42 protein-coding genes and 3 pseudogenes are annotated in these 49,761 nt (G+C 42.3%); 19 read left to right on the top strand and 26 right to left on the bottom strand.

The window, feature by feature from the left end; genetic code table 11:
• The 3 genes and pseudogenes from ACFE93_RS11105 to ACFE93_RS11115 all read right to left on the bottom strand — a co-directional run.
• A pseudogene (locus tag ACFE93_RS11105) lies at positions 1–460 on the bottom strand (ATP-binding protein); the annotation flags it as partial.
• 84 nt (positions 461–544) lie between these two features.
• Positions 545–736, bottom strand: coding sequence for a hypothetical protein (locus tag ACFE93_RS11110; protein WP_375473345.1), 192 nt, complete (start codon positions 734–736; stop codon positions 545–547).
• 14 nt (positions 737–750) lie between these two features.
• On the bottom strand, positions 751–1,845 hold the full coding sequence (locus ACFE93_RS11115; RefSeq protein WP_375473346.1) for an ATP-binding protein: 1,095 nt from the start codon (positions 1,843–1,845) through the stop codon (positions 751–753).
• A 186-nt stretch (positions 1,846–2,031) separates the two neighbouring features.
• Between ACFE93_RS11115 and ACFE93_RS11120 the strand changes: the two genes are divergently transcribed.
• The gene (locus tag ACFE93_RS11120) at positions 2,032–2,268 is read left to right on the top strand and encodes a hypothetical protein (RefSeq protein ID WP_375473347.1); all 237 of its coding nucleotides are present in this window, start codon (positions 2,032–2,034) and stop codon (positions 2,266–2,268) included.
• Positions 2,269–2,603: 335 nt separating this feature from the next.
• Here the strand turns inward: ACFE93_RS11120 and ACFE93_RS11125 are convergent, their stop codons facing one another.
• Together ACFE93_RS11125 and ACFE93_RS11130 are read right to left on the bottom strand one after the other, a co-directional pair.
• Positions 2,604–4,247 (bottom strand): acetolactate synthase large subunit, encoded by a 1,644-nt coding sequence (locus ACFE93_RS11125; protein WP_375473348.1) that lies wholly within the window; start codon positions 4,245–4,247, stop codon positions 2,604–2,606.
• A 167-nt stretch (positions 4,248–4,414) separates the two neighbouring features.
• Entirely contained in the window at positions 4,415–5,782 is a 1,368-nt protein-coding gene (locus ACFE93_RS11130) for an NAD-dependent succinate-semialdehyde dehydrogenase (RefSeq protein ID WP_375473349.1), read from the bottom strand.
• 226 nt (positions 5,783–6,008) lie between these two features.
• Between ACFE93_RS11130 and ACFE93_RS11135 the strand changes: the two genes are divergently transcribed.
• Entirely contained in the window at positions 6,009–6,632 is a 624-nt protein-coding gene (locus tag ACFE93_RS11135; protein ID WP_375473350.1) for a Uma2 family endonuclease, read from the top strand.
• Between the two features lie 158 nt (positions 6,633–6,790).
• Here ACFE93_RS11135 and ACFE93_RS11140 read toward each other — a convergent pair whose 3' ends face one another.
• The gene (locus ACFE93_RS11140) at positions 6,791–8,443 is read right to left on the bottom strand and encodes an adenylate/guanylate cyclase domain-containing protein (protein WP_375473351.1); all 1,653 of its coding nucleotides are present in this window, start codon (positions 8,441–8,443) and stop codon (positions 6,791–6,793) included.
• Between the two features lie 518 nt (positions 8,444–8,961).
• Positions 8,962–10,302 (bottom strand): DEAD/DEAH box helicase, encoded by a 1,341-nt coding sequence (locus ACFE93_RS11145; protein ID WP_375473352.1) that lies wholly within the window; start codon positions 10,300–10,302, stop codon positions 8,962–8,964.
• 217 nt (positions 10,303–10,519) lie between these two features.
• Here ACFE93_RS11145 and infC point away from each other — a divergent pair, with 217 nt between their 5' ends.
• The gene (infC, locus tag ACFE93_RS11150; protein ID WP_104907695.1) at positions 10,520–11,032 is read left to right on the top strand and encodes a translation initiation factor IF-3; all 513 of its coding nucleotides are present in this window, start codon (positions 10,520–10,522) and stop codon (positions 11,030–11,032) included.
• A 605-nt stretch (positions 11,033–11,637) separates the two neighbouring features.
• Positions 11,638–12,057, top strand: coding sequence for a PAS domain-containing protein (locus tag ACFE93_RS11155; RefSeq protein ID WP_375473353.1), 420 nt, complete (start codon positions 11,638–11,640; stop codon positions 12,055–12,057).
• A 15-nt stretch (positions 12,058–12,072) separates the two neighbouring features.
• Here the strand turns inward: ACFE93_RS11155 and ACFE93_RS11160 are convergent, their stop codons facing one another.
• Both ACFE93_RS11160 and ACFE93_RS11165 read right to left on the bottom strand, forming a co-directional pair.
• Positions 12,073–12,258, bottom strand: a complete 186-nt coding sequence (locus tag ACFE93_RS11160) for a hypothetical protein (RefSeq protein WP_375473354.1) — start codon at positions 12,256–12,258, stop codon at positions 12,073–12,075.
• Between the two features lie 491 nt (positions 12,259–12,749).
• Positions 12,750–13,364: a TetR/AcrR family transcriptional regulator gene (locus ACFE93_RS11165; RefSeq protein ID WP_375473355.1), complete on the bottom strand. Its 615-nt coding sequence runs from the start codon at positions 13,362–13,364 to the stop codon at positions 12,750–12,752.
• Between the two features lie 418 nt (positions 13,365–13,782).
• Here ACFE93_RS11165 and ACFE93_RS11170 point away from each other — a divergent pair, with 418 nt between their 5' ends.
• The 8 genes and pseudogenes from ACFE93_RS11170 (at position 13,783) to ACFE93_RS11205 (ending at position 23,344) form a co-directional block, all read left to right on the top strand.
• The gene (locus ACFE93_RS11170) at positions 13,783–15,093 is read left to right on the top strand and encodes an HlyD family efflux transporter periplasmic adaptor subunit (protein ID WP_375473356.1); all 1,311 of its coding nucleotides are present in this window, start codon (positions 13,783–13,785) and stop codon (positions 15,091–15,093) included.
• The gene (gene devC / locus ACFE93_RS11175) at positions 15,090–16,265 is read left to right on the top strand and encodes an ABC transporter permease DevC (RefSeq protein ID WP_375473357.1); all 1,176 of its coding nucleotides are present in this window, start codon (positions 15,090–15,092) and stop codon (positions 16,263–16,265) included. The genes ACFE93_RS11170 and devC (ACFE93_RS11175) overlap by 4 nt, the downstream gene beginning before the upstream one ends.
• 81 nt (positions 16,266–16,346) lie before the next feature.
• Positions 16,347–17,045: a DevA family ABC transporter ATP-binding protein gene (locus ACFE93_RS11180; protein WP_375473358.1), complete on the top strand. Its 699-nt coding sequence runs from the start codon at positions 16,347–16,349 to the stop codon at positions 17,043–17,045.
• 916 nt (positions 17,046–17,961) lie between these two features.
• Positions 17,962–19,158, top strand: coding sequence for an ABC exporter membrane fusion protein (locus ACFE93_RS11185; protein ID WP_375473392.1), 1,197 nt, complete (start codon positions 17,962–17,964; stop codon positions 19,156–19,158).
• Positions 19,159–19,254: 96 nt separating this feature from the next.
• On the top strand, positions 19,255–20,427 hold the full coding sequence (gene devC / locus ACFE93_RS11190) for an ABC transporter permease DevC (RefSeq protein WP_375473393.1): 1,173 nt from the start codon (positions 19,255–19,257) through the stop codon (positions 20,425–20,427).
• Between the two features lie 81 nt (positions 20,428–20,508).
• Positions 20,509–21,207 (top strand): annotated as a pseudogene (locus ACFE93_RS11195) (DevA family ABC transporter ATP-binding protein).
• Between the two features lie 519 nt (positions 21,208–21,726).
• Positions 21,727–22,662, top strand: a complete 936-nt coding sequence (locus ACFE93_RS11200) for a M23 family metallopeptidase (protein WP_375473359.1) — start codon at positions 21,727–21,729, stop codon at positions 22,660–22,662.
• A gap of 121 nt (positions 22,663–22,783) precedes the next feature.
• Entirely contained in the window at positions 22,784–23,344 is a 561-nt protein-coding gene (locus tag ACFE93_RS11205; protein ID WP_375473360.1) for a late competence development ComFB family protein, read from the top strand.
• A 4-nt stretch (positions 23,345–23,348) separates the two neighbouring features.
• Here ACFE93_RS11205 and ACFE93_RS11210 read toward each other — a convergent pair whose 3' ends face one another.
• Complete coding sequence (locus ACFE93_RS11210; RefSeq protein WP_375473394.1) at positions 23,349–23,981, bottom strand: L,D-transpeptidase; 633 nt, start codon at positions 23,979–23,981, stop codon at positions 23,349–23,351.
• 678 nt (positions 23,982–24,659) lie between these two features.
• Between ACFE93_RS11210 and ACFE93_RS11215 the strand changes: the two genes are divergently transcribed.
• From ACFE93_RS11215 to ACFE93_RS11225, 3 genes are all read left to right on the top strand, one after another.
• A complete protein-coding gene (locus ACFE93_RS11215) occupies positions 24,660–24,812 on the top strand; it encodes a hypothetical protein (protein WP_375473361.1) in 153 nt (50 codons plus the stop codon).
• A 365-nt stretch (positions 24,813–25,177) separates the two neighbouring features.
• The gene (locus ACFE93_RS11220; RefSeq protein ID WP_375473362.1) at positions 25,178–25,834 is read left to right on the top strand and encodes a sigma-70 family RNA polymerase sigma factor; all 657 of its coding nucleotides are present in this window, start codon (positions 25,178–25,180) and stop codon (positions 25,832–25,834) included.
• A 157-nt stretch (positions 25,835–25,991) separates the two neighbouring features.
• Positions 25,992–26,606 carry an anti-sigma factor family protein gene (locus ACFE93_RS11225; protein ID WP_375473363.1) on the top strand — a complete coding sequence of 205 codons (615 nt, stop codon included), beginning with the start codon at positions 25,992–25,994 and terminating at the stop codon, positions 26,604–26,606.
• 16 nt (positions 26,607–26,622) lie between these two features.
• Here ACFE93_RS11225 and ACFE93_RS11230 read toward each other — a convergent pair whose 3' ends face one another.
• The gene (locus ACFE93_RS11230; protein ID WP_375473364.1) at positions 26,623–27,078 is read right to left on the bottom strand and encodes a gamma-glutamylcyclotransferase; all 456 of its coding nucleotides are present in this window, start codon (positions 27,076–27,078) and stop codon (positions 26,623–26,625) included.
• 185 nt (positions 27,079–27,263) lie between these two features.
• Between ACFE93_RS11230 and leuS the strand changes: the two genes are divergently transcribed.
• Positions 27,264–29,885, top strand: coding sequence for a leucine--tRNA ligase (leuS, locus tag ACFE93_RS11235; protein ID WP_375473365.1), 2,622 nt, complete (start codon positions 27,264–27,266; stop codon positions 29,883–29,885).
• Between the two features lie 65 nt (positions 29,886–29,950).
• Here leuS and ACFE93_RS11240 read toward each other — a convergent pair whose 3' ends face one another.
• Positions 29,951–30,499 (bottom strand): hypothetical protein, encoded by a 549-nt coding sequence (locus ACFE93_RS11240; protein WP_375473366.1) that lies wholly within the window; start codon positions 30,497–30,499, stop codon positions 29,951–29,953.
• A gap of 1,646 nt (positions 30,500–32,145) precedes the next feature.
• Between ACFE93_RS11240 and ACFE93_RS11245 the strand changes: the two genes are divergently transcribed.
• Complete coding sequence (locus tag ACFE93_RS11245; RefSeq protein ID WP_375473367.1) at positions 32,146–33,300, top strand: pyridoxal-phosphate-dependent aminotransferase family protein; 1,155 nt, start codon at positions 32,146–32,148, stop codon at positions 33,298–33,300.
• 321 nt (positions 33,301–33,621) lie between these two features.
• Here ACFE93_RS11245 and ACFE93_RS11250 read toward each other — a convergent pair whose 3' ends face one another.
• The 6 genes from ACFE93_RS11250 to ACFE93_RS11275 form a co-directional block, all read right to left on the bottom strand.
• On the bottom strand, positions 33,622–33,849 hold the full coding sequence (locus tag ACFE93_RS11250; protein ID WP_292736094.1) for a DUF2949 domain-containing protein: 228 nt from the start codon (positions 33,847–33,849) through the stop codon (positions 33,622–33,624).
• A gap of 511 nt (positions 33,850–34,360) precedes the next feature.
• The gene (locus tag ACFE93_RS11255; protein WP_375473368.1) at positions 34,361–34,867 is read right to left on the bottom strand and encodes a DUF192 domain-containing protein; all 507 of its coding nucleotides are present in this window, start codon (positions 34,865–34,867) and stop codon (positions 34,361–34,363) included.
• Positions 34,868–35,020: 153 nt separating this feature from the next.
• The gene (nblR, locus tag ACFE93_RS11260) at positions 35,021–35,707 is read right to left on the bottom strand and encodes a response regulator transcription factor NblR (protein ID WP_375473369.1); all 687 of its coding nucleotides are present in this window, start codon (positions 35,705–35,707) and stop codon (positions 35,021–35,023) included.
• Between the two features lie 309 nt (positions 35,708–36,016).
• Positions 36,017–36,934: an NAD(+) kinase gene (locus tag ACFE93_RS11265; RefSeq protein WP_292783283.1), complete on the bottom strand. Its 918-nt coding sequence runs from the start codon at positions 36,932–36,934 to the stop codon at positions 36,017–36,019.
• Between the two features lie 130 nt (positions 36,935–37,064).
• The gene (locus tag ACFE93_RS11270) at positions 37,065–38,063 is read right to left on the bottom strand and encodes an SDR family oxidoreductase (RefSeq protein WP_375473370.1); all 999 of its coding nucleotides are present in this window, start codon (positions 38,061–38,063) and stop codon (positions 37,065–37,067) included.
• 240 nt (positions 38,064–38,303) lie between these two features.
• The gene (locus ACFE93_RS11275; RefSeq protein WP_334879005.1) at positions 38,304–38,408 is read right to left on the bottom strand and encodes a PetM family cytochrome b6-f complex subunit 7; all 105 of its coding nucleotides are present in this window, start codon (positions 38,406–38,408) and stop codon (positions 38,304–38,306) included.
• A gap of 206 nt (positions 38,409–38,614) precedes the next feature.
• Between ACFE93_RS11275 and pdxA the strand changes: the two genes are divergently transcribed.
• A complete protein-coding gene (gene pdxA, locus ACFE93_RS11280; RefSeq protein WP_375473371.1) occupies positions 38,615–39,709 on the top strand; it encodes a 4-hydroxythreonine-4-phosphate dehydrogenase PdxA in 1,095 nt (364 codons plus the stop codon).
• Positions 39,710–39,824: 115 nt separating this feature from the next.
• Here pdxA and ACFE93_RS11285 read toward each other — a convergent pair whose 3' ends face one another.
• A complete protein-coding gene (locus tag ACFE93_RS11285) occupies positions 39,825–40,544 on the bottom strand; it encodes a response regulator transcription factor (protein WP_375473372.1) in 720 nt (239 codons plus the stop codon).
• A 972-nt stretch (positions 40,545–41,516) separates the two neighbouring features.
• Here ACFE93_RS11285 and ACFE93_RS11290 point away from each other — a divergent pair.
• Positions 41,517–41,963 (top strand): annotated as a pseudogene (locus tag ACFE93_RS11290) (rhodanese-like domain-containing protein); the annotation flags it as partial.
• A 572-nt stretch (positions 41,964–42,535) separates the two neighbouring features.
• On the opposite strand, the gene ACFE93_RS11295 reads toward ACFE93_RS11290, so the two are convergent.
• From ACFE93_RS11295 to alaS, 7 genes are all read right to left on the bottom strand, one after another.
• Positions 42,536–43,165: a ribonuclease D gene (locus ACFE93_RS11295; RefSeq protein ID WP_375473373.1), complete on the bottom strand. Its 630-nt coding sequence runs from the start codon at positions 43,163–43,165 to the stop codon at positions 42,536–42,538.
• A gap of 89 nt (positions 43,166–43,254) precedes the next feature.
• Positions 43,255–43,803, bottom strand: a complete 549-nt coding sequence (locus tag ACFE93_RS11300) for a CAP domain-containing protein (RefSeq protein ID WP_375473374.1) — start codon at positions 43,801–43,803, stop codon at positions 43,255–43,257.
• 410 nt (positions 43,804–44,213) lie between these two features.
• The gene (locus ACFE93_RS11305; protein WP_375473375.1) at positions 44,214–44,744 is read right to left on the bottom strand and encodes a CAP domain-containing protein; all 531 of its coding nucleotides are present in this window, start codon (positions 44,742–44,744) and stop codon (positions 44,214–44,216) included.
• Between the two features lie 428 nt (positions 44,745–45,172).
• Complete coding sequence (locus tag ACFE93_RS11310; protein ID WP_104907718.1) at positions 45,173–45,460, bottom strand: hypothetical protein; 288 nt, start codon at positions 45,458–45,460, stop codon at positions 45,173–45,175.
• A gap of 134 nt (positions 45,461–45,594) precedes the next feature.
• A complete protein-coding gene (locus ACFE93_RS11315; RefSeq protein WP_375473376.1) occupies positions 45,595–46,752 on the bottom strand; it encodes a class I SAM-dependent methyltransferase in 1,158 nt (385 codons plus the stop codon).
• Positions 46,753–46,783: 31 nt separating this feature from the next.
• Positions 46,784–48,019, bottom strand: coding sequence for a tryptophan synthase subunit beta (gene trpB, locus ACFE93_RS11320; protein ID WP_375473377.1), 1,236 nt, complete (start codon positions 48,017–48,019; stop codon positions 46,784–46,786).
• A 157-nt stretch (positions 48,020–48,176) separates the two neighbouring features.
• Positions 48,177–49,761 (bottom strand): alanine--tRNA ligase (gene alaS, locus ACFE93_RS11325; RefSeq protein ID WP_375473378.1); only part of this gene is annotated, 1,585 nt, incomplete at its 5' end.

Consider the following 49,761-nt stretch of genomic DNA (forward strand, 5'->3'; position numbering starts at 1 on the left):
CCTCGCCTAACGCGACCCCATACTCCAGGCCTAACGCCACGCCTAACGCCACGCCAAACGCCACGCCTGATGCCACGCCTGATGCCACGCCTGATGCCACGCCTGATGCCACGCCTAACGCTACGCTTAATGCTATACAACATCCTAAGCTTGAGGCCACAATAGACAAAATATTTGGTAATGGCTGACTTAATCCCCAAAGTATTAAACCAAGGATAAAATTAGCCCAGAGAGGTACAATTAAATACCCTTGTAGCACTGGCTGCCATACAGATGGTTTGTTTAAGTCTGCTAAAGAGTTAATCTCATCTCTAATATTTTCTGTGTGGTGATACCAAGCTACAGGACGAAAAAATAGCCAAAACAATAGTTGCCAACCACCTACGATCAAATTAGAGTGTGGTTTAGGTGCATCAGTGTAGATTTCAGCGTAATTAGTGGGTGAGTTTTGAGAAGGCATAATTTGCCTGTTTAGGTTAATAGTAGAGATATTGAAGATATTGTTGTCATTGCAAACGCAGTCATTACAGCACTTCCCAATCCTCTATGGAACAGGCTCAATTGGTTCATCGTAATGAATAACCTTTCCTTGTAAAGGATAAAGGTTAGAGTCTGAAGCTTGGGAAGAACGTTCTAAGACGATAATTTCTATTGCTTCATCTGCCTGAAACGGTAAATCCTCAAGAATCAAGGTTCCGTTTTTAGTTAACTTTGTTTCAATTCGGTGTGCTTTCATGGTTACTCTACTAGTTATGAATCTAATAAATGAGCAAACGGTTTCATTTGTCGTAAACCTTCCTCACGCCAATTATCATTATTCTCTTCTTCTTCTGAGTTAAATAATTTTTCTCTACACAGAATTTGTAACAACAGCGGCCAGCAGCAACTCTTTGTCAAAATCCACTCTACATCTTCATCAGTGAACGGAATGGGGAAACTCGCTATCAATTCTCGCGCTTCTATCTTAGTCAATGCTCCCAGATGTGCGGTGTAGCCGAAAATATTGAAAAAGGGTGAACTGTGTCCTGTGTTGTGCGCCATCTCAATCGGTGATTCGGGGGTAGCCAAGACAAATGCTAGATTCCCCTCTGTGTGGTTAGTCGCTAAAGACCGCAAACTCTCCCAAAAGCCATCATCTAATTCTGGACAGCGTTGCAAGCCAACACCAATCTCATCCAATAAGATGACTGTGGGAGAATGCAAATTATCACTGACTACATTCATGAAACGATCTAAATCGCAAGGTGTAGGCACTTGCATTTTTAGTGATTCCAAGATGTACTTTAGCAGCCCTTCTCGGCTTTGCATTCGTGCGTCTTGTAAGTCTACGAAAATCCAACAGTAATTTTCTGGATGCGGTAGCCAGTCAGATTTTTGCTCAGGACGCAGCTGTTCTGCTGGGGTGGTGGTGATATTTTTGAGGTAGTGCAGCAGAGATGTTTTACCGCTGCGCTTTTTACCGATAATGGCGGCGTTTTGCAGGGGATGGCGTTTGAGTAAGTTAAAGAGGCGTTTTAATTCTTTTTCGCGCCCAAAAAAGTAACAGGGTTGGGTGATGGGTGCGCCAGTGATGAAGGGTGATGCTTCCCCGTTAGTTGGCTGAGGTTTATTTGGCTGAGTTTCTGGTTCTTTGTATGCAATGTCTTGCCAGTCTAGTCCTAACTTATTACTAAGTTCTACAAAATTTAGATAGTCAACAGGTTTACCAGTGAGAAAGCTTTTGACTGTGGAAAGAGAAAATCCTATATCAGTAGCCAAGGACTGCTGGCTGGGATAGCCGTTACGCTGAGGTGCTGACTTAACTTTATCAATATACTCTGGGGCTACTCGGAGCGATCGCGCCATGATTCCTCATTGAGAAACTGCTGTGAGTATATCAAATTTTTTTACTAGCTATAATAGCAAGGCTATTCAGCCATAACGTCTTGCACTCTAGAAATTATAGTCATCCTAAACTTAACCGATAATCAACTCAGTTCTCAGCCAGCTGCAAATTTTAATAGAGAATGTAAGCGATTAAAGGCTTTGAGAATGAAACGACTACTAGGAGTTTTGCAAATTACCTTATCCCTTTGCGGAGTAATGATGTTTGGTACAGTAACTTACGCCGCTATTAATATGGTGAATGGTCAATACCAAGTTGAAATAACGCTCAATACTAAGGGACTCATCATTAAGTCAGATATTGACAAAAGGCAATGCAAAGCAGTAGAAGATATTGCCCAAAAGCAGGAAAGCACAAATTCCAACCAGAAGACGATTAAGTAAGAGTAAAAATCAGTAATGAGTTAGAATCAATAACTTTTAATTTATTGTAAACGAGTCTTTGATACTCGTGGATGAGTCTTTGATACTCGTGAATGAGTCTTTGATACTCGTGGTTTTTTTAACGAACCGCAAAGGACGCATTCGCGTAGCGTCTCGTAGAGAAGGACGCGAAGAAGGAGAAGAAATATCTCTATAAATAAAGTGAAGTAAAGCGGTGCGTTACGCCAAAGGCTAACGCACCCTACCAAAACACTAAAGGAGTAGAAATTAATAAGGAGTTAGGAATAAATAACTCCTAACTCTTGTACAGACGCGATTAATCGCGTCTGTAATTTTTACACCGCACAACTCAACTCGCCGGCTTTTTGACTGAAGCGGTGATTCTCCCGGTAGTCCACGGGACAATCTATCACGGCGGGTACATCCTGAGCGAGAGCTTCTTTCAAAATGGGAATCAAATCTAAAGCTGATTCAACTCGGTAGCCTTTTAAACCCATGCTTTCAGCTAATTTGACAAAATCAGGATTGCTAAAATGCACAAAAGATGAGTTTCCTTTGCCAAATTGATTTTCCTGCTTCCACTCAATTAACCCATAGCCACCATCATTGAAAATTATTGTGACAAAAGGCGTACCGACACGCAAGGCTGTTTCTAATTCTTGAGAATTCATCATAAAGCCGCCATCGCCTGTGACAGCAACGACTTTGCGCTTGGGATGAACGAGTTTTGCTGCTAAAGCGCCAGGAATAGCAATACCCATAGCTGCGAAGCCGTTGGAAATTATGCAAGTATTGGGACTATGGCAATGATAATGACGAGCCATCCACATTTTATGTGCGCCAACATCAGAGATGACGATATCATCTGGGCCCATCACTTGGCGTAAGTCATAAATTAACTTTTGCGGCTTAATCGGAAATCCGTCATCATGGGCATACTGTTCGTAATCAGCGCGAATCTCTGACCTTAAGCTAATAGCAAAAGGATCGGGTTTGCCTTGTCTATCTGCTAGTTTTAAAATTTCATAGAGGGAATCTGAAATATCTCCGACTACTTCGGCGTTGGGAATATAACTACTATCAATCTCCGCCGGACTTACCCCAATATGCACAATGGGAATTTCACCATTGCGATTCCATTTCTTGGGGGAAAACTCAATCAAATCATAGCCGATCGCAATTACTAAATCTGTGTTATCAAAGGCACAGGTAATGAAGTCTCTTTGCTGTAATCCCACTGACCACAAAGCTAGTTGATGTGTGTAGGGAATCACACCTTTACCCATAAAGGTATTAGCAACAGGTATATTCAGTAAGGTGGCAAATTGCGTGACTGCATCACTGGCATGAGCGCGAATTGCCCCATTTCCGACTAAGATTAATGGATTAACTGCTTGGCAAATTGCGGCGGCGGCGGCCCGAATGCTAGCAAAAGATGCATAAGTTTTTTCGCTATTATCCTTACGCAAAGGGTTGCCTTCGACGGGCATGGCAGCAATATTTTCTGGTAAATCGATGTGAACTGCACCGGGTTTTTCAGATTGCGATCGCTTAAATGCTTTTCGTACTACTTCTGGTGTAATACTCGGTCGCACAATCTGCTTATTCCACTTGGTAACAGGTGCAAACATTGCTACCAAATCTAAATATTGATGGGATTCAATATGCATTCTATCTGTTCCCACCTGACCGGTAATCGCTACTAAGGGCGCACCATCGAGGTTAGCATCTGCTACTCCAGTCATCAAGTTGGTTGCCCCAGGGCCAAGAGTAGAAAGACACACTCCGGCTTTTCCTGTTAAGCGTCCGTAGACATCAGCCATGAATGCTGCACCCTGTTCATGACGAGTCGTAATAAATTTAATCGAAGAATGTTTTAACGCTTCCAAAACATGCAGGTTTTCTTCACCAGGGAGTCCAAAAATATATTGCACTCCTTCATTTTCTAGGCACTGCACCAATAACTCTGCTGTATTCATTTTCTTTCCTAACTATTGACGAATAAATATTGGGAATGGGGCATTGGGGAGGCAGTGCGGTCTTGGGGTCTCCCCAAGTGGAGCAACTGCCGTCATTGGGTATTGGTAATTAAATTTCATCTCTATTACCTATTCGCTATTCCCCATGCCCCATGCCCTACCCATAATCATTTAATCCACACGGTTTTAACATTGACAAACTCATGTATACCTTGGATACTCAATTCTCTGCCATATCCAGAACGCTTGATGCCACCAAAGGGCAACCGAGGATCGGATTTGACCATACTGTTGATAAACACAGCACCAGCTTCAATTTCTTCAACCAAGCGATCGCTCTCTTGGTCATTGGTTGTCCAAGCACTTGCACCTAAGCCAAAGGGTGAGTCATTAGCGAGTTTAATGGCAGCATCGATATCTGGAACCCGGAATAACAAGGCTACCGGGCCAAAAAATTCTTCTTTGGCAATTGGTGTGTCAGTGGGGATATCTATGATAATCGTTGGCGGATAAAAGTTTCCAGGACGATCTGATAAAGGATGTCCACCTGTGATGACTTTACCACCGCTGCTAATAGCACCTTGAACTTGTTGGTCTAAATCCTGGAGAATACCAGGTGTTGCCAGTGGGCCTAAATCGGTATCTGGTTGCATAGGATCGCCTACTTTCAGCGCCTCAAATTTTTCTAAAAGCAATTTTTCAAATTTGTCTGCGATCGCTTCTGCGACAATAAAACGTTTCGCTGCAATACATGATTGCCCGTTATTTAACATCCGCGCTGTAGTAGCTGTGACAACTGCTGTCTCTATGTCAGCACTTTCTAACACAATAAACGGGTCACTTCCTCCTAATTCCAAAACTGTTTTTTTAATTTGTTTGCCGGCGGCGACGGCGAGAGATGCACCGGCTGGTTCGCTTCCTGTCAAGGTAGCAGCTTTTACGCGGTCATCAGCCATTAAATCGGCAACTTTGGCAGCGCCGATTAATAGAGTTTGAAACGCACCTTCAGGAAAACCTGCCCGTCGGATAATATCTTCTATTGCCAAGGCGCACTGCGGCACGTTGGAAGCGTGTTTGAGTAAGCCGACATTTCCCGCCATCAGGGCTGGTGCGGCAAAACGAAAAACTTGCCAAAAAGGAAAATTCCACGGCATCACCGCGAGAATCGCACCCATTGGTTGATAACGTACAAAACTCTGGCTGGCATCAGTTTTTATACTGACATCAGCCAAAAAACCAGGGGCGTGTTCGGCATAGTAGCGACAGACAACGGCGCATTTTTCAACTTCCGCGATCGCAGCTTTAAATGGCTTACCCATTTCTAGAGTCATTAACTTAGCAAATTCTGCTTTGTCTTGCTCTAAAATATCAGCAGCCTTTTGCAGCCAGTGCGATCGTTGAGAGAAACTAGTCTGACGATACTGTTCAAAAGTCTGATTAGCTAAATCGAGTTTAGCGACAATTTCTGCATCATTGAGCGCCTCAAAGGTTTTGAGCGTCTCCCCAGTGGCGGGATTAATCGTGGCGATCGCCATTACCTGACCTCCCGTTAAAAAATAGCTTCGGTAGGCTTCCTAGTGTTACACAAATCAATTTTGGAAGCTACCATCCAAATTTTAGTCTTATAACCCAGAATTGGTTGCTGAATATTACAATTTTGCAATTATTTTTGAAACAAAATATACCAATCAATAAGTATTAATATTGATGAATTCAATAGAAGTAAAATTGCTATAATTTGCACAATTGAGGAATTAAGCTATGACTCAAGTCTTGCGCAAAGTAGTTACATTCGATGAATTCGTTGCTAAATATCCAGATAACACAGGACAACGTTACGAACTATATGATGGAGTAATAATTGAGATGCCACCACCTACAGGCGACCATGAAGAGGTGGTTGGATTTTTAGCCACAAAAATCACTTTAGAATACAGTCGCTTAAATCTTCGTTATTTCATCCCCAAAACAGTATTCGTCAAACCAGTTGAGAACGAATCTGCTTATTCCCCAGATGTCCTGATACTAAATCAGCCTAATTTAGTTAATGAACCTCTGTGGAAAAAAGAATCAACTGTTACTCAAGCAGCATCAATTCCTTTAGTAATTGAGGTGGTAAGTACAAACTGGCGTGATGATTATCTGAAAAAATACGCGGATTATGAAGAAATGGGAATTCCTGAATACTGGATTGTAGATTATGCTGCATTGGGCGGTAGAGAATTTATTGGCAAGCCCAAACAACCTACTATTTTGGTTTGCTGTTTAGAAGAAGGTGAGTATCGCGTTAGTAAGTTTCGAGGAGATGACCGTATCCAGTCGCCAACATTTTCAGAGTTTCATTTGACCGCAGAGCAAATTTTTCGCGCTGGCACAGTCAGCTAAATTTAGCATAAGGCTATTCAACCTTTCATAGAGAGAGGCTGTCACAGCTATGCATAGCAGATTTATCCTAACCAGGATAGTTAGATATTTTTTATTTGGAAGCCCTTAACATAATTCATTATTAGTGATTTTTTCCTATTCCCCATTATACCCAATACCTAAAGATTAATGATTGGAGCAATGATTGTTGGCACTGGTTGCAATTTTGTCTGATAAACCTTAACTAATCGCTCAATACCTTTGAAACGATAATCTCCCATTTCTTGGAAGTCTGAGGGTTGGGAAAGCATTGTATGCGTGGCTTCACTAATCACGCATTCACTAGGGGGACAAACTGCTTCCATCCGAGCAGCAAGATTAATCGTTGCGCCTAATGCCGTATAATCTACCCTTTGGGAGCTACCGACATCTCCTACCACAGCTTTACCGCTATTAATTGCAATACGTAATTGTAAGGGTTCGTGCCAAAAACCATTGGCATTAAGATGTTCGAGACGAGTGAGCATTCCCTTGGCAGCAGTAACAGCGCGATCGGCATGATCTGCTTGCGGTTCTGGAGCGCCAAAAAATGCCATAATACAATCGCCAATATATTTATCTAAAGTGCCGCCGCAACCAAACACTTCTTTTAGCATTTCTTCAAATAAATTATTTAATAGTTGAGCGATCGCAGTTGGTGTTAATTGTTCAGAAATTGCCGTAAAGCCAACTAAATCAGCAAACAAAATACTGATTTCGCTTTCGGCGGGAGCTAAACGACCACCCGGTAATCCACCTACAGAAATCAATTGCTGTACAACTGCTGGAGAATGATAACGTTCTAGTCGGTGACGAATCATCTCTTCAGTTTTGAGTTTCTCTACTAATAGCCAACGCTGCACGCTAGAAGCTACAAGGTTTGCTAAAGCTGAAAAAAAGCTCAATTCTTCTTCACCTTCATTTGCCCAATGATAAGAAGAAAAATTGGCATCGGCATACAGTACGCCCACAACTTTATTTTCATCCCATAAAGGTACTGCCATCGCGCTACGAATGCCTTTGACTAAAATACTCTGTTCGCTAGCAAACCGTTCATCCTGCTGAGTATCACCAGTTTGAATGGCGACTTTTTCCTCAAATACCTTTTGACAGATACTACGACTAATCCAACTACCATCAGAAGGGAGATGTTTCTGTTGAGAAATATTTCTAGTGGCAGCATTCATTAATTCCAACTGACCGCGACCATTGACATCAATTAATAATGCCAAGCGATCGATACTATCAAGGTAACGAAAAACTACTTGCTGCACCTGAGAAAAAATCTCTTCTATAGACGCGGCTGCACAGAGATTTTTTGCTATGTCCACTAAGTCTTTAAGACGGGCAATGGTTTTGTCCTTATTATTGATGTCGCCATCTTTACTATCAGGTGCAATCCATTGCTGTTGTAAATGTTCGACATTGTGAAGGATTGTTCTTTGCTCATTAATGTCTGAAATTCCGGGATACTCAGGTGTCGGTTGAGAAACAGGGGTTGTGAGCAGCACTACCAGGCTGACATTGCCCAGCCAAACGATATCGCCGTGATGTAACTCTTGGGGATAATTAACCAGATATTTATTGACTTGCGTCCCGTTTTTGCTGCCCAGATCCTCAATAGTCCACACACCATCAGCCGTTTTTACCAAGCGAGCATGGTTGCGGGATACTCCACCAAAAGGTAAGTACAAGTTACATTCCGGCAAACGACCAATTGTAAATACATCTTGGTCAACTGCGATCGTAGTCTCGGTATCTCCCTCTTGTAGGCGTAGTGTGAGTTCAGTCATGAGTGTGATACGATCCATCGAAGCTATAGGTGCAAGCAGCTCTAAGGTAAGTTATACCCTATAGGTTAACCTTCACTTTTCTTTATGACACTGCTAACTGCATTCCGACAACTGTATTTCAGTAGTGCTGAGTACTGAGTGCTGAGTGTTGAGGGCTGAGTACTGAGTGCTGGGTATAATCCCATAGTTAAAACTACGCGAACGCCAACGCCTGCCGTAGGATGCCCGTTCGCGTAGCGTCTCCTTTAGGAGAAGGGCTGTAGGGCGAACAGAACTTTGCTCTTAGGGACGCGACTACCCTATATGCTGAGTGCAATTAATTTTACTTTTTACTCTAAGCCGAGTTATTCAGCACTCAATACTATTTTAGTGACAGATATTACAGTGTATTGGATTAAAAGTCTCTGGCACAACTCTATAAAGACTCGTGTATAGACCGAAAATTTGTAGGCCACAGGAATGGAAGTAAGGTTTTCCAGAACCCGTGAAAAATCAATCTATTGAACAGCTAACGAATATCAGCGATCGCGTTTAGCAGAACGGCGCGATCCAGACGAACGAGCGCCAGGTTTTTCGCCATTGGTGGCAGGTGGGGCTGCCTTACGTTTAGCTGATGTCTGTGGTAACGGTTTAGCAGTTCGAGCCGGACGCTTATCACCTCCCGGCTTGGCTCTGTGTTGCCGTCCATTTGGGATTGGTTCGGGGTTAGTATCGGGGTTGGGTGCAAAACCAGCAACCACTTCCTTCGGCAAGCGCTGCTCAATCAGTTTTTCGATATCTGTCAATAGATGCTGTTCATCGATGCACACCAGCGATACAGCTTCACCTGATGCGCCAGCGCGACCAGTGCGACCAATGCGATGAACATAATCTTCTGGTACATTGGGCAAATCAAAGTTAACAACATGGGGCAGTTCGCTGATGTCAAGACCTCTAGCAGCAATATCTGTCGCCACCAATACCTGTAAGCTGCCATTTTTGAACTTTGCCAGAGCGTTAGTACGCACAGGCTGGCTCTTATTACCGTGGATTGCCAATGCTTGAATGCGGTCTTCGCCCAACTGCTTCACCAAACGGTCAGCGCCATATTTAGTACGAGTGAACACTAGCACTTGATACCAATTATCTCGCCGAATCAGATGAGCCAGTAATTGGCGTTTCTTGTCACGGTCTACCTGGTAAACTTTCTGTGCGATCGTGTCGGCGGTAACGTTGCGGCGTGCCACTTCAATCATCGTTGGGTGATTGAGTAGTCCGGCGGCCAGTGCCTTAATTTTGTCTGAGAAAGTAGCGAAAAATAGCAAATTCTGTCGCTGTTTGGGCAGGAGTGAGAGAATACGGCGGATATCATTAATAAAACCCATATCCAGCATCCGATCTGCTTCATCCAGCACCAAAACCTCAATCTGCGATAGGTTCAGCGTACCCTGCTGTACGTGGTCTAGTAATCGCCCTGGAGTAGCGACCAAAATATCCACTCGACCCCTCAAACGCTGTTTTTGCAGATTAATACTGACTCCGCCAAACATCACCATCGAGTTGAGATTTAAGTACTTGCCGTATTCGCGCACGCTTTCTTCTACTTGTGCAGCGAGTTCGCGAGTCGGAGTGAGAATCAACGCCCGGATTGGTGGGTATCCATTAGGCGTACCTTTGCTTTTATTAGACGACAACCGATGCAAGAGCGGCAAGGTAAAACTAGCGGTCTTTCCAGTGCCAGTTTGTGCCCCAGCTAACAAATCGCTACCCGACAATACAGCAGGAATCGCCTGCATCTGAATTGGCGTGGGTTCCGTGTACCCTCGTTCGCTAACGGCACGGATAATTTCATTGGACAAGCCGAGATCGGAAAAAGACATAAAACTCCATAAATAACATCGGCCTGTCGCCAATGATGGCGTCAGTCTTAGGCGGACGGATAAAAAATCATTGAAAAGCTGGATGGGCAGTAGCGCAAAGACTGAAGAGCGAGTGCCGCAGTAGTTCATTCTAACAGATTGCTGTCTATTGTGTTGTTAAAGTTGCTCTGATTCAGTGTTGTGTTAAATTGGCATTACCTGCTTGTAAAGCAAAGTATTGAACAAATGGGAGAAATTCATTATCGCAATCCAAAAGCAACTGATTAATTCACAAATCAAATCACCTAGCGTCTTCTTGATTGACCATGAAAATAACAATCGTGGTCTGATCGATACCAATGAGGCGTTACAGCTAGCCGAAAGCTTAGAGCTTGACTTAGTTGTAGTCTCCCAAGGTAAAGACGCTCCAATCGCCAAGATTCTCAACTATGGCAAGCTTCAGTATCAAAAGAAAAAACGTCAGAGCCAAAGTGCTAGACCCACGGTAAAAGAAGTTCGATTCGGTTTAAACGTGGGTGTGGCTGATTATAATTTACGCATCGAACAAGCAGGTGAATGGTTAAGTAAAGGCGATTCTGTCAAGTTTGCCATTCGTTTACGAGGCCGAGAACATCAATATCGTGACAAAGCGGGAGAACTGCTAGACCGAATTGCAAACGATCTCAGTCAAGTAGGTAAAATCCAGTCGCTGGATAAACGCGCCCTAGTTGTTCAAGTCATTCCTGCCTAGTTATCTGGCGATCGCTGGAGGATATATTTGTGGCAGCTTGTAAGGAACGAAAAAAGCTGGAGGCAACACTGTAGCTTCTATGGAAAAAACATTGAGATTCTCCCCACTGAAGACAGCAAGGGGATTTTTTTACTGTGAATTGAGTCGCCCTTGCACAGAGCTACACTGGAGATGAGGATGGAACTTTAAAGCAGTGGGGATGTTATAACCCCAAGTACTGGGACATCGAAACATCTCAGATCCATTCTACGAATATTGATATAACCAACCCCATCTCTGGGGAACTTAAAACCGCACTAACACTTAAAGGTGCGGTTTTTGTGTTTATGTTGTTTACCGCAAGATGGACTAAGGCTCTTTTATTACTCGGGAAAAATAAAATATTTGTAGGTTGTCTAGTACAGCCAGAAGCCAATTTGCTGCTAGCAGCTTTGAAGGAACTTGATACTGCTTCAAAAATACTATAGCAATCCTAAATCATTCGTGAGATAGAAAATAGCTGTAATGCTTATATATACGTACTTTTTGTTTCTGTATTTTCTCGCGTTTCAATTCGGATTGCTATAGAGATAGCTACACAGAAGCTATCCGAGCAAACTCAAAAATTGGTAAATGTACAAGCACGGCTTAGAGAGGAATACAAGCGCTACCAAGACCTGTTAGAGTTCATACCAAATGCTTACTTGGTGAGCGACACACAAGGAAAAATTCAGTCAGCTAATTGTGCCACTGCCACACTGTTCAATCTTCAACAACGATTTTTGGTAAACAAATCATTAATCTGTTTCATTGCAGTAGAAGAACGTCAGGCGTTTCGTTGCCAACTAAACCAGATGCACGAGTGTGAGTGTGACTATGTGCAAGAGTGGATATTACATATACAGCCTCGTGGTTGTAAGCCTTTTGAGGCTGCCATAACTGTAGCTCCTATCCGCGATGTTAAAGGGAAGTTAACAGGCTTACCCTGGATGGTGCGCGACATTCATCACGTCTCGTACCAGCCTCTATTATCGCTAGAAAGGTGAGAAGGGCTTTATCCGTTATCTTTCTAGCTTAAACTTTAGCAGGCGATCGTATTCCTGTTTGATTACCCCATAACACTCACAGGAAGCCTCTTCTAGTCCCTGCCGATCAATGGTTTGGATTTTCTTTCGGCTGCATTGGATCAGACCTTTCTTTTCCAGGAGGTGGGCGGTTTCAGTAACGCCAGAACGGCGCACGCCCATTTTGAAGAGATATTGGCTAGCAGTTTTTTAATATTTAATAATTAGCTGATACCTCTTCAAGGTTTTCACGCCAAGTGAGCTTTTGTAACTTGTACTAATTAAAAGTATGCTTTCCTTATTGTATCCCACCCCCGGATTTCTCACTTGTGAGAAATCCGGGTCAAATATTCCAGCGTTGAGTTACTATGATGTCCGCTTAAAACCGGAGAACCCCAGAGAGCCAAAGCTGTGCTTTGTCTTCTCTAAGAGCAGGTAGGGTGGGGTTGTATTCTTATGGTAAGACTTACGCAAAAATCGCCAAAAAGCTTAATTTATCGAACCGCCTTCTCTGCGAGAGGCTTCCGCCAACGCGTAGCGTCTCGTAGAGAAGACGCCAAGAAAGCCAAGAATTCGTCGAGTGTGCGTAAGTCTTATATGGGTAATTTGGCGGACATGATTTTAATCAAGGTGAATTTGACCTTCCGACCGAACAAGCGCCGGGAAATAGCCAATCAATCAGCGCATTTAGTGATTAGGTGTGTCAAAGCATTAATCAGGCGATCGCTTTCCATTGGTACAATGTCCTTCCCATGCATCACATTTTGAGTAATATGAAAATGCACCAATGCTCCTAAGAGAATTCTCGCTGTTGCCTCTGGGTCAGGTATGTTTAATTCAGGAGCCGCCAAGTATTGAGTGAGAGTTTGGGCTACTGGCTTAATCATCGCTTGAACACAAATTTGAGCTAACTCAGGAAAACGCCCAGATTCCCCAATTAGTACTCGCATAAATGCACTATGTTCTTTGTCGTTAAGCATTTGCTCTAATGCTTTGGTTGCTACCTGGTGCAGTATGACGCCTGGTTCTCCCTGAATAGGTTGTGTGCCAAAAATGGAGCTATTCTTTTTGCTTGTCAGTTGCTCTAACATTACTTTAAAAAGTCCTTCTTTATCTTGAAAGTGGCTGTAGACTGTCGCTTTAGAAACACCTGCTGCTACCGCTACCCGATCCATGCTTGTACCAGCATAGCCATGTTGAAGGAATTCTTGCATTGCTCCTTGCAGAATTTGCTCCACTTTATCAACGGAATTGTCTCGATCCACTTCGCCAGCTTTGATGCGTACCATTTATTAATCATCCTTTCTTATAAACAATATTAATAGATGCTGCAAAATGCCCAGTACAAAATGGCGAAAATAAACATAAGTAGGTCGGCGGAAAAATTTGTCGTTGGAATAAGGCAGGAGGTAGGAGAGAAGAGGGTTTTAGTGTAGTTTATCGTTCTTTACATAGTTTGGTTTAATTGTGCCAACTTACTAACCCCTCGATAAAGCTTAAAAGCCTCTCTTGTCAGCTTTTCTCTGTTCTACTTTCTTGTAGTAGACAATCAATCTCAATAGGGAATAATATTCCGCTGCATAATGCCGAGCAAATTAATTGACAAGTTTAGTTATATCATGTTGACTAAACTAGTCCGTTTAGTTTAGCATAAATTGAACTGTACAGTTTAGTACAAGTTGCTACTGGTGGTCAGGGGAAAATAGTATGGAGCAAAACAGGAATTCAGAGGGTTTAAGGTCTTCTCAGAATCTTTTGCGATCGCCTCTTCTACTTGCAATAATTGCATCTTTTGCCATAGGTGGGTTCAGTGTTTATACAGTAATGAAGCATCAGGCTACAGGTAATGAAAAGCAAAAAGCACCAGTAGCAGTTCAGCCTGTGGTAAAAACAGTAACAGCATTAGGGCGGTTGGAACCAAAGGGAGAGGTAATAAAACTGTCAGCGCCTTCTTCAAATGGTGAAGGAAATCGGGTAGAGCAACTATTGGTGAAAGAAGGCGATCGTGTCAAAGCTGGGCAGGTAGTTGCGATTATGGATAACCGCGCTCGCCTACAAGCTACTTTAGGTGAAGCACAAAAACAAGTTCAAGTTGCTAAATCCCGCCTTAACCAGGTAAAAGCTGGAGCCAAACAGGGAGAAATTGGAGCGCGTCAAGCTACGGTGAATCGTGTACAAGTAGAACTAGAAGGAAACATTAAAACTCAGCAAGCCACAATTAATCGTCTAGAAGCAGAACTCCTTGGGCAACAACGAAGCTTGCAAGCAACAGTGGCTCGCGTAGCAGCCGAAAAAGGTAATGCCCAAGCTGACGTGCAGCGCTACGAGACTTTATACAAAGCAGGAGCAATTTCTAGCGAAGAAGTTGATAAAAGACGCCTAAGCGCCGAAACTTCTACTCAAGCCTTAATTGAAAGCCAGGCCACCCAGACAAGAACTGTAGCGACCCTACAACAGCAGCTTAACGAAGCAAAAGCCAACCAGGATCAAACCCTCGCCAGCTTGCAACAGCAGATTAACGAAGCAAAAGCTAACCTAAATCAAACTACTGAAGTTCGTCCCACAGATATAGCAAATGCACAGGCAGAGATAGACAGTGCTCAAGCTACCGTGGAGAAAATTAGAGCAGAACTGGCAGAGGCATACGTTGTAGCGCCTAAAGCCGGTCGAATTTTGGAGATTAATACACGAGCCGGAGAAACTGTAGGTAATGAAGGAATTGTGGCTTTAGGTCAAACCGACCAGATGTATGCAGTAGTAGAAGTCTACCAAAGTGATATCAAGAGAGTGCGTCCCGGACAACCGGTGCTGGTAAGCAGTGATTCCCTCCGCAATGAATTAGGGGGAAGAGTCGATTGGATTGGTATGCAGGTAAAGCGGCAAAATCTGATCAATGCTGACCCTTCTAGCAATATTGATGCCAGAGTAGTGGAAGTGCATGTGCAACTAAATAAACTATCCAGCCAAAATGCTTCTAGCTTAACTAATTTGCAAGTCAAGGCGGTGATTGAATTGTGATTGGATTTATCCAGCAACTGCGGCGGCGAACGCCTTTAGGATGGCTGCAACTGAGTCATGAAAAAGGTCGTCTTTTGGTAGCATTGTCAGGTATTGCCTTTGCCGATGTTCTGATGTTCATGCAGCTAGGATTTCAGAATGCCCTGTTTGAAAGTAACACAATGCTGCATCGCAGTATGCAAGCTGATATGTTTGTTATCAGCCCCCAAGCACGTAACCTAGCATATATGTCTAACTTTACGCGGCGGCGGTTGTATCAAGCAATGGATGTACCAGGTGTAAAGTCGGCAGAAGGAATGTATGTCAACATTGTTGATTGGAAAAATCCCCAAACACATCAGAAAACGACAATATTAGTTATGGGGTTCAATCCCGATCGGCAAGTGTTGAACTTAGCGGATGTGAATCGCCAGATAGATGCTATTAAGCTACCAGATACTGTTCTGTTCGATCGCGCCTCTAGAGGAGATTACAACGAAGTACTCGCCAAAATTGACCAAGGTAAAACTGTTACAACCGAAATAGAACGGCGGACAATTACTGTTAGCGGCTTATTTTCAGTTGGGGCTTCCTTCATAGCCGATGGTACTTTAATCACCAGCGACCAGAACTTTCTGCGGCTATTTCCCAGACAAGAAGCAAGCAGTGTCAGTCTCGGTTTAGTGCAGCTGCAACCAGGCTATGATCCAAAACAGATGAAAGCAGCTTTACAATCTCATTTAGATAATGATGTTAAAGTTTTAACCAAAGCAGAATTTCTCGAATTTGAAATAAATTACTGGAAAACAAATACAGCGATTGGATTTATCTTCAGCCTGGGTGTAACAATGGGGTTTTTGGTGGGCGTGATTATCGTCTATCAAGTTCTTTCTACAGATGTGAATTCCCATATCAAAGAATACGCCACTTTCAAAGCAATGGGGTATAACAATCTCTATTTATTAAGTGTGGTGTTTGAAGAGGCGATAATTTTGGCAATTTTGGGGTTTATCCCAGGAGCGATCGCACCTTTAGGACTTTATCATTTAACTCGTAATGCCACCAATTTGCCAGTTTACATGACCGTAGCACGGGCTTTGACGGTATTAACACTGACGATGATTATGTGCATAATTTCTGGTGCGATCGCTACTCGGAAATTACAGTCTGCTGACCCCGCAGATATGTTTTAAAAAATGGGCATTGGGCATAAAGATACTTACCCAATTCCCAATCTAAAATATAAAATCTAAAATTTAAAATATAAAATTGGTATGCCTCCTGTAATCTCTGTAAAAAATCTCGACCACTATTTTGGTCATGGTCAACTCCGCAAGCAAGTTCTCTTTGATATCAACCTGGATATTAACGCCGGCGAAATTATTATTATGACAGGTCCTTCTGGTTCTGGTAAAACTACACTTCTCACCTTAGTCGGTGGCTTGCGTTCTGCCCAATCTGGCAGTTTGCAAATATTAGAACAAGAACTGTGTGGTGCTAAAAAAGGACAACTTACCCAAGCACGACGCAATAACGGTTATATTTTCCAAGCCCATAACTTGCACGGTAGCCTGACAGCACTCCAGAATGTCAGAATGGGCTTGGAAGTGCATAAGAATATTTCGTTGGCAGAAATGAAAACCCGGTCAGCCCTAATGTTAGAGGAGGTAGGATTAGGAGAGCGCCTGAATTATTATCCTGATGATTTATCTGGGGGACAAAAACAACGGGTAGCGATCGCTCGTGCGTTGGTCAGTCGTCCTAAAATTGTTTTAGCGGATGAACCCACCGCCGCCCTTGACAGTAAATCGGGACGAGATGTGGTCAACCTGATGCAAACACTAGCTAAAGAGCAGGATTGTACCATTCTCTTGGTTACTCATGACAACCGCATTCTAGATATTGCCGATCGCATCGTCTACATGGAAGATGGCAAGTTAGTAAATGACAGTGCTGTTGTTGCAGTTAGTTAGGCTGCTAGGTCTTCCAACAGATATCTGGTGAAATTAAATATGCGTTATCCAGAGCCTTTGTAGAGACGTAGCAGTGCCCATTGGTGTCAACTTAAGAAAAAATCTGCTTTGAGAGGACGTTTTACCCTCATCCCCTAACCCCTTCTCCCAACTTGGGAGAAGGGGAACTAGAGAATTTGCTCCCCTCTCCCAAAATTGGGAGAGGGGTTGGGGGTGAGGGTCAAACCTGGAAAGTTCGCCAAATCTAGCTTATACGTCAAGTTGACACCAATGAGCAGTGCCACGTCTCTACATTATTTTTTGGAGATGTCTAATAAGTTTCTAACCACCGATTTTAGATTATATTTACTACTCCGTATTGCATCTGAACGATAAATTTTAAATATTCCTTAACTTTTGAAAGTATTGGATAAAAATTTCATAATTTCTGTGTGGAAATTACTCTAAATTTTAGATAGACATAATTAGTATCTAATTAGATTATTTAGACTTCCTATTATTATCAACACGAGCTGCTTTTTACATCAGGTAAATCATCAAAATCTAACATTGATTATAATTGTTCATAACTTTGACAAAAAACACTTATTTTATTTACTTAATTTGATGATGATTGTTGGCGCTGTTACAATCCGTATTTTTGAAACGGTTTACTATACCTAAGTACTTTCAGAAACTAAAGGTAGTCTCCTCGGAAAATTAACTTCTCAATCAGTCGAAGGATTTGTTATTTTTTTATCCATCTAAATAACCTTATCTAAGTAAAATATCAACAATTTACAATTTTGTTATGGAGTTTTAAATGATAAATCAACAAGAACTGACTAAAAAAGTAGGAATTAGTAAACAAGTACGGAGAAAAGCCTAATCTGTTCTTTTTATTTTTTCTGCGCCACTAGTTAAGAGGTAATCTATGGTGCGAAACTCAAAGCTAGGGTACAGAACGTTCCCTAAGTCTATTCTGCGTCCATCCGTTGCTATAGGTATAACTATATCTTTATTAGTTGGCGGAATAAGTTTTTATATAGTAAAACGCGGGCAAAATTATGCCAATCAAGAGGCACAAGTACCAGCAACACAATTGCCACAGTTAAAAACAGTAACAGCTTTAGGGCGACTCGAACCACAGGGAAAGGTAATTAAACTCTCTGCTGCGGTGTCTGCGGAAGGAAGTCGGGTAGAAAAGTTGTTAGTAAAGGAGGGGGATAGGGTAAAAGCAGGACAAACGATCGCAATTTTGAACAGCCGCAATCGCTTGCAAGCGGCATTTAAAGAGGCACAGGAACAAGTGAAAGTAGCCCAGGCAAACCTAAACCGCACTCAAGCAGGTGCTAAACGCGGTGAAATTACTGCCCAAAAAGCTGCGATCGCTCGTCTAGAAGCCGAACGCCAAGGTGATATTAATGCCCAAGCTGCGACAATTGAGCGATTTCAAGCCGAAGTGCGTAACGCCCAAGCAGAAGATGAACGCTATCAGCAACTAGATCAACAAGGCGCAATTTCCGCCTCCCAACGGGATAGCAAGCGTTTAAACTTGGAAACCGCTCAAAAAAGCTTGCAAGAAGCCCAAGCACAGTTAAATCGTACCCAATCAACTAGTCAGCAACAAGTTAAACAAGCTACAGCGACACTCGATGAAATTGCCGAAGTGCGCGGAGTGGATGTAGAAACTGCTAAAGCAGAAGTCAATCGTGCCCTAGCAGCCATGAATCTGGCAAAAGTTAATCTCGAACAGGCTGTAGTGCGATCGCCCCAAAATGGACAGGTATTTGAAATCCATACCCATCCTGGGGAATTAGTATCAAATGATGGGATTGCAGATATTGGACAAACCAGCCAGATGTATGTCATCGCCGAAGTCTACGAAAGCGATATCGGCAAAGTGCATTCAGGGCAGCAAGTGCGAGTACTTGGTGATTCCCTCCCAATTGAATTACAGGGAATTGTAGATCGCAAAGGCTTGCAAGTGCGACGGCAGAATGTAATTAACACAGATCCCGTCAGCAATATCGACAACAGAGTAGTAGAAGTCCACATCCGATTAGATGAAACTTCCAGCCAAAAAGCCGCCACCTTAACCAATATGCAAGTTAAGGCAGTAATTGAATTGTGAAATTTGTCATTAGTCATTAGTCATTGGTTATTAATTCTTCTTCCTTACTCCCTGATCTTCCTTGTCCCCTCATCCCCCCACTCCCCACTTCTTATGATGGGATTGCTCAAACAACTTCGACGGCGAACTCCTCTAGGATGGCTGCAACTGAATCATGAAAAAAGCCGTCTTTTAGTTGCATTATCAGGCATTGCCTTTGCGGATCTTTTGATGTTCATGCAGCTAGGTTTTCAGACTGCGCTCTATGACAGTAACACCAGACTACATCGCAGTTTGCAAACAGACATTGTTTTAACCAGTCCCCAAGCCCGTAACTTAGCAAGCTTGTCTACATTTTCTCGGCGGCGACTTTACCAAGCAATGGATATACCAGGGGTGAAGTCGGCGGAAGCAATGTATTTCAACAACACAATCTGGAAGAATCCTCAAACACACCGTGAGACAGGGGTATTAGTTATCGGCTTTAACCCAGACAAACCAGCTTTTGACTTACCCGATGTTAACCAGCAATTGCAAGCGATCAAAATGCCGGATACCGTGTTGTTCGATCGTGGTGCAAGAGGAGATTATCAAAAAGCGATCGCTCAAATTGACCAAGGTAAAACCCTGACTACCGAAATAGAACGGCGCACAATTACTATTAGTGGCTTATTCCAAGTCGGGGCTTCCTTTGGCTTTGATGGCAACCTGATTACCAGCGATCAAAATTTTTTGCGGCTATTTTCTGGGCGACAGTCCAGCAGTGTCAGTCTAGGTTTGATTCTTCTGAAACCAGGCTATGAACCGAAAAAAGTAGCAACAATGCTCAAAGCCTACCTCAGAGATGATGTCAAAGTATTAACCCACGCCGAATTTATTGAATTTGAAAATAACTTCTGGAGAACAAATTCCCCAATTGGTTTTATTTTCAGTCTAGGTGTATCAATGGGGTTTGTGGTGGGCGTGATAATTGTCTATCAAGTCCTCTCTAACGATGTTAATGCCCACGTTCGAGAATACGCCACCTTCAAAGCAATGGGATATCGCAATTACTACTTGCTAGGTGTGGTGCTTGAAGAATCGTTGATTTTGGCAGCATTGGGCTTCTTCCCTGGATTGGCAGTGTCCTTAGCGCTTTATCAACTGACTTGCAGTGCTACAAATTTGCCCATATACATGACTGCGATTCGGGCATTGCAGGTATTAATACTGACTATCATTATGTGTACAATTTCCGGTGCGATCGCCACCCGCAAACTCCAAGCCACCGACCCCGCTGATATGTTTTAAATTTGTCATTTGTCATTGGTCATTGGTCATTTGCAAAGGACAAATGACCAATGACGATCGTCACGAGTAATCGATCTATTTATGACTAGTCAATCCATCATCTCCATCCAGAATCTCGACCACCACTTTGGTCACGGCTCACTCCGTAAGCAAGTTTTATCTAATATCAACTTAGAGATTAACGCTGGTGAAATTATTCTCATGACTGGGCCCTCTGCTTCTGGAAAGACTACTTTGTTGACCTTAGTGGGTGGGTTGCGTTCTGCCCAATCTGGTAGTTTGCAAGTGTTGGGACGATAACTTTGTGGTGCTAGTGCTGAAGAACTAGTGCAAGCGCGACGCCATAACGGTTATATTTTCCAAGCACATAACTTGCATGGTAGTTTAACAGCACTCCAAAACGTCAAAATGGCTTTAGAATTGCACAAACATCTTGGGTTAAAAAAAATGCAAGCTAGGTCAGCCCAAATGTTAGAGCAAGTAGGATTGCGAAATCATTTGCATTACTATCCCGATCAACTGTCTGGGGGACAAAAACAACGAGTAGCGATCGCTCGTGCTTTAGTCAGTCATCCTCAAATAATCCTTGCAGATGAACCCACCGCCGCCCTTGACAGTCAATCAGGACGAGATGTAGTTAATCTCATGCAAAAACTAGCAAAAGAACAAGGCTGTACCATCTTGATGGTTACTCATGATAACCGCATCCTAGACATTGCCGATCGCATCGTTCACATGGAAGATGGCAAACTCAAGTCAAAAGTAATACTATCAGCCTAAAGTTCATTAGCATATTCTTTCATTCTGAGTTGATTTATAAAGTAAATCTGAACTAGGGCAAGGTTGACTCTTATTTTTGCTTTACTATCATCGGTTTTTGGTAATTTAAGCCCTATTATGAGCAAATTTCAAAACATTTACTAATATATATAATTTAATTTACCCTCACTGACTTACTTACCTAGTTTAAGTAATTTCCCTATACCAATTTCAACCTAACAATGTGATATTAGTGTCCAGTTGAAAAAGTGTCCAGTTGATTCCAAGATTTCCTTCAAGTATTATTTATGTAATCACAGTTAAATTTTATGCTCATTGCCAATGTCATATACCTTGGTTATTAGAGTCAAGACCAATTTCCTAAAATTACAGATAAAATGATTTGCCCTTGCAATCCATAAGTACCTGGAGAATTTCCAAAAATTTATGGTTGTCAGCAACATTGGCTTTAAGCAGGAAACACTAGCGATAATAAGCTAATCTATTTTCCAATACAAGCAAGGGTTTTTTTGTAGTTCTATGATTATTGAGAATAGCGCTAGTAGTTCAAACAAAAATTTGCTCGGTTTTGATGTCAAAACTTTGACAGCCAATTGCCATGCAATAAATGTGTTAAAGGGAATATTTGCTGTTCTCCCGATCGCCTTGGCATTGCCTGTAGATGCTTTGCAAGTAAAGGTGATTCCAACTAATCCTAAATTAGGGGATACACTCTCGGTGGTGATTAATCTAGATAATCCAGAGAATGGTACAAATCCTACAGTAGCTAGTGGTAATAATACATACCCAGCCTTTGAAATTGCACCCAATCAGTATCGGGCTTTTGTTCCTACAACTCCATTAGAAAAAGCTGGAACTAGAACACTTCGGGTTGCAGGAGATCGTCAAGTGCGAAACTTGGCAGTGAATGTGCTTAATCGTAAATTCCCCGTACAACGCATTACTTTGCCACCTGGCAAAGCCGGAGTGGATGCCACAGAGTTTGAACTGAAGCGTGTGGCGGCTTTTAAAGCGCTAAAAACACCAGAAAAGTATTGGAATGGAGTATTCCTGAAGCCAAATGCAGGGCGGATGAGTACAAACTATGGTGTACGTCGCTACTATAATGGTACATTTGCAAAAGACTACTATCATCGTGGCCTTGACTACGCTGGTGCTGCCGGTTCGCCAGTAATTGCCCCAGCCTCTGGGCGAGTTGCTTTGGTAGGTAGGGTATCCCAAGGGTTTCGGATACACGGTAACGTAGTTGGCATCGATCACGGTCAAGGAGTGACCAGTATTTTCATGCACCTGAGTCGTATTAACGTTAAAGAAGGTGATTTTGTGAAAGCTGGTCAACTAATTGGTGCAGTAGGTTCAACAGGTGCAGCCACGGGGCCACATTTACACTGGGGTCTGTATGTCAACGGACAATCTGTCGATCCGACACCTTGGCGAACTAAGGTCATTAACTAGTAGAGGCAGAATCGATCTTGTCTTTGCATAATTTGTGTCTTTTTTGCTGAGAATTAAGCAAAATAAATTGGATTGATACCGTCCCTACCTTGCTTGCCCAACATAAATGATGATAAGTATTATGAGTATCGAAAAAATTGTAGAACAAGCTCTCCAGGATGGTTATTTAACACCAGCAATGGAAGCAGAAGTCGGTAGAATCTGTGATAATGCCTCGGAACTCTCAATTGAAGAGTATATGGCGTTGGATCGGCTGATGGGTGCGCTATTGACTGGTGAGGTAGTGGCGGTACCTCGCAAACAATTCATTAACGTTATGGAAGAATTGGTGCTGACAGAAGCGATCGCACGAGTTGCAGAAATTGAAGCCACCAGCGAAAGTTCTTTAGATGTCGGGGATATTGCTGCTTACGCTCTCAATCGCCTACCACCTCTGTATGCTACTACAGAAGAAGGTGCTAACTTCCAGCGCCAAACGGCTCAGGCACAACTGCAAGACTTAATTTCTCAACAAATAAGTGAAGCGATTAACCGTTACCTCGATCGACCCAATTTCTTCCCAGAACGGCAAGCCTTGGGCAAAAACACTGGTAATGAGGTTGTACGCCAAGTTAGTGCTTTACTCCAAACATACGCACCTAATTTTGAGCAAAATGACAAGCCAAATGACAACGACTCTTAATTAATTAATCACGTACTAACACTTTTGTCCCTATACTCACTTGCTCATATAACAATCGGACATCAGAATTACGCATTCTTAGGCAGCCGTGGGATACAGCCGTTCCTACCAGGTCAATATCCGGCGTGCCATGAAAGCCAATTTCATTCCGTCCATCTGACCAAAAACCAATCCATCTATCTCCTAAAGGACTATCTGTACCAGCCTGAAATACTTTGCCAGTAATCGGGTGACGCCAGATTGGATAGTGTCGCATGTGGATCACCTGGAAAGAACCTGTGGGGGTCTCCCAACCTTTCTTACCAACAGCAATGGGATAGCTGGCTATCACCTCATCTCCTGCGTATACATAAGTGCGGCGATCGCTTAAATCAACCACCACTTGAGTCTTGACATTTGCCAGCCTATTAGATGGTATTTGTTGTGCTGAAGCCTGAGACCATAGACCTTTTGGCCAACTATCTGCAACTGGATTTTGTCTTTCTACTTGCGCCACCAGCCGCGTCTGAGTTGGTTGGTTGCTTGCTTGAGCTACATTATTCTTAATAGTTTGGGGCTGAGTTTGAGGCTTAATGATAGAAGGCTTGAGTGTAGAAACCCTACGAGTAGTTGCTTTCCCTAGATTCTTTTTAATTATTTGCGATTTAATGGTAGAAGACTTGAATGTAGAAGCCTTACGAGTAGTTGTTTTAGCTAGATTCTTCTTAATTATTTTTGATTTAGTTTTAGATTTAATAGCAGAGGACTTTATTGTAAACATCCTCTGGGCAGTCGAGCCTTGGGTCACTTCATCAGGTGGCACAGATCCACCCAAGGCAATTTCCCCCAAACTCACTTGGGAAAGATTCTTGTAGACTCCCTCTGTCCGGCTTCCCTTAATATTGGTTCGGGTAGGATCTCGCCGCATCAAAGTAGATGCAGACTTCTCATACTGCCGTTCCGCCGTACTAATGCGCCAATGGACAGCTAAGGATAAAAATGCTGTGCCAAAACAAAGCAGCATTACCATACGCCCTACAGATTCGTTTCTTACCATTGCCATCGCCTATTGTTTATCCCTGACATATTCAGTTGAGTAATTGGATGAGTTCATCATCTAATTATCAAAAATTTATCAATACTTATCATTTCCGCTGTAAATCTGCCAACACCTCTGGGCAAACTAAGACTATACAAATTGTCCCAGCGGCAAAATTCCAAGCGAGCAACCTCATTCCTCAAAAGTTCTGAGGATCGTAAGCCTCTCCTCGGACTTTTTGGTGGAACTCTTGAAATGTAGCAATCAATCATTAATGGTGTGGGTGGATGAAAAATCATGTTTGAAAAACTATTGCTAGCGGTAACAATTACATTTTCCCTGAATTTATTTTTTCAAGTTCGCGTACCAGAGCAACATAACTCTAGTGCCGCCTTCGGGCCACAAGCAGAAAAATCAGCAGCTATTCTGGTAACGAAATCAAAAAATTAAATCACCATCTTAGCAACCACAGCAACCTAACTTCCAGAAATTATTACCCAAATTTTCAAGGTATCAAGAAGTTAGAATTACAAAATTTTATCTTCATTTTTATAGCCAAATTTAATTATCTCGATCAAGCGTATATACCCAGTTGCTAAAAGTACTAAAATGTGCATCGGGGCGCACCTTTGTTCGTTGATGGGTCTTAGGCAACTATGGGAGCAGTATAAGGAAAAGTGGCTCTGCTTATTGCTATAAATGTATCCAAAATTGTATGCTTCAGTGTTCCAGTCATCAATCCGTCACCTGAGCGTGGAACTTCTGTCCCATTAGCAGGTCTAATAGATAGGGATGATTTAGAGCCAGTACGATCTATGAGTCAATCGATTACTGTATCCTGGTCAACGGTTGATGCAAAGTATCCAGAAGCATCAGTGCAAGTTGACAAACTCCCTAACCACGATTTAATTTTGCGCTGTCAAGCCGGACTGCGACCAGATCGTGCTGCTTTTGCGGAACTATTACGCCGCTATCAAAGTCAAGTCGATCGAGTTCTATACCACCTGGCTCCAGATTGGCCTGACAGAGCCGATTTGGCTCAAGAAGTTTGGATTCGAGTGTATCGGAATATTAACCGATTACAAGAGCCTGCTAAATTTCGGGGCTGGTTAAGCCGCATTGCCACGAACTTGTTTTACGACGAGTTACGGAAACGCAAGCGGGTTATGAGCCCTTTGTCATTGGATGCTCCCCGTTCCTTAGAGGACGGCGAGATGGATTGGGAAATCGCTGGCGATACCCCAGGCCCTGAGGAAGAAATGACAACTAGAGAATTTTACGAGCAATTGCATGAAGCGATCGCGGATTTACCAGAAGTTTTTCGTACTACCATTGTCCTTAGAGAAATCGAAGGCATGGCTTATGAAGAAATTGCCGAAATCACTGGAGTTTCTCTAGGAACTGTGAAGTCAAGAATAGCCAGAGCTAGATCGAGGTTGCAAGCCCACTTGCAGAATTATCTAGACTCCTAATTTATAGTATCTTGCCTCTGCTCAATGGCAGAATTTAAGCATAGATTAAAAATTACTAGAAAGACGTAGATTGTTTCTGCCTTTAAGAGGAAAATTGGCTAATTTTCTCGAAATTTGCGCCCAGTTTACCCGTGTATGAATTGGTAATAATGTTAAAATGACTACTGATTCTCAGTTTTACGACCGTTCTCCTTTGCAACTTCCTCAAGATTTGTCAGATGGAATGGCCAAGCATACCAATGAATCAACGGGTCTTATGAATATGGTGAAGCGCGATCGCTTCGAATTATTGAGTGCTTACCTGGATGGTGAAGTCACAGCCACCGAACGCAGGCAAGTAGAAGAATGGCTAGCAAATGATGCCTCAGTTCAATGTCTGTATGCTCGACTGTTAAAGCTGCGCCAAGGCTTGCGGACGCTCCCGGTGCCAGCAGCCCAACAGTCGCCAGAAGAAACAGTTCAGCAAGTATTGACACGTTTGCGCCGTCGCTCCCATTTAAACTCGATGGTGGGAGCTGCGGCCATTGCCGCTTGCGCGATCGGTGCAGTATCAGGCTTAATAGGTGGTGGTTCGATGGTGCCGCAACTGGCACAACGACCACAAAGAGAACCTATACAAACGTCCTCAGCGTCTATAGTTCCCCCTTCGCCGCTGATGGTGGGACTAAATAACCCGGTAATTGAAATTCCGAAAGCAGCAGTAGCCTCTCCAGAAAATTCAATTTATCAGGTACAGCCGCAACGACACGACCCCAAACAGGACATAAACTAATCGCAAAGTTAACAGTTTAAAGATCGTAACTGTACTTTGGGGTTAAACCACAGCCGCTCCACCAGCCTCCAGGTTGGAGGAAGCCTCCTAATCGCTCGACTTTCTCTAAAGTCATTAAATAAACCCAAGCCCAACCCAGAGAGAGCGACTGTGGCTCATAAACCTCGATAATTTGTCGATTATAAAGGTTTTCTGGCATTTGTCTATTGGGCTGGTAATCTTCCAGCACATCTAGCTCATTTAAAATCTTTGGGTTGGAAAAAGAGAGTAAATATCCGTAAACTTGGCTATCCCCTAGCGTCATCGCTGGGTAGCCCATTGGCAGAGCAAATAATTTGCCTTGTACAAGAGCTATTTTGACATCAACTACTTTGCCACTACAGTATCTTTTATAGTTAGCTTCACCTGGTTTGAGCGTGCCGTAGACAAAAACCCTCACCAAATCAGAAAATTTTATATTTGATTCAACCATTTAAACTTTCATCAAATGACTCTCGTTATATCTGAAAGAGTCGCAGTTTGGGCATAATCAGGCTGCTCCTCAATCGCACTATATATAAATCTGTGAGTAGTTGACCTACAATATAGGTTGACATATTGGGTTAACCCAATATGTATGGAGGCGAATGGAATTACAGACCCAGTAGGAGAATTTTGGTGGATTCCCGATATAACCCAGCAGCAATTGAGGAAAAATGGCAAAAAACATGGGTAGAACTTGGTTTAGCTAAGACACCTACAGCTAGCAACAAGCCAAAATTCTACGCTCTTTCCATGTTCCCTTATCCATCGGGCAGCCTACACATGGGTCACGTCCGTAATTATACGATTACCGATGTGATTGCCCGCCTCAAGCGAATGCAGGGGTATCGGGTAATACACCCAATGGGTTGGGATGCCTTTGGCTTGCCAGCAGAAAACGCCGCCATTGACCGTGGTGTACCGCCATCAAAGTGGACTTATCAAAATATTGCCCAGATGCGGCAACAATTGCAGCGTCTTGGTTTATCTATTGATTGGGAATGCGAACTTGCTACCTGTTCACCAGATTATTACAAGTGGACACAATGGATTTTCTTGCAGTTTTTGCAAGCGGGGTTAGCTTATCAAAAAGAAGCAGCAGTAAACTGGGACCCGATCGATCAAACTGTACTGGCAAATGAGCAAGTTGATAACGAAGGACGTTCTTGGCGCAGTGGGGCGATAGTTGAGCGCAAATTATTACGCCAGTGGTTTTTCAAGATTACCGACTATGCCGAAGAATTACTCAATGACTTGCATCAATTGACAGGTTGGCCAGAACGCGTCAAATCGATGCAGGCAAACTGGATTGGCAAATCTACAGGCGCTTACTTAGAATTTTCCATCATTGGGATAAATGAAAAAATCGGAGTGTACACCACACGCCCAGATACAGTTTATGGTGTCAGCTACCTAGTGTTAGCACCAGAACATCCCTTAACAAAGCGCGTCACTACAAAAGAACAACAAGCAGCGGTAGAAGCATTTATTAAAGAAGTCTCTCATCAAAGTGAGTTGGAACGTACCTCTGAAGATAAACCGAAGCGGGGTATCCCCACAGGTGGTAAGGCAATTAACCCATTTACAGGGGAAGAAGTGCCGATTTGGATTGCTGACTATGTGCTGTATGAGTATGGTACTGGAGCAGTTATGGGTGTACCAGCACACGATGTCCGGGATTTTAAGTTTGCCAAAAATTACGATTTGCCAGTTGATTTTGTCATCGTTTCTCCAGATGATGTTGCAGGCTTTGACTTAACTCCAACATCAGAGATTGATGAAGTCACACAACTCATTCAAATTGAATACAACCAGGCATACACTGAACCAGGAATTTTAATTAATTCTGGGGCTTTTACTGGTATGACTTCCACAGATGCTAAACAAGCAATAATTGAATACGCCCAACAACAAGGTTTTGGTAAAGTGCGGGTGCAATATCGCTTGCGGGATTGGTTGATTTCGCGGCAGCGTTACTGGGGCGCACCGATACCTGTAATTCACTGTCCCAACTGTGGGATAGTACCAGTTCCTGACAAAGATTTGCCAGTACAGTTGCCAGAAGAGGTGGAATTTACTGGACGTGGTGGTTCACCTTTGACTCAATTGTCAAGCTGGGTAAATGTACCTTGTCCAACTTGTGGCACTCCGGCAAAGCGTGAAACTGACACGATGGATACTTTTATTGATTCCTCGTGGTATTTTTTGCGCTTTCCTGACGCTAAGAATGAACAACAGGTTTTCGATTCTGATAAAATAAACGACTGGATGCCAGTCGATCAGTACGTAGGCGGGATTGAACACGCGATTTTACATTTGTTGTATTCGCGGTTCTTTACTAAGGTTCTGCGGGACAGAGGCTTGTTAAATTTTGACGAACCTTTCCAACGCCTGTTAACTCAAGGTATGGTGCAGGGTTTAACTTACCTAAATCCTAATAAGGGTGGTAAAGATAAATGGATTCCTTCTAATCTGGTAAATTCAGCTGACCCGCGCGACCCCCAGACAGGTGAACCGTTACAACGTCTCTATGCCACCATGTCTAAATCAAAGGGCAACGGTGTAGCGCCAGAAGATGTAATTTCCAAATACGGTGTAGATACAGCGCGGATGTTCATCTTGTTCAAAGCGCCACCAGAAAAAGATTTGGAATGGGATGAAGCCGATGTGGAAGGACAATTCCGCTTTTTAAATCGGGTTTGGCGTTTGGTGACAGATTATATTGCGGCTGGGGTATCCCGTAAAAAAGCTCAACTCTTTGATTTAACTAAAGCAGAAAAGGAGTTGCGGCGGGCAATTCACACGGCTATTCAAGCGGTGACAGAAGACGTAGAAGACGAATATCAATTCAACACAGCTATTTCAGAATTGATGAAGTTGAGTAATGCCTTAACTGATGCTAACGGCAAAAATTCACCAATTTATGCAGAAGGTATTCAGACTTTGGTGGTGTTACTAGCACCCTTTGCACCACACATTGCTGATGAATTGTGGCATTTATTGGGTGAAAGTGATTCAGTTCATACTCAAACTTGGCCATCATTTGACCCGGCTGCTTTGGTAGCTGATGAAATCACCTTAGTAATTCAAGTTATGGGTAAAACTCGCGGCTCGATTCAAGTACCAGCACAAGCAGATAAAGCAGCGTTGGAGAAATACGCCCGTGAATCAGAAATTGCCCAGCGTTATATCGAAGGCAAAGAGATCAAAAAGGTAATTGTGGTGCCTGGAAAGTTGGTGAATTTTGTAGTTAGCTAAGAGTAGAGGGAAGAGAACACGGTAGGCGTTCATGCTGACCAACCATTGCTAAATCACATCTGAATTCATAACTCTGTATTCCTATTTTTTAATGCCCGATTGCGATACCAAGCGGGGAAGCGTATTGTCATCAAGATAGCGATCGCAACCAAGACAATGTGCAGAACCGTAGAAACGTTGAGCGGCAGCAGCCAACTGATCAATGCACTCAGCGCAAAGGCAATCCCCCAGGTCAGGGTAAGAATCTGATTCACGCGAATAAAAATAGGACTATTCCAATGTTCTTCAGTAATTTGCTCACGGGCATACTGAATCGTAAATGGGATACCCACGAGTAAGGAGCCAATCGCAATCACTGCCAAGGCACCGTCAGCAAAAAGTCCTGGATGTTGCGTAATGAAAGGATGCCGCAAGTAAACACCCACAACTAGAACGAAGGCAAAAAAGACAACCGTACACCAATCTAAAATGAAGCCTTTACGTAAATTTTCACGTCCAAGAATCAACGTCAGGACGAGTGCAATAATTGCCTCGTGGAGGATACCACTCTCCCCTCTGTTTGCCAACACAGAATAAATGATCCAAGGTAAGAAACCTAAGATAACTCTTTTCATCGTGTTTGTTCTTCCTAATGCCTGAGCAATGAACTTTGTATATTAAGAGAGTGGCAAACCAAATTTGATCTATCCCTACATCTCCCAACAATCTGCTAAACGTTAGTCTTAGACGGAGAGTGCACATTGCTAAATCATACTAAATCATATCTTACCCGTTTCGTACAAGTACTACTAAATCGATTTCTAAATCAATTTTGCAATCATTGCCTTTGCAGTTATCATAAGGATTTAAATCGTGTTTGGCGTTGTGGTCATCAAGTCTGTAGAATTTATTTAATTGTGGCAGGCTTGCTACCTGTGAGACATTGGATAGCAGTCTGATTAATATACCACTTTTAGGCTTTCTCGGTACTATTGTTATTGTGCATTTCCAGAGCGTATATGGTGCGTCTTGCTAGTTTATCTGCTCTGCCTAGATGAGTCTTATAGGAGTCACTTTTGAATTTTTCTGTAGAGATGTTAAAGCCATGAAACATTTGTTGCAAGAAGTATTGTAACAGTAGTTTCTTTCTCTGGTATATGTGTATTTAATAACATCTATCTGATCGTCCAGAAAGTTGGACTGTTTTATTTATACACAAAAAAGCGCTTGAGAGTTTTGCTCACTCAAGCGCTTTTCCGTAAAAGCTTATACCAACTCACTCGTTTGATGCAACATTTGAAATCTGCAACACTCCCTGAGGAGGGAGTATTACGGGGATAACTTGTGACAAACATGTGGTGAAATGGTATCACTCCTTGCACTAACTAAGAATATCTCTTTTGCAAGAATACCGGGGATCTAGTGAGTGACAGTTTATGAACTGAACACTAGTTAAAAACGACTCACCGTGAATAGTAACTAAGGAGACCAAGCACGATTGTAGCAATTTTGTAAGTATAGTATAAAAACTTATAGTTTATTAGCGCCCGCCGTCGGTATCGCTTACCACTAAGTGCAGTATCAAAAAGTGCAGCAATTAGTAGCATAGATATCTCAACTTCTGCGTCAAATTAGTCGCTATCAAATAAGCCAGAAAAGCCTTGGATATTGGTATATAAGCGATTTTAACTCAAATAAACCATAGATGAAGGTATTTTTTAGAGAATGGCAACCTAAGAACAAATCTTTGACCCAAATAGATTGAAAAGTTTGAGTTGGGTATCTTCTATCTCTTAGCAAACGGTGACATCCAAGTCTTCCGTATAGTGTAGGGGGTTACTTCTTTCGTAGAAGCAAAACACAACTTTCTCACCACAATTACCGCGATGTTCAAAACGATTTCGCGTTTTTCTATAAAAACAACTGAGGTGGATTATGGGTAGATTTAAGAATTTATTGTACCTATGCCTCATTTAGATAGATGTTTCATCCTTAGCTAAAATAGCCGTTCGCCTACGAGCAGACACCTTAACCTGGCGTCTAGGTGTGTGGTAAGATTGCCTGGAACAAAGGTTTTATCTGAGTTGGAGTCTGGTATAAATTGCAAAGGTCAAGCTGACCGATCGTTAACTCCCACGATACTTTTCCTATGAATTTGGAAAATATACAACAATGCTGGTGACGATCTGAGTGGAACTTGTAGATGAATATCTAGGATTTGCTATCAGACTTAACTAACTTCCCACAATTTTGACTTTTATTTGACTTTTAGGATAGACACATGAACGATAAGCTGATGCTGATGATTCCAGGCCCTACACCGGTGCCAGAAGCTGCCTTACTGGCATTAGCCAAGCATCCGATTGGGCACCGTACTAATGAATTTAGCAACATATTGGCAGAGGTGACAGAAAACCTCAAATGGCTGCACCAAACTCAAAGTGATGTGCTGATGCTGAATGTCAGTGGTACGGGTGCTGTAGAAGCGGGAATAATTAATTTTCTCTCTCCAGGCGATCGCATTTTAGTTGGTTCTAATGGTAAATTTGGCGAACGCTGGGTAGAAGTTGGTCAAGCCTACGGTTTGAATGTAGAAGAAGTTAAGGTGGAATGGGGAAAACCCTTAGACCCAGCAGTATTTGCTGAAAAACTCCAAGCAGATACTCAAAAGCAAATCAAAGCTGTAATCATTACCCACAGCGAAACCTCGACGGGTGTGTTGAATGACTTAGAAAGCATCAACCGCCATGTTAAAGAACACGGTGAAGCTTTAATTATCGTTGATGCCGTCACGAGCTTGGGTGCATTCAATCTACCCGTGGATACTTTGGGTTTAGATATCGTCGCCTCTGGTTCCCAAAAAGGTTATATGATTCCGCCGGGATTGGGTTTTGTCTCTGTCAGTCCCAAGGCTTGGGAAGCTTACAAAACTGCGAAGCTACCGAAATATTATTTGGATTTAGGCAAATATCGCAAAGCCACAGCCAAAAATACAACTCCATTTACTCCACCTGTGAACTTGATCGTAGCGTTACACAGCACGTTGCGAATCATGAAAGAGGAAGGCTTGGAATCAATATTTGCTCGACATGAACGGCTCAAAAATGCTACCCGCGCCGCCATTAAAGGATTAAATTTACCCTTACTTGCAGCAGATAATTCCGCTAGTCCGGCGATTACGGCTGTAGCACCACAGGGAATTGAACCGGATAAGATTCGGTCATTGATGAAAAAACGCTTTGATATTGCTTTAGCCGGTGGTCAAGATCATTTGAGCAATAAAATTTTCCGTATTGGTCATTTGGGTTTTGTGAGCGATCGCGATATCCTTAGCTGTATAGCATCCTTAGAAGTTACCTTAACAGAACTTGGCTACGAAGACTTCACCCCTGGTTCTGGTATAGCAGCAGCAGTTAAAGTGTTTAGTCAGTCCTAAGTACTAAATCAAAAGAGCGAGTTAAATTATCAACTCGCTCTTTTAACTTATATATAGAGTAAGCTATATATCAACCTTTGTATCAGGTAGAGTTGATGTGACAATACCTCAATCCTCCTAAATGACACCAAGTTGCCCTAGATAGTATTATTTGCTTTGAAGAAAGTCGTACTGTATCTTTGACACCAAACAAGACTAACTTTGGCAACTTAGTATCATCCAAAATTGGCATAAATAGTATTGTTTGAGATTCTGCTAATATGCATTTGCTAGAAACTTTTAAGCTAAAGTCTAAAATCTACAATCCAAAATTGCTATAATCTACGCCGTCTCCAGCCAATCATAAATTTGTTCTAATTGTTCTAAAGTAACTAACCCATATTGCCAAAGAATCATTGCTAAAGGGCCTGGGTCTTGCTCCCGATGCCGAAGCGCCACCGCTAGTGATGCTGTGGAAATTGCCAAATCTTCTTGCAAAAAATGAATCAGTCGAGAATATTTTGATGGTGACATTTGGATCTCACCTCCTTGTGCAGAATGTATTGTCATATATCAGTTCACCATTACTCGGTAGACAGTAGCCAGTATTTTATTTGTCACTGTGCCGTTATCGGCAATACACCCCCAGCACAGTTGTTGTTAATCTGCCTTTAAAAGAGGCTTCCTATAGATAGTCTGAGAAATAAAAATTCTCATACAAGTCATCTGCTAGCTTATTAAGCAGTATTTTTACCTAATTAAATTGCCTTCATCTTATTTACCTTTGTATTTTATTTAATTACACAGGTAGTAATAAAGATTCCATAGCCTATACTCTCTTATTGGCGACTATTTACACTTGCGCCCAAGGGAATATTTTTGAGACCAAATCTGAAGACTGCGATTTCAGGTTTGAGACAGTAGAATTTTACATTATTACTACAGTTTTTAAATAGTAGCGTTACAAGTGCTGTTTGACCATATAAAGTGACATTTTTTACAAAAACAATATATATTTCGACCGTATAGGCTCTTAACCGAGTAATTACTTAAGTTTTTATCCGTGCAAAGCACCGGAGTTTCAAAGCTCAATTTTGATTGTATCGCCCACTTTCAACTTCAATTCGGTAGCTCTTCCAGAGCGAAGTTCAATCACCTTATCAATTGGTGTATTGGCTCCATAGGTAGGACAAGGCTCGTTTGCACAAGGAGGCGCAGCAACCTGAATATATTTAACTACACCCTTATGTAGAAATACCATGTCCAGGGGTACAGGTACATTCTTCATCCAGAAACTGACTGGTTGTGCTGAAGGGAACCCAAACAGCATCCCTCGGTCATCTGGCAAAGCTGGTCGATACATCAACCCCATTGCTTGCTGTTGTGGCGTCTGCGCTACCTCTAATTGAATCGTTGTACCATTAGGCACAATGGCTTTAGCAGAAATTGGTAGTTTTTGACCTAAACTCTCTGGTGCTGGAGTTTTAGAATCAGAAGTGAGGCTAGGAGATTTAGCTGTTGTAGGCACAGAACAACCCATCAGAAAAATACTCAGCACTATCGAGAGCAAACTTAGCCGACGAGTCATATAGCTTTTCGATTTTGTAATTTAGACTTCAATTTTACAGTGTTGTAGGCAAAAAAACCCTTTGGGTGGGAGACAACAGTACCCAAAGAAAGCATTCCCAATTGGAAACTGGGAACAAAGCAAGGATGATAGGCAAACTCCCGCTACAGTATACTAGGATTCTCTTAAAACGTACCCTACGCCTCGCACTGTTTGAATCAGGCGCTTTTGACCTTCATCTTCGATTTTTAACCGCAAGTAACGGATGTACACTTCAATTACATTCGACTCACCGAGAAAGTCATAACCCCAAACATTTTCGAGAATTTGTTCGCGGGTTAACACTTCACGGGGATGTTCCATTAAGAATTTTAATAATTCAAATTCCTTCATTGTCAAGTCAATTGGTCGCCCGTTGTGTATGCCACGGCGAGTTGCTATGTCTAAAATTAAATCCCCAAAGCGTAATTGCTCCGTGGTATCCACATCGGGTTTTAAGTAGAGGCGAATCAACTTCAAAAAATCTTCTGAGCGGTAAGGTTTGAGGATGTAATCATCCGCTCCAGCTTCTAGACAAGCTACACGATCGTCAACTGTATCCCTTGCCATTAAAATCAATACAGGCGATCGCATACCAGTGCTTCTCAGATTTTTGCACAATGAGAGTCCTGATTCTCCTGCTAGCATCCGGTCTAAGACAATTAAAGCAGGCTGGCGATCGCGACAGTGTTGTAAACCACTCGTCGTATCATGAGCCAAAATTGATTCATAGCCGGCTTCTTGCAAATCGCAAGAAAGCTGATTTGCAAGGCTCTCATCGGTTTCAATCACCAAAACACAGGGACTTTGAGCAACTGTCATAACAATTTTGGATATTGGATTTGGGATTGTAAAGATATTCCGAAGAAAATCTTTACATCAGTTATAAAGTGCAATTACGAGTTTTTAATGATGGAGCAATCTGATTTGACACGCTGCTAAAGAATGTTTTAGCAGTTCAGGTGTCAGCCATCGAATTTTTGGATGCAATCTTAATAACTAACTCCAAATACCATCTCTATACCAGTAATTCTGGAAGGAAATCACTAAGTTGGGTATGGGGCATGGAGAATAGGTTGATGAGGGCGATGAGGGAAAAGAATTAATATACCAATCCCCAACCCCCAATCCTTACGGCAATTCTACCGAAGTTGGTTTAGCGATATGTGGTAAACCCCAACCTAATTTTTCTCGTAAAATTCGGAAAAACTCAGGCGGTTGTAGGCGAATAAATCTGGCACTATATTGCGATCGCTCCATATATACTCGATCTTCTGGTAAGATATAGCACCCTCCATTCCCATCTACTACCATTACCAGCCGAGGAATATTGACTGGGTAGATATTGACCGACTCAGTATCTGGAAACACCAATGCTCTAGAAGCTAGGGAATGGGGACAGATGGGTACTAGCTGTAAAACAGGTACGCCAGGAGTTACTACTGGGCCACCAGCACTCAATGAGTAAGCTGTAGAACCAGTAGGCGTAGAAACAATCACACCATCTGCGGCAATATCTACTGGCGCATGATGCCCTATGGCAATTTCAAAATGGCACATAGAGGTCAAAGGTTCTCGGTGTAGTACCATTTCATTCAAGCATAGGGCTTCCCATAGCACTGAATCATCTCGAAACACTTTGACAGTGAGCATAGCTCGTTCTTCAATTTCATACTCACCTGCCATCGCCTGTTCTAGTGCTTGGGGCAATTGATTCAGGAAAGTTTCTGTCAAAAATCCCATGTGGCCGGTATTCACTGTTAGCAGTGGAATACCACAAGGGGCTACTTGACGAGACGCTGCCAGAACAGTGCCGTCTCCCCCTAATACCACTGCAAACTCCATATCTGAGTCAAAACCAGGGGGTGTCAGACCGTCAATGGGGGTGTGGCAAACAGGACTCTCCGGGTTAGGATAGCCCAGTATCCCACCAATACTCGATGTGATACATACATTCCAACCGGCTGCGGTTAGCTTGTCTTTCAACTCGATAGCGACACGGCCCGCTATCGGTTTAACGTCATTGTAGATAATGCCTGCTTTCGGCACACTCAAATATCCAAGTTTAGGCGATGCTCTGTATTATGTAATCGTTACACATTTTTGGTCATGTAGTCATTAATCTAGAGTCAAATATCCAGAGTCTAGAGTTTTACGACTAATGTCTGTTTTGTGATGACTATTGACTATTGGCTTTTGAAGATTGCTTAAAAGGAGTTTTTTTAGGTTTCTGTTTTTTATTTTTATTTTTCTGGTAGTCTACTTCTTTGAGTTTCTTCATTATTCGGCTGAAGTACTCTTGGAGATAACTTTCTAGGGTTGTAGTTTGTTGCGGATCTAAACCAAAAACTGTATATACTTCATCCATTGAAGCGTTTAACTGTTTACCACTAGCCAATACTTCTGTAAACGCTAGCCTGTCTGCTACGTTCCATCCCCACTGAAAGAAACGCATTATGCCTCGCACAGCACGCAGCAAAGTTATTGGCATCCGCGTTACTCTAGCATCTTTTCCAGATAAGCGTTCGCACAGGTTGATAATTTCTTCTGCACTCCATGCACGAGTACCGACTACAGGAAAAGCTTGGTTTTCCGTTTCTGGTACACTCAATGCTCGGATTGCAAACTTAGCAATGTCCTGAGTGTCCATATAGGCGATGGGAGAAGAATTACCTGTTACCCAAACTGGCTGTCCTTCCAAAATGGGAATCCCATACTGACTGATTAACCCTTGCATAAATCCAGCTAGTCGCAAGATGGTATAATTCAAGCCTGACTCAGCCAAGAATAGTTCTGTACACCGCTTAATTTCCATTAGCGGCACTTCTGGGTATTTATCAGCATCTAAAATAGAAAAGAAGATAAAACGCTCTACACCCGCTGCAATTGCTGCTTGAATCAATGCTACTTTGCCTTCCCAGTCCACTTGTTTGATACTCAGTGAATCTGTAGGGCGAGAGGTTGAGGCATCAATAACTTGGGTTACACCAACTAAAGCTTCCGCTAGGGTATCGGGGTAACGTAAATTTCCGGGGACGAGTTCTGCACCCCATTCTTTAAGAAAAGCTGCTTTTTTACTGCTGCGGACAAGACAGCGTACTTTATATCCCTCATCGATCGCACGACGAGCCACTTGTCTTCCTAAGGTGCCAGTGGCACCGACGATTAATAATGTCATGAGGGTTGTAATAAATTTTAATGTTTTATGAAAAGAATGTTATCAGAATAACCTATGCAAACAAAAGTTTACATCTTTTCTCAGAAAATCAATTTATTTGGATAGAGTTATGGGAAAATAGCTGTCCGGTTAACGGACAAGCTTTTTTCTCATTTTGATGACAAAAGGGAGTAGGGAATGGGGAGTGGGGAGAATAGTAACTTTTAACTCTTAACTCCTAACTCAGCACTCAGCACTCAATTATTCTTCTGTGCCCTGAATTTTCAGTAACAACGTGCCTAAGCCCCAGCCCACAAAGATTAAACCGAAAGATAGTAGAGCTGCATTCAAAAGTTCGCCGCCCATTAGTATGATTCTCCTTATGCAAAGTGGTGTGTAAACTAGGTCTAACAGAAGCTTTTCAATGGTTGCTGTAGGATTAGACCTGTGTAAATAATTTTAAACTAGTTTAGCAGGTAATCCCTACTGGTTCGGGGGGCAATTCCTACTGTCATCAGAAGAGAGATAGGTAAATTGGGAAACTTTGATGATAATAATTATGAAGAGATTTTATGTATCCAAGTAATGAAGGTAGGTTAAGAAATTTTGTGAAAGAAAATCGTCCGCGTTTGGCGCTGACGCTGGGAGATCCGGCGGGGATTGGGCCGGAGGTGATTTTGAAAGCTTTAGCCGATGCAGAAATTCGTAAAAAATATGACGTTACAGTAGTGGGTAACGGGGATTTGCTCGCACAGGTGTATCACAAACTGAATTTAACTGAGAATTTAGTAGCTTTGGCAAATCCAGATGAGTTGTCAGTTAGCGATGTGCAGTTGGATGGAAAAATTAAAGATCGAATTATTTCAGGAATAGGTAATGCAGCCAGTGGTGCGGCTAGTTTTGCATATATGGAATATGCGATCGCTCAAACACTGGCTGGTAAATTTGATGGTATTGTCACAGGGCCGATCGCTAAATCGGCTTGGAAAGCCGCAGGATATAATTATCCAGGGCAAACGGAACTTTTGGCGCAAAAATCAGGTATTGACCGTTTTGGGATGTTATTTGTAGCGCGATCGCCCCATACTGGTTGGACACTCCGCGCAATACTAGTAACCACACATATTCCCCTACGTCAAGTAGCCGATGTATTGACACCGCAGTTGCTGACACAAAAACTGGATTTGCTGGTGGAATGCTTGGAGAAAGATTTTGGTATATATAGAGGAAGAATTGCGATCGCTGGGTTGAATCCCCACAGTGGAGAACAGGGACAACTTGGAGATGAAGAACAAAATTGGTTAATTCCCTGGTTAGAGCAAGAGCAAAAAAAACGACCACAATTACAGCTAGATGGGCCAATACCGCCAGATACAATGTGGGTTAAACCTGGTCAAGCTTGGTATGGAAATTCTTTAGTACAAAATCCCGCTGATGGCTACTTGGCACTTTACCACGACCAAGGCTTAATTCCGGTGAAGCTGATGGCGTTCGATCGGGCAGTTAATACTTCTATTGGTCTTCCTTTTGTTCGGACTTCACCCGATCACGGAACAGCGTTTGATATTGCGGGTAAAGGAATTGCTGATGCTACGAGTATGAAAGCAGCGATACATTTAGCAGCTGAGTTGGTTAGTCAAAGATTGGCTAAGAAAAATAATGAATAGTCTTTAAAGTACAGCTTTGCTGAAAATAGTCAAGACACGACCAAATCAGTTCCCAATATGGTTCAGTTAAGCATTTCTATCTTATTTCAGTGTTGTTTGTAACTCTGTGGTAGCCTTAAAAACTAGTATTCTCATCGGGCGTTTCAAACTTGTAACCATAGCCTCGCACAGTTTTAATAAACTCCGGGATGCTGGAATCAACTTCCATCTTTTTGCGAAGCTGACCAATATGTACATCAACCACCCGGCCATCTCCTACGTAGTCGCAACCCCAGATTTGTTGGATTAGTTGTGGACGACTCCAAGCCTGATTAGGATGACTTGCCAAAAAATGTAAGATATTAAATTCCAACGCTGTTAAGGCAAGCATTTGATCATTAAGTGTTACCTCCCGGCCCTCTGGGTTAATTACTAGTTGCTTGAAAACTATACGTTGTGTTGGGGAGGGATTGATGTAGCGTATCCGCCTCAAAAGAGCTTCTACTCTAACTTCAACTTCTGCAAGACTAAAAGGTTTAGTCATGAAATCATCAGCACCTGCACTTAAGATTTTAATTTTATCAGCCTCGTCAGTCCTACTAGTCAGTATCAGCACTAAGACATTAGTACGACTCTGCATTTCTTGGCAAAGGTTATAACCAGTAACATCGGGCAAATTCCAATCCAGAATTACTAAAGCTGGGTTGAATTGCTCAAACAACGATAAGGCAGTCCTACCATCTGCTGCTGACTCTATTTGATATTTTCGGCTTAAAAAACGATATACAAGATTTCGGACGCCGAAGTCGTCATCAACGATCAGAATTTTGGGAGTAGTAGCAGTAACCATAACCATAATGCTGTCTATTGTAGATTGAGCGATTTACTGTTGATTAATTAGGTCTCTACAAAGGCTCACAAACTAACTTATCAGCCAATCTAGATTCTTAACTCCTACTTACTCGACTGTACTATAACCAATAGATATGTTTTCTTGAAGAAGTTTTACGAAAATCTACCCTGGTGCATTTACATGTATTTGCCCTCTTAAGCATATACTATACTACAACTTTCAACCTGAGACTATGACAAGCCAAGAACTGAAAGTATCCCCAGAAGGTATATAAGGCAGCAAAACCAGCTTTAACAGACAAAAGCAACAGCAAAAAGAATTGCTCTAGCAATACTAAGTAAGTGGGTAAAATTAAATATAAAACCTCACCCTGCCTCCGGTTTCCCTCTTCGTGAGTTCGGATAGAGATTGAGGTAAGGTTTTATCTTAATGTTTAATTACGCTTACCCACCTATTATGATGTCAATAAATTGCTGATATAGCAATCCTATTTGAGTTATGAATTTTTTTTATGGTCGTCCTTGGTAATTTGTTAAGAATTATTTGTAATTACAAAGAACAAATGACAAATAATTAATGACAGCTAACTCCAAAAATATTTCACAAATGATTTAGGACTGCTATATTAGCGATCGCTTATATTAAAAAGGTATCAATTACTATATTTATCGCTAAATATTCTTCATTTTAAACTAATGTTTTTCTCGATTTATGAGGAATTTAGTAAAATGAAAAATATCTAAATGACTAAAACATCAAAAACATAAACTTTAAATATATTCAATTATATTTAGAGCAAATCTTGTCTATCCATACTCTCAAATGGCATTATTTACAATTGATTAATTGGTATAATTTATAGAAATTACTTAGTCTATCTGAGGAGAGAGTTTGAGGATATTCATACCAAAGAAAGATCAATTAAATATCTTCAGTTCGCTAAATTATTATAAATATCGTCAGTAAGGAAAAATTATGGTTAATAATTTAGTAGGCGGCATCATTCCCCCACAACCACCAATAGAAGCACAAACTGAGGCTCATATCCTAAAGACTCGTCTGGAATGGGGTGAACCAGCTTTTACAATCCTGGATGTACGCGATCGCATGACCTACAATGAAGGTCACATTATGGGAGCGATGCCCATGCCAGCAGATGAATTGGTAGAGCGTGCAGTATCTTCTTTGGATAAGAGCCGTGATATTTACATTTACGGTGCTAATGAAGAAGAAGCTGCCCAAGCCTCACAACAACTGCGTTCTAATGGATTTGAACACGTCTCCCAACTCAAAGGTGGTCTTGACGGATGGAAGGCGATCGGTGGCCCCACAGAAGGCATTGTTGAATCAATAACTCCCCCAGGTGCAGATGACTATAATGTGGTAGATCGCCTAAAAAATCACCAAGAAAATCTGCAAAAGGGAGGCACTAGCGCGACGGAATCTATTAAACAGGGAGCCACTAACCTTAAGGAAGGCATTAAAGAGGGAGCCAGTAAGCTTAAAGAAAACATTCAAGAAGGAGCTAGTAACCTCAAAGAAAACGTTCAAGAAGGAGCTAGTAACCTCAAAGAAGATGTTCAAGAAGGAGCTAGTAACCTCAAAGAAAACGTTCAAGAGGGAGTTAGTAATGTCAAAGAAGGCATTAGTGAATCTAAAACTCCTAGAGACACTGAATAATTCCAATATTGGATCTTAGGCAAAAAATAACTTAAAAAGTTAGCAAATAGACCTCTTGTATAAATAAAGCATAAGAACCCCACTTTGCCTTTGACTAACGTCAAAGTTTCTCCTCTTTGATAGCCAAGAGAGGTTAGGGGTGGGGTGTTAGAAAATTTTCCAAGAGGTCTAATCTCGATTTTTCATGAGCAGAAAAGTCACAATTCGCAAATGAAGCCGGAGACTCCGAAGCTCCAACCAGGAAGATAGAATATTCTAGTCTAGTGATATTTGTCCTCCAGGTCAATAACTTTAGCAATAGGTTTACGGTTTGATCAGTGTTCAAACAAATCCTTAAATTGCAACAAATCTAAGGAAACTATCGTTGGAAGAAATTCAAAACATTCTTGAGCAATTTGCCAACGTTCTTCTCGTTTGAGCATTTCTATTAACTTCTGTTGTACACTAAGCAAGTAGCGCACATCATTGGCAGCATAACTTAGTTGAGCTTCAGATAAACTAACGGCGTTACCCCAATCGGAACTTTGAGAGCTTTTATCTAGTTCCACTTGTTCTAACTCTTGTACCACATCTTTGAGTCCGTGGCGATTTGTGTAAGTACGAGCTAATTTACTAGCAATTTTAGTGCAAAAAATTGGCCTTACCTGAATCCCCAGATTGGCTCGTAAAGTGGCTAGGTCAAATCGAGCAAAGTGAAACACTTTCACAACATTGACTGCTTGCAAGAGTTTTTTTAAGTTGGGGGCGTCAATTTGTCCTTTGGCTATGCGGATTGCAGTCACTTTCCCTTCAAGATTGCACAGCTGGACGAGACATAAGCGATCGCGCAACGGTAGCAATCCCATCGTTTCTGTATCAACTGCGATCGCTGTAGATTCTAAATACTGGTTAAGGGCTGCGTCACTGAGGTCGCGATCGCTCACCTGAAAATCTGGTAATGTCATCAATTGTTCAAAAATAATAGCAGTGTCCAGCAGAAAAAAGTCTTGTCAGACACTACATTATTATTGTGCAAAAAAATCAGAAATTAAATCTATCTAGTGCGAAAAAACATTTGTGTCAGGTAGACTTCGCCTTGATTATTAGTAGCAACACCAATTCCAGTCAGGTTGTAATTTCCTTTAAGATTTTTTAGGTGTCCGGGACTGTTGATCCAACCAGTAACAGCTTCCTCTACGGGGTTGCTATATCCCCGATTGAAAGCAACATTTTCTGCTGCACTGTTATAGCGAATCGGGATAGCTTTGACTCGCCCTTCAAATCCCTGATGGCTAAATGGGGTTTTACCTTTAGCCATATTTTGACTATGAATTCTTGCCTGTCGAGTTAAATTTGCATTTAAGGTCAACTTTGGCAGCCCTTTAGAAGCGCGATATCGATTAATTTGGTCAAATACTGATTTTTCTAGCTCAGTAGTTTTAAAAGTAGGAGTCGATATTGCAACCTGACTAGAAAAAAGCGACAACAGCTTATTACGGGTGGATGTATTCGTAGAAGTATGATTTGGTATCGGAGCAGTCGTTAATCCACTAGCAAGGACAAGCGCACTTAAAGCGATGCCAAAAGCAGTTTGTCGGAACATGGAGAATTGCGTAATGTGTAGAGATATAAGACTTCTACTCTACCCTATTGTTCCAAGGATATATACCACACTACTGTTAAGTAATGATGAATTTCGGCAATTTGGCTACATCCTTTACAAGTAACACAAACAATCATTTCCAATTGTCAGTATTTCAATAGGTCAGCTTCATGAAAATCACGGTTAATTTTGCTGATAATTTAAGATTTTCAGGAAATATCTCGCAAAATCTTTGCTGACAGGTTGAAGTCTGGGGAATTTGAGAAAAACCTAAATTTTTTTAAATTTAACGCTGCGTGCAATTTTTACTCAAACTTCATTTCTCAGCCCCTTGCTTTCAAAGCCTTTCTCTTTACCGGAGAGAAGAATGGAAGTGAGGTGAGAATATTAAATTGCACATTGCGTCAAACTTATGAGCGAATAAACATTTGTGTGAAGTAGATTGCGCCTTTACTGTTTTTGACGACACCAATCCCCGTCAGATTGTAATTACCTCTGATATTGGCAAGATGCCCTGGACTTTTGAGCCAGCCTTGAACAGCTTTTGTGGCAGGATCGCTATATCCCTGGTTGTAAGCGACATTTTCACCAGCTGCTGTGTAAGAAATACGGGTTGCTTTAACACGTTCTGAAAATCCATTATGTCCAAAGGCAACAGTACCATTAGCCATGTTCTGACTGTGAATCCTCACTTGATTATCGATAGCAACATTACGAGTCAGCGCTGGTAGCCCTTGGGAAATTCTGTAGTTATTAATTTGATTAAAAATCGACTGTTCTAGAGCAGCAGTGTCGATGCTAGATGCTGCAATTTTTGCAGTATTATTTGATACATCTGAATTCATCGGCGTGAAAGCTGGATTTGTTACAGGAGTAGCGATCGCTCCACTACTGAGAATAAGAGTGCCTAAAGCAACGCTGTAAATTATTGGTTTGATCATTTGCTGTAAGTAAACTTTTAGACAATGTAACCAACTAATATCAATGTGACAAATTGCTTATAGGTCTATGTAGGTCTATTTATAGGCTTTTTTGTTCAAAAACTACCAGCAAACGTTTAAATTCATGACTTTACAGAAAAATAGTGCTATTTAATCAATAATTGTCTTCTACCATTAGTATGATTATTTATATCTACATCCGCACTTAGCTGTCATATAGTAGTGTAATTACTAGATTTTTTGGAACTTTTTAGTTTCAGATTATGCTTATTTACCTTCCAAATCCAGTTATTTTACTGCTTTTAGGTATATTTAGTAACTTTGTTTATGTATAAACAGCAGTAAAAACCGATTGTGACAGTTGAAGATACGGAATGTATAATATAAATAGGCTAGATTTATTCAGCAAAATGTCTGCGTGATTTCAACTAGCTTTGGTTGAGGGTTTCTAACTCTTCCTGTACCACGCGCAACACCCGTGCAATATATTCTGCACGCCACTGTTCCCGTTCCTTGGTTACTTTGGCATCTGGCTCGTAAGCTTCAATCTCACTAGCTGATAAAATACCTTTCACCTCTAGCAACCGTTCAATGGTGTCTAGCCGCTCATGCAGTACGGACACCTCACCAGTCAAAGCCATAACGATCGCTAACAATTTATCAGTTTGCGGATTTTCTAAGTAAACAGGTCGTTTACCCTTGGCTATTTTTGTCATCCTAATACCAATTCTCCAAAAATAAGACTAGACATACAAAACGAGGAAAGCCAGATAAAATCTGACTTTCTCAATTACGAATTACGTTAGCGTAGCAGGCCATAGCCCATTACGAATTACGAAACTTTTTCTGCTTACTTAGTTGCAGCAACCACAAACCAAGTGCCTTGAGTGGCTGAGTTCCGATTTTGAAACATACCATTAGTTTCTTTTGCTTTCCATGCCCCATTGGGGACAAATTTCTCGAATGTCTTATCTGCTGCAAAACCAGCTTCAGTAACTAGCGGCACTAAATCTAAATCACGTACAGCACTCCAGAAGGGTTCGTTGTTGTTAGCAGTTTCCCAATCAGAAATAAACTGTCTATAAACATCCATGTGATGATACAGGGGTGCTTCTAGATGAATCATCATACCACCGGGAGCCAGTAGACGATAAGACTCTTGCATAACTTTACGCACAGATGACGGGGGAATTTCATGCAGCAAAATATGAGAAACCACTAAGTCAAATGATTCATCGGGGAAGTTAGTGTGTTCGGCATTTTGCTGAGAGAAGTGTACCCGTTTTCCCAAGGCTTCGGCTCTTGCATGAGCATAACGCAGTATAGATGCACCTATATCTATGGCATGGACTTCTGCATTTGAGAAACCATCGACATAAGGTAATGTACTATTGCCAATAGAACATCCCATATCGAGGATTTTTCTCGGTCGAAAGTTGGGAAACTCTGCTAGAAGGTAGTTTTGGACTATAGATAGCCCCATATCATCGTTGAGCGGCCCCAACCAACCGAATCCATAAACGTAAGCGCCGCGATCGTAGGTTGCACCGGCTGCGACATCATCAGCAGTGAATTCACTGTGATATCCTCCAGGCATACAGTGAATGTCTACAGCCTTTTGATAAGTAGGTATTTGAAAATTTGGATCGAGGGTTAAAGTACCCAGTTCACCACCCTTATCTTTGGCACGCTCTATCAACTCTGGCAGTTGTCTGTCAACGTTGGCATTTACAGCATCCCATAACATTTCCTGGTTGATGCGCTTCAGAGCACTAGTCCAGCGATAGTAGGGTTCGTGCTGCATTACTTCCCGAATTTCATAACGATTCTGGGGAGAACGCTGATGTTCTTGTTCAAACTTCGGCTTGGCTAGTTTTTCATAAACTTCCTTATTACCAGGAAGGATATTCTTGAAAATGTGCATTTTCATAGTTTGCACAAAGCTTTGGCGTGCCAACTCGTCGTGAGTGGGTTGCGGTAACATTGGGTGTTGGAATTGTCGATCCATTATTGTTTTCTCCCAAATATTTTATGTAGATTTACGCTGGATAAAATAATTTGGCTACCGTTTGTACATCTTTGTCACCACGTCCAGAGCAGTTAATTACAATCCGAGGACTGCGGATTAGTTGAGGACAGAGAGTTTCGAGATAAGCGATCGCATGGGCTGTTTCCAATGCCGGGATAATCCCCTCCAATTTCGATAATCGCTGAAATGCCGCCAAAGCTTCTGCATCCGTCACACTATAGTATTCAGCGCGACCAGTATCCTTTAAATAGCTATGTTCTGGCCCCACACCGGGATAATCTAACCCCGCACTAATTGAGTGTGCCTCAATGATTTGCCCATCTTCATCTTGCAGTAGGTAGCTCATAGCTCCGTGCAATACACCAATTCGTCCTTTTGTCAACGTAGCTGCGTGTTTTTCGGTATTAACACCTTCCCCGGCTGCCTCAATTCCAATGAAGCGTATAGAAGGCTCATTCATAAACTCATAGAATAGTCCCATCGCATTGGAACCACCACCTACACAAGCCAAGAGAATATCAGGTAATCCACCCCACTTCTCCATTGCTTGGGCGCGGGTTTCTTCGCCGATTACTGCATGGAAATCACGTACCATCATTGGGTAAGGATGAGGCCCTGCTACCGAACCCAGGATGTAGTGAGTAGTTTCCACATTTGTCACCCAATCTCGGATTGCTTCGGAAGTAGCATCCTTCAAAGTTCCGGTTCCCGCCTCTACCGGCCGCACTTCTGCCCCCATCAGCCGCATTCTAAAAACATTCAAAGCTTGGCGTTCCATATCCTGAACACCCATGTAAATTACACATTCCAGCCCAAAACGCGCGCAAACTGTGGCTGTAGCAACTCCATGCTGTCCAGCGCCCGTTTCGGCAATAATCCGCTGCTTACCCATGCGTTTTGCCAACAACACCTGACCAAGGGCATTATTGATTTTGTGAGCGCCAGTATGATTTAAATCTTCACGTTTTAAGTAAATTTGTGGCCCGGTGCGATCGGGTCGGGCATAATGAGCAGTCAGGCGTTCAGCAAAATACAATGGTGTGGCACGTCCTACATAGTCTCGTAACAACTGCTGTAGTTCTGCTTGAAAACCAGGGTCATTGCGGTATTGCTGATAAGCTGTTTCTAATTCAGCCAGGGCAGGCATGAGCGTTTCAGGTACATACTTACCGCCAAAGCGTCCAAAGCGGCCTAGCGTATCTGGAACCTGAGCAGTTGAACTTGGAGATAGGGGAGTGGTAGTCACAGGCTGTTTTTGATGACGGGAATCACTTAATTATAGAAAAGTCTGAAGCATATCTGGGGAATGGGGAGACAGGGGGAATTTTGGAAGTGCTAAATCATCTCGTAAATATGCAACGCCTAAAATTCTTCCCCTATTTAAGAGTTCCCCTTCGGTTTGGTTAACCCAACGCGGACTTTAAATCACTTTCCGCTTGTGCCAACGCATCTGGTAATTTACTTGCATCGCGTCCGCCAGCTTGGGCTAAGTTCGGTCTTCCACCGCCGCCGCCGCCGCAAATTTTAGCGATCGCACCCACAAATTTACCAGCTTGCAAACCTTTGTTGTTCACTTCTGGACTAAAAGCTGCAACTATACTCACTTTTCCCTCTTCAGGAACAGAACCCAGTACCACTGCACCGTTACCAATTTTTTGCAACAAGCGTTCGGCTGCGGTTTTCAATGATTCTGGATCGACATCTTCTAGTTGGGCGACAATAATTTTAGAATCGCCTACGGTTTGGGCTGTTTGTAGCAAGCTGTCTGATTTAGCGATCGCTAGCTGTACCTTTAAGGTTTCTAATTCCTTCTGGCTATTTCTTAGTTCGCTTTGCAGACTTGTGATTCTGTCTGGTAATTCTTCGGGTTTCACTTTAAAGCGATCGCTCAAATCTTTAACTACTTTATCCCGCAGGTTGAGATAATCTAATATTGCTGGCCCCGAAACAGCTTCAATCCGCCGCACCCCAGAAGCTACACCAGCTTCCGAGATAATCTTGAACACGCCAATTTCAGCAGTGTTACTCACGTGAGTCCCACCGCATAATTCCATTGATACGCTAGGAAAGTCAATCACGCGCACTTCCTCACCGTATTTTTCCCCGAACATGGCGACAGCACCCCTAGCTTTCGCCTCTGCTAAAGGTAATACTTCCACTTTTGCAGCATGAGCCTGAGCAATCCAAGTGTTCACCTGTTCTTCAACTTGTTGAACTTCTTCTGCTGTCAAAGCGCGGGGACAGTTAAAGTCGAAGCGCAACCGATCAAAGGAAACCAGAGAACCTGCTTGAGATATGCCCTCATCAACAATTTTTTTCAATGCAGCTTGCAATAGGTGCGTTGCGGTATGGTTAGCTTGAGCGCGACGGCGACAAGCCGGATCGATTTGAGCGCTGACGCGATCGCCTACGCGCAGTGTACCGCGTTCGATGCGTCCGAAGTGAACAAAGAAATCAGATTCTTTCTTCACGTCTTCTACCCGAATTACGATACCATCACCAGAGATATAACCGCGATCGCCGATTTGTCCCCCTGATTCACCATAAAATGGTGTTTTGTCAAGGACTATTTGCACCTGTGTCCCCACTTCTGCTTCCTCTTGAGAAACACCTTCTACCAAAATCGCTTCAACTTTTGCCGTCGCCGCCGATTGGGTATAGCCTAAAAACTCGGTGACTTGGATGTGTTCTGCCAATTTGTCGAGAGAACCTTGCACAGTTAAATCGATGGTTTCATGTGCTGCTTTGGCACGTTCCACCTGTTTTTGCATTTCGGCATTGAATCCCTCAACATCAACTTCTAGTCCCTGTTCTTCTGCAATCTCCTGTGTCAGTTCCAAGGGAAAACCATAGGTATCGTAGAGTGTAAAAGCATCGATTCCAGAAATTTTTTGTTTTGGTGAACCAGAAACGTTTAATTCTGGCAAACCAGGAACGTTTAATTCTGGCAAACCAGGAACGTTTAATTCTGGCAAACCAGGAACGTTT

This window comes from uncultured Nostoc sp. (genome assembly GCF_964247315.1).
In the GTDB taxonomy this organism is placed as follows: domain Bacteria; phylum Cyanobacteriota; class Cyanobacteriia; order Cyanobacteriales; family Nostocaceae; genus Nostoc.

Bases quoted from the DNA above. Each gene is read 5' to 3' on its own strand.
- ACFE93_RS11110 (WP_375473345.1), bottom strand. From the start codon at position 736: ATGAAAGCACACCGAATTGAAACAAAGTTAACTAAAAACGGAACCTTG.
- ACFE93_RS11115 (WP_375473346.1), bottom strand. From the start codon at position 1,845: ATGGCGCGATCGCTCCGAGTAGCCCCAGAGTATATTGATAAAGTTAAG.
- ACFE93_RS11120 (WP_375473347.1), top strand. From the start codon at position 2,032: ATGAAACGACTACTAGGAGTTTTGCAAATTACCTTATCCCTTTGCGGA.
- ACFE93_RS11125 (WP_375473348.1), bottom strand. From the start codon at position 4,247: ATGAATACAGCAGAGTTATTGGTGCAGTGCCTAGAAAATGAAGGAGTG.
- ACFE93_RS11130 (WP_375473349.1), bottom strand. From the start codon at position 5,782: ATGGCGATCGCCACGATTAATCCCGCCACTGGGGAGACGCTCAAAACC.
- ACFE93_RS11135 (WP_375473350.1), top strand. From the start codon at position 6,009: ATGACTCAAGTCTTGCGCAAAGTAGTTACATTCGATGAATTCGTTGCT.
- ACFE93_RS11140 (WP_375473351.1), bottom strand. From the start codon at position 8,443: ATGACTGAACTCACACTACGCCTACAAGAGGGAGATACCGAGACTACG.
- ACFE93_RS11145 (WP_375473352.1), bottom strand. From the start codon at position 10,302: ATGTCTTTTTCCGATCTCGGCTTGTCCAATGAAATTATCCGTGCCGTT.
- ACFE93_RS11160 (WP_375473354.1), bottom strand. From the start codon at position 12,258: ATGGGCGTGCGCCGTTCTGGCGTTACTGAAACCGCCCACCTCCTGGAA.
- ACFE93_RS11165 (WP_375473355.1), bottom strand. From the start codon at position 13,364: ATGGTACGCATCAAAGCTGGCGAAGTGGATCGAGACAATTCCGTTGAT.
- ACFE93_RS11170 (WP_375473356.1), top strand. From the start codon at position 13,783: ATGGAGCAAAACAGGAATTCAGAGGGTTTAAGGTCTTCTCAGAATCTT.
- ACFE93_RS11180 (WP_375473358.1), top strand. From the start codon at position 16,347: ATGCCTCCTGTAATCTCTGTAAAAAATCTCGACCACTATTTTGGTCAT.
- devC (WP_375473393.1), top strand. From the start codon at position 19,255: ATGGGATTGCTCAAACAACTTCGACGGCGAACTCCTCTAGGATGGCTG.
- ACFE93_RS11200 (WP_375473359.1), top strand. From the start codon at position 21,727: ATGATTATTGAGAATAGCGCTAGTAGTTCAAACAAAAATTTGCTCGGT.
- ACFE93_RS11205 (WP_375473360.1), top strand. From the start codon at position 22,784: ATGAGTATCGAAAAAATTGTAGAACAAGCTCTCCAGGATGGTTATTTA.
- ACFE93_RS11215 (WP_375473361.1), top strand. From the start codon at position 24,660: ATGTTTGAAAAACTATTGCTAGCGGTAACAATTACATTTTCCCTGAAT.
- ACFE93_RS11220 (WP_375473362.1), top strand. From the start codon at position 25,178: ATGAGTCAATCGATTACTGTATCCTGGTCAACGGTTGATGCAAAGTAT.
- ACFE93_RS11225 (WP_375473363.1), top strand. From the start codon at position 25,992: ATGACTACTGATTCTCAGTTTTACGACCGTTCTCCTTTGCAACTTCCT.
- ACFE93_RS11230 (WP_375473364.1), bottom strand. From the start codon at position 27,078: ATGGTTGAATCAAATATAAAATTTTCTGATTTGGTGAGGGTTTTTGTC.
- ACFE93_RS11240 (WP_375473366.1), bottom strand. From the start codon at position 30,499: ATGAAAAGAGTTATCTTAGGTTTCTTACCTTGGATCATTTATTCTGTG.
- ACFE93_RS11245 (WP_375473367.1), top strand. From the start codon at position 32,146: ATGAACGATAAGCTGATGCTGATGATTCCAGGCCCTACACCGGTGCCA.
- ACFE93_RS11250 (WP_292736094.1), bottom strand. From the start codon at position 33,849: ATGACAATACATTCTGCACAAGGAGGTGAGATCCAAATGTCACCATCA.
- ACFE93_RS11255 (WP_375473368.1), bottom strand. From the start codon at position 34,867: ATGACTCGTCGGCTAAGTTTGCTCTCGATAGTGCTGAGTATTTTTCTG.
- nblR (WP_375473369.1), bottom strand. From the start codon at position 35,707: ATGACAGTTGCTCAAAGTCCCTGTGTTTTGGTGATTGAAACCGATGAG.
- ACFE93_RS11270 (WP_375473370.1), bottom strand. From the start codon at position 38,063: ATGACATTATTAATCGTCGGTGCCACTGGCACCTTAGGAAGACAAGTG.
- ACFE93_RS11275 (WP_334879005.1), bottom strand. From the start codon at position 38,408: ATGGGCGGCGAACTTTTGAATGCAGCTCTACTATCTTTCGGTTTAATC.
- pdxA (WP_375473371.1), top strand. From the start codon at position 38,615: ATGTATCCAAGTAATGAAGGTAGGTTAAGAAATTTTGTGAAAGAAAAT.
- ACFE93_RS11285 (WP_375473372.1), bottom strand. From the start codon at position 40,544: ATGGTTATGGTTACTGCTACTACTCCCAAAATTCTGATCGTTGATGAC.
- ACFE93_RS11295 (WP_375473373.1), bottom strand. From the start codon at position 43,165: ATGACATTACCAGATTTTCAGGTGAGCGATCGCGACCTCAGTGACGCA.
- ACFE93_RS11300 (WP_375473374.1), bottom strand. From the start codon at position 43,803: ATGTTCCGACAAACTGCTTTTGGCATCGCTTTAAGTGCGCTTGTCCTT.
- ACFE93_RS11305 (WP_375473375.1), bottom strand. From the start codon at position 44,744: ATGATCAAACCAATAATTTACAGCGTTGCTTTAGGCACTCTTATTCTC.
- ACFE93_RS11310 (WP_104907718.1), bottom strand. From the start codon at position 45,460: ATGACAAAAATAGCCAAGGGTAAACGACCTGTTTACTTAGAAAATCCG.
- ACFE93_RS11315 (WP_375473376.1), bottom strand. From the start codon at position 46,752: ATGGATCGACAATTCCAACACCCAATGTTACCGCAACCCACTCACGAC.